This is a genomic window from Trichocoleus sp. DQ-U1 (genome assembly GCF_039961925.1).
GTDB lineage: Bacteria > Cyanobacteriota > Cyanobacteriia > Cyanobacteriales > FACHB-T130 > FACHB-T130.
On sequence record NZ_JAMPKB010000004.1, the window covers coordinates 115343 to 173013 of the forward strand.

General features: G+C 46.5%; 50 protein-coding genes, 1 tRNA gene and 1 pseudogene (2 of these 52 running past the window's edge). 17 read left to right on the forward strand and 35 right to left on the reverse strand.

All coding sequences use genetic code 11. From position 1 onward, the window contains the following. From NDI34_RS02995 to NDI34_RS03025, 7 genes are all read right to left on the reverse strand, one after another. On the reverse strand, positions 1-271 hold the 5' portion of the coding sequence (locus NDI34_RS02995; RefSeq protein WP_348231803.1) for an AAA family ATPase. Its footprint begins 245 nt before the window's first position; the window shows 271 of its 516 coding nt (coding positions 1-271); the start codon lies at positions 269-271; its stop codon lies off the left edge, out of view. 144 nt (positions 272-415) lie between these two features. After that, entirely contained in the window at positions 416-1705 is a 1290-nt protein-coding gene (locus tag NDI34_RS03000) for a glucose-1-phosphate adenylyltransferase (RefSeq protein WP_190410725.1), read from the reverse strand. Between the two features lie 206 nt (positions 1706-1911). Beyond that, entirely contained in the window at positions 1912-4080 is a 2169-nt protein-coding gene (gene ppk1, locus NDI34_RS03005; RefSeq protein WP_190432756.1) for a polyphosphate kinase 1, read from the reverse strand. A 350-nt stretch (positions 4081-4430) separates the two neighbouring features. Continuing rightward, positions 4431-4640 carry a hypothetical protein gene (locus NDI34_RS03010; protein WP_190432754.1) on the reverse strand — a complete coding sequence of 70 codons (210 nt, stop codon included), beginning with the start codon at positions 4638-4640 and terminating at the stop codon, positions 4431-4433. 135 nt (positions 4641-4775) lie between these two features. Then, positions 4776-5381, reverse strand: coding sequence for a superoxide dismutase (locus tag NDI34_RS03015; protein ID WP_190432752.1), 606 nt, complete (start codon positions 5379-5381; stop codon positions 4776-4778). A gap of 227 nt (positions 5382-5608) precedes the next feature. Beyond that, positions 5609-6106 carry a TIGR00725 family protein gene (locus NDI34_RS03020; RefSeq protein WP_348231804.1) on the reverse strand — a complete coding sequence of 166 codons (498 nt, stop codon included), beginning with the start codon at positions 6104-6106 and terminating at the stop codon, positions 5609-5611. 164 nt (positions 6107-6270) lie between these two features. Beyond that, entirely contained in the window at positions 6271-7155 is an 885-nt protein-coding gene (locus tag NDI34_RS03025; RefSeq protein ID WP_348231805.1) for a 4-hydroxybenzoate solanesyltransferase, read from the reverse strand. 109 nt (positions 7156-7264) lie between these two features. On the opposite strand from NDI34_RS03025, the gene NDI34_RS03030 reads away from it, so the two are divergent. Beyond that, entirely contained in the window at positions 7265-8926 is a 1662-nt protein-coding gene (locus NDI34_RS03030) for a Ppx/GppA phosphatase family protein (RefSeq protein WP_348231806.1), read from the forward strand. A gap of 287 nt (positions 8927-9213) precedes the next feature. On the opposite strand, the gene dnaK is transcribed toward NDI34_RS03030, so the two are convergent. Further along, positions 9214-11145, reverse strand: a complete 1932-nt coding sequence (gene dnaK, locus NDI34_RS03035) for a molecular chaperone DnaK (RefSeq protein WP_348231808.1) — start codon at positions 11143-11145, stop codon at positions 9214-9216. A gap of 706 nt (positions 11146-11851) precedes the next feature. Here dnaK and NDI34_RS03040 point away from each other — a divergent pair. Together NDI34_RS03040 and NDI34_RS03045 are read left to right on the forward strand one after the other, a co-directional pair. Continuing rightward, on the forward strand, positions 11852-12751 hold the full coding sequence (locus tag NDI34_RS03040) for a hypothetical protein (protein WP_348231809.1): 900 nt from the start codon (positions 11852-11854) through the stop codon (positions 12749-12751). A 197-nt stretch (positions 12752-12948) separates the two neighbouring features. Next, positions 12949-14871 (forward strand): hypothetical protein, encoded by a 1923-nt coding sequence (locus NDI34_RS03045; RefSeq protein WP_348231810.1) that lies wholly within the window; start codon positions 12949-12951, stop codon positions 14869-14871. Between the two features lie 85 nt (positions 14872-14956). Here the strand turns inward: NDI34_RS03045 and NDI34_RS03050 are convergent, their stop codons facing one another. Together NDI34_RS03050 and NDI34_RS03055 are read right to left on the reverse strand one after the other, a co-directional pair. Then, on the reverse strand, positions 14957-16147 hold the full coding sequence (locus NDI34_RS03050) for a Shedu anti-phage system protein SduA domain-containing protein (RefSeq protein WP_348231811.1): 1191 nt from the start codon (positions 16145-16147) through the stop codon (positions 14957-14959). 81 nt (positions 16148-16228) lie between these two features. Next, a complete protein-coding gene (locus NDI34_RS03055) occupies positions 16229-16792 on the reverse strand; it encodes a Uma2 family endonuclease (RefSeq protein ID WP_348231812.1) in 564 nt (187 codons plus the stop codon). A 261-nt stretch (positions 16793-17053) separates the two neighbouring features. Here NDI34_RS03055 and glgA point away from each other — a divergent pair, with 261 nt between their 5' ends. Continuing rightward, positions 17054-18526: a glycogen synthase GlgA gene (gene glgA / locus NDI34_RS03060; protein WP_348231813.1), complete on the forward strand. Its 1473-nt coding sequence runs from the start codon at positions 17054-17056 to the stop codon at positions 18524-18526. Positions 18527-18726: 200 nt separating this feature from the next. Here glgA and NDI34_RS03065 read toward each other — a convergent pair whose 3' ends face one another. Beyond that, positions 18727-19020 carry a hypothetical protein gene (locus NDI34_RS03065; RefSeq protein ID WP_190410742.1) on the reverse strand — a complete coding sequence of 98 codons (294 nt, stop codon included), beginning with the start codon at positions 19018-19020 and terminating at the stop codon, positions 18727-18729. A gap of 292 nt (positions 19021-19312) precedes the next feature. Between NDI34_RS03065 and NDI34_RS03070 the strand changes: the two genes are divergently transcribed. The 4 genes from NDI34_RS03070 to plsY all read left to right on the forward strand — a co-directional run bounded on the left by NDI34_RS03070 (position 19313) and on the right by plsY (position 22722). Beyond that, positions 19313-20110, forward strand: a complete 798-nt coding sequence (locus NDI34_RS03070; RefSeq protein WP_190410743.1) for an MlaE family lipid ABC transporter permease subunit — start codon at positions 19313-19315, stop codon at positions 20108-20110. Positions 20111-20247: 137 nt separating this feature from the next. After that, positions 20248-20646, forward strand: a complete 399-nt coding sequence (locus NDI34_RS03075; protein WP_348231814.1) for a DUF3119 family protein — start codon at positions 20248-20250, stop codon at positions 20644-20646. Between the two features lie 66 nt (positions 20647-20712). Continuing rightward, the gene (locus NDI34_RS03080; RefSeq protein WP_348231815.1) at positions 20713-22011 is read left to right on the forward strand and encodes a DUF3086 domain-containing protein; all 1299 of its coding nucleotides are present in this window, start codon (positions 20713-20715) and stop codon (positions 22009-22011) included. Between the two features lie 36 nt (positions 22012-22047). Then, a complete protein-coding gene (plsY, locus tag NDI34_RS03085) occupies positions 22048-22722 on the forward strand; it encodes a glycerol-3-phosphate 1-O-acyltransferase PlsY (protein ID WP_190432736.1) in 675 nt (224 codons plus the stop codon). A gap of 70 nt (positions 22723-22792) precedes the next feature. Here plsY and NDI34_RS03090 read toward each other — a convergent pair whose 3' ends face one another. From NDI34_RS03090 to der, 9 genes are all read right to left on the reverse strand, one after another. Then, complete coding sequence (locus NDI34_RS03090) at positions 22793-24319, reverse strand: VanZ family protein (RefSeq protein ID WP_348231816.1); 1527 nt, start codon at positions 24317-24319, stop codon at positions 22793-22795. Positions 24320-24379: 60 nt separating this feature from the next. Then, positions 24380-25192, reverse strand: coding sequence for a pyrroline-5-carboxylate reductase (gene proC, locus NDI34_RS03095; protein WP_190410748.1), 813 nt, complete (start codon positions 25190-25192; stop codon positions 24380-24382). A 109-nt stretch (positions 25193-25301) separates the two neighbouring features. Then, complete coding sequence (locus NDI34_RS03100) at positions 25302-25892, reverse strand: cell division protein SepF (protein WP_190410749.1); 591 nt, start codon at positions 25890-25892, stop codon at positions 25302-25304. 197 nt (positions 25893-26089) lie between these two features. Then, the gene (locus tag NDI34_RS03105; RefSeq protein ID WP_190525208.1) at positions 26090-26761 is read right to left on the reverse strand and encodes a YggS family pyridoxal phosphate-dependent enzyme; all 672 of its coding nucleotides are present in this window, start codon (positions 26759-26761) and stop codon (positions 26090-26092) included. An 85-nt stretch (positions 26762-26846) separates the two neighbouring features. Next, the gene (gene pipX / locus NDI34_RS03110; protein WP_348231817.1) at positions 26847-27116 is read right to left on the reverse strand and encodes a transcriptional coactivator PipX; all 270 of its coding nucleotides are present in this window, start codon (positions 27114-27116) and stop codon (positions 26847-26849) included. Positions 27117-27306: 190 nt separating this feature from the next. Beyond that, positions 27307-27699: a holo-ACP synthase gene (gene acpS, locus NDI34_RS03115; RefSeq protein ID WP_190428586.1), complete on the reverse strand. Its 393-nt coding sequence runs from the start codon at positions 27697-27699 to the stop codon at positions 27307-27309. Between the two features lie 87 nt (positions 27700-27786). Beyond that, positions 27787-29211 carry an anthranilate synthase component I gene (locus NDI34_RS03120; protein ID WP_348231818.1) on the reverse strand — a complete coding sequence of 475 codons (1425 nt, stop codon included), beginning with the start codon at positions 29209-29211 and terminating at the stop codon, positions 27787-27789. A 15-nt stretch (positions 29212-29226) separates the two neighbouring features. After that, positions 29227-30186, reverse strand: a complete 960-nt coding sequence (locus NDI34_RS03125; RefSeq protein ID WP_190986517.1) for a CbiQ family ECF transporter T component — start codon at positions 30184-30186, stop codon at positions 29227-29229. 71 nt (positions 30187-30257) lie between these two features. Next, positions 30258-31622, reverse strand: coding sequence for a ribosome biogenesis GTPase Der (gene der / locus NDI34_RS03130; RefSeq protein ID WP_190525200.1), 1365 nt, complete (start codon positions 31620-31622; stop codon positions 30258-30260). A 93-nt stretch (positions 31623-31715) separates the two neighbouring features. On the opposite strand from der, the gene NDI34_RS03135 reads away from it, so the two are divergent. After that, positions 31716-32762 carry a WD40 repeat domain-containing protein gene (locus NDI34_RS03135; RefSeq protein ID WP_348231819.1) on the forward strand — a complete coding sequence of 349 codons (1047 nt, stop codon included), beginning with the start codon at positions 31716-31718 and terminating at the stop codon, positions 32760-32762. A 203-nt stretch (positions 32763-32965) separates the two neighbouring features. Continuing rightward, complete coding sequence (locus NDI34_RS03140; RefSeq protein ID WP_190535549.1) at positions 32966-33673, forward strand: TrkA family potassium uptake protein; 708 nt, start codon at positions 32966-32968, stop codon at positions 33671-33673. Here the strand turns inward: NDI34_RS03140 and NDI34_RS03145 are convergent. Beyond that, positions 33639-35228 carry a Na+/H+ antiporter gene (locus NDI34_RS03145; RefSeq protein WP_347276051.1) on the reverse strand — a complete coding sequence of 530 codons (1590 nt, stop codon included), beginning with the start codon at positions 35226-35228 and terminating at the stop codon, positions 33639-33641. The genes NDI34_RS03140 and NDI34_RS03145 overlap by 35 nt on opposite strands. 271 nt (positions 35229-35499) lie before the next feature. Here NDI34_RS03145 and NDI34_RS03150 point away from each other — a divergent pair, with 271 nt between their 5' ends. Then, a complete protein-coding gene (locus tag NDI34_RS03150; RefSeq protein WP_348231820.1) occupies positions 35500-36375 on the forward strand; it encodes an NAD(P)-dependent oxidoreductase in 876 nt (291 codons plus the stop codon). A 139-nt stretch (positions 36376-36514) separates the two neighbouring features. On the opposite strand, the gene NDI34_RS03155 is transcribed toward NDI34_RS03150, so the two are convergent. Then, the gene (locus tag NDI34_RS03155; protein ID WP_348231821.1) at positions 36515-37027 is read right to left on the reverse strand and encodes a DUF1648 domain-containing protein; all 513 of its coding nucleotides are present in this window, start codon (positions 37025-37027) and stop codon (positions 36515-36517) included. Positions 37028-37197: 170 nt separating this feature from the next. On the opposite strand from NDI34_RS03155, the gene NDI34_RS03160 reads away from it, so the two are divergent. Beyond that, entirely contained in the window at positions 37198-37602 is a 405-nt protein-coding gene (locus NDI34_RS03160) for a hypothetical protein (protein WP_348231822.1), read from the forward strand. Positions 37603-37677: 75 nt separating this feature from the next. Further along, complete coding sequence (locus tag NDI34_RS03165; RefSeq protein WP_348231823.1) at positions 37678-40026, forward strand: tetratricopeptide repeat protein; 2349 nt, start codon at positions 37678-37680, stop codon at positions 40024-40026. 79 nt (positions 40027-40105) lie between these two features. On the opposite strand, the gene gcvP is transcribed toward NDI34_RS03165, so the two are convergent. Continuing rightward, positions 40106-43054 (reverse strand): aminomethyl-transferring glycine dehydrogenase, encoded by a 2949-nt coding sequence (gene gcvP / locus NDI34_RS03170; RefSeq protein WP_348231824.1) that lies wholly within the window; start codon positions 43052-43054, stop codon positions 40106-40108. Between the two features lie 446 nt (positions 43055-43500). Continuing rightward, the gene (gcvH, locus tag NDI34_RS03175) at positions 43501-43890 is read right to left on the reverse strand and encodes a glycine cleavage system protein GcvH (RefSeq protein ID WP_190432723.1); all 390 of its coding nucleotides are present in this window, start codon (positions 43888-43890) and stop codon (positions 43501-43503) included. A gap of 84 nt (positions 43891-43974) precedes the next feature. On the opposite strand from gcvH, the gene NDI34_RS03180 reads away from it, so the two are divergent. Beyond that, positions 43975-44817, forward strand: a complete 843-nt coding sequence (locus NDI34_RS03180; protein ID WP_348231825.1) for an alpha/beta hydrolase — start codon at positions 43975-43977, stop codon at positions 44815-44817. Positions 44818-44887: 70 nt separating this feature from the next. Here the strand turns inward: NDI34_RS03180 and NDI34_RS03185 are convergent, their stop codons facing one another. The 10 genes and pseudogenes from NDI34_RS03185 to hisF form a co-directional block, all read right to left on the reverse strand. Next, positions 44888-45925, reverse strand: coding sequence for a M28 family peptidase (locus NDI34_RS03185; RefSeq protein WP_348231826.1), 1038 nt, complete (start codon positions 45923-45925; stop codon positions 44888-44890). Between the two features lie 4 nt (positions 45926-45929). Beyond that, positions 45930-47081 (reverse strand): glycine cleavage system aminomethyltransferase GcvT, encoded by a 1152-nt coding sequence (gene gcvT / locus NDI34_RS03190; protein ID WP_348231827.1) that lies wholly within the window; start codon positions 47079-47081, stop codon positions 45930-45932. 36 nt (positions 47082-47117) lie between these two features. Next, the gene (locus tag NDI34_RS03195) at positions 47118-47471 is read right to left on the reverse strand and encodes a hypothetical protein (RefSeq protein WP_348231829.1); all 354 of its coding nucleotides are present in this window, start codon (positions 47469-47471) and stop codon (positions 47118-47120) included. Between the two features lie 87 nt (positions 47472-47558). Further along, entirely contained in the window at positions 47559-48680 is a 1122-nt protein-coding gene (locus tag NDI34_RS03200; protein ID WP_348231830.1) for a hypothetical protein, read from the reverse strand. Next, the gene (locus NDI34_RS03205) at positions 48665-50620 is read right to left on the reverse strand and encodes a hypothetical protein (protein WP_348231831.1); all 1956 of its coding nucleotides are present in this window, start codon (positions 50618-50620) and stop codon (positions 48665-48667) included. The genes NDI34_RS03200 and NDI34_RS03205 overlap by 16 nt, the downstream gene beginning before the upstream one ends. Positions 50621-50701: 81 nt before the next feature. Beyond that, positions 50702-51082, reverse strand: a complete 381-nt coding sequence (gene dndE / locus NDI34_RS03210; RefSeq protein WP_348231832.1) for a DNA sulfur modification protein DndE — start codon at positions 51080-51082, stop codon at positions 50702-50704. Positions 51083-51087: 5 nt separating this feature from the next. After that, positions 51088-51732 (reverse strand): annotated as a pseudogene (dndD, locus tag NDI34_RS03215) (DNA sulfur modification protein DndD); the annotation flags it as partial. 97 nt (positions 51733-51829) lie between these two features. After that, positions 51830-51902 (reverse strand) — tRNA-Ala (locus NDI34_RS03220). A gap of 67 nt (positions 51903-51969) precedes the next feature. Continuing rightward, the gene (locus tag NDI34_RS03225) at positions 51970-52182 is read right to left on the reverse strand and encodes a hypothetical protein (protein ID WP_190410773.1); all 213 of its coding nucleotides are present in this window, start codon (positions 52180-52182) and stop codon (positions 51970-51972) included. A gap of 102 nt (positions 52183-52284) precedes the next feature. Continuing rightward, positions 52285-53055 (reverse strand): imidazole glycerol phosphate synthase subunit HisF, encoded by a 771-nt coding sequence (hisF, locus tag NDI34_RS03230; RefSeq protein ID WP_190432715.1) that lies wholly within the window; start codon positions 53053-53055, stop codon positions 52285-52287. Between the two features lie 103 nt (positions 53056-53158). Between hisF and ruvB the strand changes: the two genes are divergently transcribed. Beyond that, the gene (gene ruvB, locus NDI34_RS03235) at positions 53159-54262 is read left to right on the forward strand and encodes a Holliday junction branch migration DNA helicase RuvB (RefSeq protein WP_190410775.1); all 1104 of its coding nucleotides are present in this window, start codon (positions 53159-53161) and stop codon (positions 54260-54262) included. Positions 54263-54377: 115 nt separating this feature from the next. Beyond that, entirely contained in the window at positions 54378-55199 is an 822-nt protein-coding gene (locus tag NDI34_RS03240; protein WP_348231838.1) for a tetratricopeptide repeat protein, read from the forward strand. Positions 55200-55559: 360 nt separating this feature from the next. Here the strand turns inward: NDI34_RS03240 and cax are convergent, their stop codons facing one another. Next, on the reverse strand, positions 55560-56681 hold the full coding sequence (gene cax, locus NDI34_RS03245) for a calcium/proton exchanger (RefSeq protein ID WP_190410779.1): 1122 nt from the start codon (positions 56679-56681) through the stop codon (positions 55560-55562). A 492-nt stretch (positions 56682-57173) separates the two neighbouring features. On the opposite strand from cax, the gene NDI34_RS03250 reads away from it, so the two are divergent. After that, positions 57174-57671 carry the 5' end (the start) of a DUF3536 domain-containing protein gene (locus NDI34_RS03250; protein ID WP_348231834.1) on the forward strand. 2148 nt of this gene lie beyond the right edge of the window, so 498 of the gene's 2646 nt are visible here — the first part of the coding sequence; it begins with the start codon at positions 57174-57176; the stop codon falls past the right edge of the window.

The following is a 57671-nucleotide window of genomic DNA, read 5'->3' on the forward strand; positions in this document are numbered from 1 at the left end:
AAGTAGCGATCGCTTCCCGACGATGTTTACGAGCCGCATTCGTCGCGTCGAAAATCGCTTGTCTTTTCTCCTCAACTGCTTGGCTTAATTGGCGCTGTACTTCGCTCCACACTAACAGCCACGACCCTTGAATCGCTTCATCCCCAAACAGTTGTTCCCGGATCGCGTCTGTGGCAATCAGCCGATGCTGAGGGCATTCTGCTACGAGCTTTTGTGCCAGAGAAGATTTGCCGCTACCGGGCAACCCAATTAGGAGAATTAATCGAGTCATGTTTCGGTGTTGGGAGTAAGTAATCAGAGTTTTGAGTTTTGAGTTAAAGAGAGTTCTTTAATTCAAAACCCAAATTCAAACGCGAGAATCGCGTCTCTACTTCAACTTTTTCCCAATTAGCAACTCCCCGGACTAATTTCCATCCTAAATGACGGTTCCATCCGGAATCACGGCATTTTTCAGTACCACAACAATCCCGCTACGGATGTAGAAACCTTCGCTTTCGCGGTTGGCTTCTTCCACCCTGTCTTTGTTGATAATTTGCACATTGCAACCAATGTGGGCGTTTTTGTCAATGATAGCGCGGCGAATCCGGGTGTCCGAACCAATTCCCAAGGGAACTTTACCGTCTTCACAGTGAGCTTGTCGTTCGGCGAAGGGTTGGTATAAGTCGGCACCCATGACGAGGGAGTCTTCAATTAAGGAACCCGATTCAATGCGCGATCGCACTCCCAAAACTGAATGCTCAATCCGGCATTCTTTCAGGATGCAGCCTTCCCCAATTATCGACTCGGTGATTTGGCAATCTAACAGCTTACTGGGCGGTAAGTAACGAGCGCGAGTGTAAATCGGAGCATCCTCATCGTAGAAACTAAAAGGCGGCTGCGGTTGTCTGGTGAGAGCCAAGTTCGCCTCGTAGAACGACTCCATCGTTCCAATATCTTCCCAGTAGTCATTAAATAAATAAGCTTGAACGTTATAATCCTGCGCCGAAGCGGGGATAATCTCCTTACCAAAATCGGTTCGCTCTTGGTTAGTTTGCAGCAGATGCATCAGCACGTCTTTTTTGAAGACATAAATCCCCATTGAGGCGATGTAGGGATTTTTCTTCGCTTGTTCCGCACTCAATCCCAGCGTTGTCGTATCGACCTGCATCTCCTTGAGAGCATCGCCTTTAGGCTTTTCGCTGAAATCTATCACCCGTCCGGTATCATCGATTTTCATTAAGCCGAAATCGGACGCCCGTCGCTCATCCATTGGCACAACGGAGAGGGTGATATCGGCATTAGTGTCGCGGTGGCGTTGCACGAACTGGCGATAGTCCATGCGGTAGAGATGATCTCCTGACAAAATCAGGTACTCATCAACATCCCACTCATCCAACAGCCAGAGATACTGACGGACAGCATCGGCAGTGCCTTGGAACCAGTTGGGGTTTTCTGGCGTTTGCTGGGCGGCTAGCACCTCCACAAACCCTTCTGTGAACCCTGCGAAACTGTAGGCGCGGGCAATATGGCGGTTGAGTGAAGCTGAGTTGAATTGGGTCAGGACGTAGATTTTGTAAATTTCTGAGTTAATGCAATTACTGACGGGAATATCGATCAGGCGATACTTTCCTGCCAGAGGCACGGCTGGCTTCGCTCGCAACTTGGTCAGCGGGTAAAGGCGGGTGCCAGCGCCACCTCCGAGAATAATGCTTAGAACTTTTTTCACTTCAAACCTCTCGATTGCCAGTCAACTCCCAAAACCAGTGTCGGACGGTCTGGAGCAGTTGGCAAGGGGGGGAGGGGGAATCGATGTTAGGGGTTATGGATAATTCGGAAAAAGTTTCAAGGAATCAGTGTTGAGTTTTGAATTAAAGCACTCTTTTTTATTCAAAACTCAAAATTCAAAACTCAACACGCTCATTTCCCACCGCCCTATTGCAGTGCCATTTCCATCAAAATTTTCTGGGCACTTTGTTCTCTTTCCTTGTCACCGGGGTGGCGTTGGATGTAACGACCATCTGGTTGTAAATCCCAAGCGTGACGGTTATCGGCGAGCATAATTCCTAAGATTTCTTGTAAATCTTTAGAAATTTCGGGATCTTCTATTGGCGCGATCGCTTCTACTCGTCGATCCAAGTTGCGGCGCATCCAATCAGCACTGCCGATATAAACTTCCTCACTGCCAGCATTTTGAAAGTAAAAAATCCGCGAGTGTTCTAGATAACGCCCGACAACACTAATCGTCCGGATATTTTCACTGACTCCTTCCACACCGGGTCGCAGACAGCAAATTCCGCGGATAATCAAATCGATTTTTACCCCAGCGATGCTAGCTTCGTAAAGCGAGGCAATGAGTTGGGGATCTGTCAGTGAATTCATCTTGGCGACAATTCGACCGCTTTTGCCATGATGGCAATGTTCTATCTCGCGGCGGATCAAACTCAAAAAGCGATCGCGGCAGTTCACCGGCGACACCAACAACTTGCGGTAAGACCGTTGCCGCGAGTAACCCGTCAAGTAATTAAACAAATCCGTCAAATCCGCCCCCAAGTCTTCACGGCAGCTTAATAGCCCCACATCTGTATAAATCCGAGCGGTTTTGGGATTATAGTTCCCCGTGCCGATGTGGACATACCGGCGAATTTGGTTTTCTTCTCGGCGTACCACCAAAACCACTTTGGTATGCGTCTTTAAACCCACCAACCCATAGACCACATGAACGCCCGCTTGTTCTAACTTGCGTGCCCAGTTAATATTGTTCTCTTCATCAAAACGGGCTTTTAGTTCCACCAGAACCGCTACTTGCTTGCCATGCTCAGCCGCTGTAATCAGGGCATTGAGAATCGGCGAGTCCCCGGATGTTCGGTAGAGAGTCATTTTAATCGCCAGCACATTTGGATCGATTGCCGCTTGGGTAATGAAGCGCTGTACCGTTCCTCCAAAAGATTGATAAGGATGGTGAACCATCAAATCTGCGGTGCGAATGACCGAGAAAATATCTTCTCCCTCATCCAGATCTCCTTCACTGAGCCGCCGCAGGCGTGGGGGTATCCCTGGCGTCCACACAGGGTCTTTCAGTTCCGGGAGTGGCAATTGCATGAAGTACATCAAGTCTGCCAGCCCCAATAGCCCGTCCACCTCGTAAACATCCCGCTCCAAAAGCCCCAGTTCCCGCATCAGCATCCCTTTCATGGATTCGGGCATTGAAGCTTGAATTTCCATCCGTACCGCCGAACCACCCACCCGACGTTTCCGCAGTTCTTGCTCAATCGCTAGCATCAGATCGTCGGCTTCATCTTCTTCCACCTCCAAATCTGCATTACGAGTGATTCGGAAGGGGTGATATTCCTGGATATTCATCCCCGGAAACAGTGACTCTAGATTATGAGCAATTACCTGTTCTAGGGGCACACCCATCCAAATCAGGCGTTCATTCCGGAATCGTTCCTCTTCGAGTCCAGACGACCGACTTCCCAGCCCGGACTCCAACCGTAAGGGCAAAAATCGAGGTAAAACTTTTGGGACTTTCACTCTAGCAAACAGTTCTTCCCCCGTGTCTGGGTCTTTCACCACCACAGCCAGATTCAGACTGAGGTTAGACATATAGGGAAAAGGATGGCTGGGATCGACGGCTAAGGGGGTCAGAACTGGGAAAATTTGCTCTTCAAAATAGTTTTGCAGGTAAGCCCGCTGTTCCTGGTTCAGATCCACGTAGTCTAGAAGATGAATGCCTTGCGCGGTCATCAAGGGTCGCAATGCTTTCTCAAAGTGTTGATGCTGTTGTGCTACCAGAGGTCGCGCTGCCAAGCTAATCTCTTCTAGCTGGTCGCTTGGCGTCCGACCATCGGGCGTCAGCTGGCTCACTTTTGCTTCCACCTGTTGCTTAAGAGCAGCAACGCGCACCATGAAGTATTCGTCGAAGTTGGCACTAAAAATCCCCATGAATTTCAGGCGTTCTAGCAGCGGCGTCCGAGGATCGATCGCTTCATGCAAAACTCGATTGTTAAACTCCAACCAGCTGAGTTCGCGGTTGAAATAGTACTGCGGATGGTTTAGGTCAATATTATGGTGTGTTGCTGCGGTCTTTTTCGCTTTTGACATAATTCTAATGGCAGTCAGGCTGGCAGGTATTCATTGTTACTTGCAACACCAACCAGTGAATTCCATCTGAATTGATCGCAGATTCGCGCTGATTGTTTTAGCACTCATTTTTAAAATGCGCTTATCTTAATTCTGGCTGTGTTATTAATTCATCGTATCCTGACTTAGATGACCCAAAACCTATCTACAGAAAGGCGTTAAATATCATGACCTCATGCAAAAGCGATAGGTTTATGCTCTCAAGGCAGGCTCCGGGCGAGCGATCGCTACTCCCTCCTTTAACTGGATACTTCACCCGCACGCCTTGCCAAGCCTCTGCCCAGCTGACGATAGCGATTCGATGAGTTTTATTAACCAAATACCTCATCTTCCCTTCCCCGCCACCACTCACCCAGATTCATCAAGTCCTGATGAATATCTGCTAATTCTTGAACATATTCCTCTGGAGAGATAGTCGGGCGGCGTTCTTGGAGTTTTTTTAGCCGCAATTGCACTAATAGCCAAGGCTTGGAAATGCTATCTGTGGCTTCAATGTATTGGGCTAGTTCTTTGCTATCCATGATTTATGTGGTGGGAATTTATCTTCTTTAAAGATACAGGCAGCCGAAGTTTACAGATAATAAAAAAACAGCCACTACTAACGTGGCTGTTTTCCAGATGATTAAATTTGACGTAGCTGAAACATCAGCCGTTATTTAAGCAGATGCCGTTAAATTCTGGGCAACAAAGTCCCAGTTGATCAAGTGGTCAACAAAGTTCTGCATGAAGTTGGGGCGGCTATTCTGGTAATCCAGATAGTAGGCATGTTCCCAAACATCCATTGTTAGCAAGGGAGTTTGTCCGTAGGCAATCGGGTTTTCTGCGTTCGGAGACTTGGTTACTTTTAGGGTATCGCCATCCTTGATTAGCCAAGCCCAACCACTACCGAATTGAGTGCCTCCGGCATTTTTGAACTCTTCTTTGAATTTGTCAAGGCTACCGAAGCTGGCGTTAATTTTTTCCGCTAGTTCGCCACTCGGATTGCCGCCTCCATTTGGCTTGATGCCATTCCAATAGAAGGTATGATTCCATACCTGAGCAGCGTTGTTGAATACAGCAGCTTTATCTGAGGCTTTGTAGGTTGCCTTGATGATTTCTTCAAGCGACTTGTCGGCTAGTTCTGTGTCCTTAACTAGATTGTTGAGAGTGTTCACGTAAGCAGCGTGATGCTTGCCGTAATGGAACTCAAGTGTCCGCGCCGACATACCTGACGACTCTAAAGCGTCTTGATCGTAAGGTAAAGGGGGTAATTCAAATGCCATTGTGTTCAATCCTCTGCTAACTGCTTTCTAGCTTAAAACTAAGGGAGAAGTTTTTTCTTCTTAAGGATCTAAGTCTCGTCCGATCGAGGTTGCGATCGCTAGCGATATAAAACTTAACCACTGGATTGTACCTTAAAAGTCGAGAGACAGCCAAAATCAACGCTATGTGCCAATTTAGGCAGGACTCCCCACTAATTTCTCCCTGTTGCATCTACCCAAAGGGATAATTAATGGCGATCGGTCAAAACTCCTCTAACCATTTCGATTGCCGCTGCTGGAGTATTGGCAATCAAAATAGAGTCTTCAGACAAGCTTTGGAAAAAAGCTTTACTTTCTGGATGATTCGTTAATAAAATCACTTTTTTATGGTTCTTCAAAGCTAAGGCAATTTCCGAAGCGGTTCCTGCACCCATGCCGCAGGCAATCACAACATCAGAAGAAAGGACATTAATATTATTTCTCGCATTTCCCATATCGGTAACAATTGCAATATCTACGGCATCAGAAACCGCGCTGGTATCGTTAGTGGGAAGAACGCCAATTGTTAAACCATTAGCAAATTTTGCTCCTTTACTCGCCGCATCCATCACACCAGCATTTCTGCCGCCAGTCAGCAAAACCCATCCCTCTTGGGCAATTAGTTGACCGAGTTCATAAGCGTTTTCTAAGTCGGTTTCTGTGGCGTTGGCTCCTGGTCCCATGACGCCAATGATGGTTTTTTTCATGGCAAGCTGACCTTACTCCTAAGCGTTGAAATTTTTAACGCCGAGGTAAGCAGAGTTTTACGCAAAGGTACGCAAATTAATAGAAGTGCAATAAATTAGCATTTTCCTCAGCGTATCTTTGCGATCGCCTTTGCGTTCTTTATCTTCAAAAAACTTACTCAAACCTACAGAGAACCAGCAATCATTCCAGCCAGTAAAACAAAACCAATCCAAACATTTTGGCGAAAAGTTTCACCATATACTGGCGTCGGGATATCTTTTTGGCTAAGTCGATAATATTGCCAAATCCAGGCTAAGGTTGCAAAACTCAAAGCAAGCCAAAAGCTAAGCTTTAGATCCATTACAATTCCCAGCCATTCAAGTAAAATTACCGTGCCAGTAAAGAAGACACCAACAGCTTCAGCAGCATAATTGCCAAAAAACAAAGCACTGGAATTAATGCCAATTCGCCGATCATCTTCCCGATCTGACATGGCATAAACGGTGTCAAATCCAAGTGTCCAGAGTACCGTCGCGCCCCATAAAATCCAGGTGGGTTCATCTAGCTTGGCAGTTACAGCAGTCCAGCTAATCAGCACGCCAAAACCCCAAGCAATCGACAGCACTAGCTGAGGCACTGGAAACACACGCTTGGCGGTGGGATAGAAAATAATTACGGGAACTGCCGCCACGCACAACCAGAAAGTAAGGGAATTAAGGTAGAGTGCGAGAACCCCAGCGCAACTCATCGCTACCAAGGCAACGACGATGCCAGTTTTGACCGACAAAGCGCGAGAGGCGAGGGGACGCGATCGCGTTCTTTCTACTTGCGGATCGATATCCCGATCCCACAAATCATTGACAACACACCCGGCAGCACTGGTCGCTAAAGTACCCAGTACAATCACGCCTACCAGCGGCAACGGTGGCTTTCCTGCTGCTGCCAGAAAGACCGCCCATAGTGCCGGAATCATCAATATCAGGCGTCCTGCTGGCTTATCCCATCTCAAAAGCCGGACGACTGTAAGCCAGGTGGGTTCTGTTTCTTTATGTTCTTGCTGGGTCAGCATGGTCTAGAAAAATGAGTATACAGAAATATCATTAATCACATCTTTATCCCCTATAGAATATCCTTATTCATCAAATCTCGGCTGGTTCTGCAACCCTGGATACATCGAAATGGTCAATTTAGTTGCCAACGCTAAAGATAATTCTGCGGGTGTTTCAACTCCTAGCGTGGATCGAGATCGGATTCTCGCTGCGATTGACTTAGGGACCAATTCCCTGCACATGGTAGTCGTGCAAATTCAACCCAAGCTGCCTGCTTTTTCGATTATTGCCAGAGAAAAAGACACGGTGAGACTGGGCGATCGCGATAAAAAGACGGGCAATCTGACACCAGCGGCAATGGAACGAGCGATCGCAGCCTTGCGCCGTTTCCAGGGAATTGCCAAAAGTCTCAACGCCGAACAAATAATCGCCGTAGCAACCAGTGCGGTAAGAGAAGCCCCCAACGGGCGAGACTTTTTAAAACAAGTAGAATCAGACTTGGGCTTATCTGTCAACCTGATTTCCGGTCAAGAAGAAGCCCGGAGAATTTACTTAGGCGTGCTGTCGGGAATGGAATTAAATAACCATCCCCACATCATTATTGACATTGGCGGCGGTTCGACCGAGTTAATTTTAGGGGATAGTCACGAACCGCGATCGCTCAGCAGCACTAAAGTCGGTGCCGTCCGACTAACCGCAGAATTGATTACCACAGATCCCATCAGCAATGGCGAATTTCAGTCCCTACAAGCTTATGTGCGCGGACAGCTAGAACGAGCCGTTGATGAATTGCGGGCAGTTCTCCAACCAGGGGAACAGCCGCGTTTAGTGGGAACGTCCGGGACGATTGAGACGCTGGTGACGATACACGCGCGAGAAAAACTAGGTACTAACCCCTTTTCGCTAAATGGCTACCAGCTGAGTCTCAATGACTTGAGAGACTTAGTGAATCGCTTGCGAAGGCTCAATTACTTAGAACGAGCCGCCATACCAGGAATGTCAGAGCGGCGGTCAGAAATTATTGTTGCCGGGGCGGTTATTTTACAAGAAGCGATGACGCTGCTAGGCGCTGAATTGCTAACGGTCTGCGAACGGAGTCTCCGGGAAGGAGTGATCGTCGATTGGATGCTCGCTCACGGCTTAATCGAAGACAAGCTGCGCTACCAAAGTTCTGTACGCGAGCGTAATGTAATCAAAACCGCCCGCAAATACGGTGTCAACCTGGAATACTCTCAGCGAGTTGCAGAATTCGCCCTTAGCTTATTTGACCAAACCCAAGGCATCCTCCACCATTGGGGTTCAGAAGAACGGGAACTACTGTGGGCAGCCGCAATTTTACACAATTGCGGACACCATATCAGTCATTCTTCCCACCACAAACACTCTTTTTACTTAATTCGCAATGGTGAACTTTTAGGCTATACGGAAGCCGAAATTGATGTAATTGCGAATTTAGCCCGCTATCACCGCAAGAGTGCGCCGAGGAAAAAGCACGAGAACTATCAAAATCTGCCGACTAAACAGCACCGACAGATCGTTGCTCAGTTGAGTGCCTTGCTCAGATTAGCAGTTGCTCTTGACCGGAGACAAATTGGTGCAATTCGGCAAGTGCAGTGCGAATACAACGCAGAAACGAAAGAACTTCAGCTTCACCTAAAGCCAACTCAGCTCGATGATGATTGTGCCTTAGAAATCTGGAGTTTAGATTATAAAAAAGACGTTTTTGAGGCAGAGTACGGCATTAAACTACTGCCAGTTTTGAATGCTATTGCTGTTCCAATTAGCCAATAGCTCAATAAAGAGCTTTTCGAGCAATCGTCAAAAATCAAAAGTCTGCGTCTCAAATAACACGGAATCTTCAAGCTTTGAAACGATCTGGCAAATAAAATCCCGGCTCTAAAATTTCCAGTTACTCAGCTAAGGGAGGAAAGAGAATACTAGTTCATATAGCTACAACAAAGCCGTTTACTGCCGCCATTGAGCCGGGGTTGAGGAATCTGATGTGTAACGTCACAAAAAGAAAGCGATATTAAGATGCGATCGCTCTGAGGAAGGGTAAAATATCTACCCTTCGCAGCTCAAATCACTTCATAGAATTCATCGTCAATAGTCGCGATCGCGCTTGGCGAGGTAGCATTGCCTACCTGCATCATGAGTTGTTGCAATTCATTACCAAGCAACTTGATCTCACCATGATTCCCTTGAGCGATCGCTTTCTCCAAATTCTTTAACAGTCCTTCGATTTGCCTTTTCTGGGCGGCAAGCACTTGCTCTACCAGGTTATTCGTCAAATTAAAAAGAACCCGATAAGCATCATTCATCTTTCTAGAATCTTCAGTTATAAAATCTGCGTCAACGTTAGATGTAAGTTTCAAAGAGTAACTTTTAAGTTTTTGTCCTTCATTTTTACGAGCTTCTATCAAGTTCGCCATGTCAATCTTTTGGCGAAGTATGCGATCGGCTTCGGCATTGCGTTCTGCATCTCTCACCATACTCTCCACTTCAGGTGCAGGGATAGTGGCAGTGCCGATAATGCTAATTGATTTCTCTTGCCCCGTGCTTATTTCTTTGGCATAAACATTCAGAATACCATTAGCATCAAGGTCAAAAGTTACTTGAATTTCTGTTCTCTCCAAAGAAAGCCCATCTAATCGAAGAATCCCCAAACTCTGGTTGTCTTTAGCGAATTCTCGTTCACCCCTTAAAATATTTATTTCTACACTAGTTTGCCCATAAGTTGCAGTATAAAACTTTTGAGATTTGATGACAGGAATATTACTATGACGGGAGAGAATTTTTGTCATAGTACCCTCTATAGTTTCGATTCCCAAAGATAAAAGAGTGACATCCCTCATGCAATAAATAGAATTGTCTCTTCTGGCTACTTTCCCCTGAATAGCAGCCCCAATTGCTACAGCCTCGTCCGGGTTAATGCTTTTCAAGGGTTCTTGATTCGTCACCTCCTGCACTAAGTCTTGGACAGCCGGAATGCAGCTAGAACCACCAACCAGGACAACAACATTAATATCACTAAGGCTTAGTTTCGCCTGTTTAATTACTTGTTCGATGTTAAGGCGACAGCGAGCTAAAAGCTCAGAACACATTTCTTCAAATTCAGCTCTAGTAAGGGTAGCGTTGAGATGTTTTGGCCCATCTGGGGTGGCTGTAATAAAGGGTAGGTCAACTTCTGTTTGCGTAAGGAGGGAAAGCTCTATTTTTGCTTTTTCGGCTGCTTCTGTAAGCCGTTGGGAAGCCTGTATATTTTGGCGTAAGTCGAGACCTTCTTGACTTTGAAATTGGTTGGTCAGCCAATCGATAATTTTTTGGTCGAAGTTGTCACCACCAAGATCGGGGTCGCTACTGCTAGCCAAAACTTCAAATACACCATCACCTACTTCCAGAATGCTAATATCTAACGTGCTACCGCCTAAGTCAAAGACGAGGATAGTTTCGTTATTTTTCTTATCTAGTTCGTAGGCAAGGCAAGCAGCAGTCGGTTCGTTGATGACGCGGAGGATTTCTAAATTCTCTAATCTGCCAGCCTCTTTGGTGGCTTGACGTTGAAAATCGTTGAAGTAGGCAGGAACAGTAATAACCGCTTGAGTTACTTCTTCCCCCAAATATTTGCTGGCATCATCGACAAGTTTACGCAGAATTTGGGCAGAAACTTCTTCAGGGGTAAATTCTTTGCCTATACGATGACAGTTGATTTTAATGCCGCCATTGCTATCGGGTAGAACTTGATAAGAAACTTTATCTGCTGCGTCGATAACTTCATCGTATTTGCGTCCAATGAAGCGTTTAACAGCGTAAAAGCTGTTTTCTAGCTGCATCAGTGCGTTACGTTTGGCAATCCCACCAACCAATTTGTCCCCGTTCTTAGTGTAAGCTACAACACAAGGAGTGAGGCGGAATCCTTCAGCGTTGGTGATGACGATGGGTTGCTTACCATCCATCACTGCAATACAAGAATTTGTCGCACCTAAACTAATTCCAGCTACCTTTCCCATGATGCTCAATGTCTAAAGGTGGCTTGAGCTTAACAGCGGTTTAAAAAATAGTAGGTTCGGTTATACCTCCAAGGCGAGTTCTCATTTCCGTACCTTAGAGGGAATTCTTTTTTATTAGTTTCGCTCTAAAGTAGAATTTAGCATTCTCATCAGTCTGCTAACTTTTACCCAAGAAGTATGCAATCGAAACTCCGCCTCGCAATTCCAGTCGAAATAAAAATATTTGGCAGCTATCTTAACATTAAAGCTTAGTTTAGTTAACTTATTTTGCTCAAGGTTCCTCTATCAAGGCGATCGCCTCCACTGCTTCTGGGCTAATTTTGCTGAAAGCGATCGCTAAAATGTTGAGCCACTAGCGATCGCGCTGTTCCTTAGGGTAGAAGTTGGAATCAGCCGTAAAAGTTATCTTTATAGATAAGTACCATACAGGAAGCTCTTATCAGAAATTCTGCCGGCTAAAAAATAGCAGTATCCCTTACCGAGTTTTTATAGATAAAGTATCAAGGTAGGCAGAAAGTTTTAAATTAACTTTGTCACCATTTAAATAAATTTAACAAATGACCTTTTCAATAAAATACGGCTCGGCTTCCTAGACCTAAAAAAAACATAAAAATCAATTTGTAAAACTAGCTTCAGTATTCATATAAAATTTTAGTAAAATAACCGATTGTTCAATATTTTAGCAACGCTGAAGTCTTAATTTGCGATGAAAACACTATATACACTTTTTACCAAAGAACGGAGCGAAGTTCAGACAGAGATTGATAAGGCAAGTAGCCCGGAGCAGGTCGTTAAGCTGGTTCAAAAGCGACTCGATAATATTCAGAGCAGTTATGTTGGCGAGTTAAGCGTCGCTCAGGTACGTCTGGCTTCTTTATTCCTGGACACTTTGCGGCAGTCCTTGGGGACTCTCACCGCTGCCAATGAGGCGATTTCGGAGCCAGAGCCTCAGCAGAGTGCTAACCCAGCCAGAAAGGTTTCTCCCAAAACCATAATCCTGAAAGTGCTACAGGGACTCATCTGCATAGGCATTTTAGATTCTCTATTCTCCTTGGCTTCAGATGCACCAGGAGCTTGGATGGATATCTTGCTGGTGTCTCTGCTGGTTGGACTAGAAGTGGTGTTCCAAATCGATAAACGCGATCGCGCCAATCGTGCAGTTTCTCTTCAACCTGTAGAAGCGCCCCAGCCGATCGTTCGCGTTGATAGCCAAGTCTTTCTGGACAACCTGACCGATGCGCTAAACACCATTGATTTGGCAGTCGCCCGGACTCAGGAAGTAAAAAAACCGCTGGATGCTAGTGGAATAGAAGAGCTACCAGAACTGTTGAATCTGCTTCAGAGACTTATGGGTGCGTCAATTCTGGAGAAACCCCAGATGTCGCTTCAACTCACCAAATTGCTGCCACAGATTTTAATGGAACAGGGAATTCGGGTTCAGATTTACCAAGGGGACGATACGCATCGCGAGTATTTTGATTTCGAGCCAAGTATCGATCCTGCCGCGAAAGAGTCTGTAACGATAACTCCCGCTTTGTTTAAAGGCGATCGCTTGCTCCGACGCGGTCGAGTGATTGAGCCAGCCTACTCCGAGGCTAGAGAGTAAGATATCTTGTCATCGTGGCTGTTTGTAGTCGCCAAGTCTTCATTTAGACAGTATTTCCCTTGTTGCGTAGTCCCCTTTCCATAGGGGTTTGGGGGGAGCAAAAATTTCAGCGAACAATGGAAGCTCCCTCTAGCCCTCTTAAAAATAGGGTAATTATTCGGAAATTTGTACCTGGTTGATTAGCGGAAAGTATAAAAATGGAAGTTTTAGAAACTATCGGATTCGATCTGGGGCACGGTGAAACCGCTGTCGCTCAGGCGAGAGTGGAGAGCATCGAGCCGCCAGGGATGCTTGAAGTTAATAATAAAAAAGTTCAAATCACAGCACTAGCTTGGCATCCCGATATCGGTTATCTAATTGGAGAACAAGCATTAATCCAAGCTGGCGTTACTCAGCTCAAAATCGCTTTCAAACAAAAACCAAATACCGACCCGACTTATCGGGAAACAATTAGCAAGTTTCTAGAAACTTACTATCGTCTTTTGAAAGAAAGCAAACAGATCGAAGGTGGAGAAACCAGCCAATTTTACGTCGGATGCCCTTCAGGATGGTCTGTTGACGAACGAGAAGAATACCAAAAGTTACTGAAGGAATCTGGTATTCCTTTAGTGAGTGTTGTCCCAGAATCGCGGGCGGCTTTCATGCAAGCCAAGGAAGCCGGGAAACTTTCTTATGACAAACTTAAATCGTCGGTGCTAATCGTTGATATTGGCTCTTCGACTACAGATTTTACCCTGGTTAAGAGTTTGCACGAAATCCCGATAGATTTCGGCAGTAATGCACTGGGAGCTTCTTTAATCGATAAAGCGATTTTTGCCCAGACTCTCGCTAACCACGAGGAAAAAGCGTTGCTTGAACGAGTATTTGAGGCATATCCTCATCACCAAGCGCGTTGCGAACTTGCTTGTCGCAAAGCTAAGGAAGATTACTTTTCTAACGAACAGGTGTACAGCAATCCACAATCCTTTGCACGCGGCTTTGAGTCGATCAACGAACAGATTTACTTTGTGCCTCAAGTTAATAAAGCGATTATGGATGAAATCTTGAACCAACCTTTGCCAGAATTAGGCGGCAAGAGTTGGCTTCATTCCTTCCGGGAAGCAGTGAACGAGGCGAAAGAAAGGCTGGATAAACAAGGCTTTGTACCGCAACTTTTGCTGATGACTGGGGGTGCATCTCGGATGAAATTTACCCGCCAGATTTGCGAGGAAATCTTCCCGGAACCAGATACTCAAGTTCGCCCCGATCCAGAACCCGAACGCTGCATTGCCTTGGGATTAGCACGGGTAGGAAGATGGGATCTGCGTGCTGCTGCCTTTAAAGAAGAGGTCAATAAACTATTTGATTCAAAGAAGTTAAGAGACCTAGTCAAAAAACATATTCCAGATTTAATCGAATTGCTGGCTAAGCCACTATCAGAGGGGCTGATTGAAAGCACAATTCAACCAAGTTTGAAAAACTGGCAAAACAACAAAATACGCACTTTGGCTGATTTGGAAGAGTCTATGAAAAAGCAGGCGGAGCAGTGGATTGAAAGTCCTGGCGCTCGGCAAATCGTCAATACTCAATGCGCCACTTGGTTTAACACCAAGATCCAACCTGAATTAGCTGAAGAAACCGACCCGATTTGCCAAAAGTTTCAGATACCCAGAAGTAGCTTGAGGTTTGAGGAAAGTATCGACCCTGATGTCGTTAGTCCTGACCTATCGATTGGCGACACTATTCTTGCCGAAACGGTAGCATTTATCGTCAATGTGGTGATTGGTGGAGGGACTGTTGGTAGCATCATCGCTCTAATTTTAACTGGACATTTGACCTGGCCCATCGTGCTAATCTATGGTGCCTCAGTTCTTGCCGCAGGAGTGGAGATCACCCGCAGTAAAACCCAAGAAGCAATTAAGACAAAGGTAGATGTTCCGAGTTGGACTCGTTCTCTTCTTTTGAGCGATAGCAAGATCGACTCTACCTGCGAGCAAATGAAACCTGAGTTAGAGAAGGTTTTTAGACAACAACTAACAGAGAATCAGGGAGCTTTTGACGAACTGATTGGGAAAGTTGGGCAAGAATTGAAAAAAGCTCTAAATACTAAGGCGGAAGAGGCAGTAATTCTCATTCAGTAGGGATGCGATCGCTCTCTCCTCGCTGTTTATGGCTGATTGGGTGAGTGCGATCGCGCTTAATGTACCTTTTGGGTAAAAAAGAGGGTTAGTCACCATATACCTTAATGAGATTTTCTCCTCTCCGAAGTAGATCGTGGTAAGTCATAACTTCAATTCCGTGTAATGAGTGATTTAGCCTTCTAAAAGCCTCCTTCTCCTTGTCACCCCAATTATCAGATTTGCCTATCAGAATAAATGCGCGTGGTTTTATTGTGCTTAACTCAAGTGATAGTTCTTGTTTAAACTTTTTAGCAATTTCGAGTTGATGTAATTCTATTTCGTGCAGATAGTTCACAACCTGCCCAATAGCCTCATTCGCTTCTCCAGACCATCTAAATGCTCCTGAATGTGAGTTATCTTCTTTGATAACTTCATGTGATGGCTTTTTTATCTCCAGAATGTCAATAAATCCATCAGGCGTTGGGAATAAATAGTCAAGAATACTTCTAAAACCAACTCGTGGATGTGCGATAGGAGTTCCATATTGGATACCAAATAGCCAATTATTTTTGTAAATCCATTCTTGCCAAGAGTCTGGGCTTTTAGTTTCTGGGTAGTCGGCTTTTAACCTTTCTCTGAATTCTTCAAGTTTCTGCCGATAAGTCTGGAGCTTTGTCTTTTCAAGCAAGGCATTTAACTGCTCTACTTGTTCTTGTAGGTTTTCAGTTTTAGATTCTAAAGCCTTGATCAATTCCTTTCTTTGTTTATCTTCTAAAGCAAATAGATTGTGAGTGTCTGTAAGTGGTTTAACATAGCCATCACTACCCTCCTTAATTATCCTTTGATACTCTTCAAATTCAGCTCTATATCGCTGATAAACTTTTTCTCTGAGAATGTCCAATAACTGCCAAGACCCATCCCCGTCTTGGAAGAAAACTTTGTCGTACACCGTGCCACCGTGAGAAAAACGATGTGGCTCAAGTAGTTGTGAAATTTCCTGATAAGCATTGTTTAGGCTTTGTAGTTGCTCCTGGGGTAGGACAGGAGTGCTACATTTACATGGTTTTAATTTTCTAATAATATTTCCTACCTGTGAAATACTAAATTCAATCTTCAAAGGTTCATCGAGATGAATTGGAACATATTTTCCCTTTTTTAGAGGCTGGACTTCGCGAGCGGAGACAAGAAACCGCTCTACTTCTTTATCTATATTTCCTGAATTTCCTGATGGATCGACAAGCACCATCAGTTTAGTTTTTTCCGGCAAAAAATCAGCAATTTGACTAAAGACTGACACAGTTTACTTCTCCAATGCTGATGTGTAGGGAGCGATCGCCCAACTCAAATAGACTAAGCCGCGATCGCTAATTAATTTAAGTTACTCCAACAGCCAACCAAACAACTCTCCCACTGTAAGCTGTAGCTCATTCGCAAAAGATGGCACGGGAAGTTGCTGTTCTGGTTCATCAAATACTTCTAAAAGTTGAGTTGGAAGATAAATAAACACTGTTTGCTCTTTTGGATCGATCAACCAACCCATTTGAGTTGCATATTTTAGACAATGCAGAATATTCTTTGTAACTTTCGTTTGGCTTTGGTCGGGCGATAAGATTTCAATTACCCAATCAGGAGCCGATTGGAAAACATTAGCGACTTCGCCATTCTCATCGCGGGGAATTCTATCCCAGGTAAATACTGAGATATCAGGGACAATTGAACGTCCGCCAAAAGTACATCGTAGTTCTGAAAAAGCTCTTGCAATACGCTGAGGCTTAACAACTGTGTTGATAACCGCGGGTAGTTCTGTCTGAATTATGCTGTGTTTCCCCTGCGGCATTGGCTTTAGAATAATTTGTCCATTAATGTATTCACTGGCGGGTTTAGTTTCTGGCAGCTTCAGAAACTCTTCCAAAGTTAAGGGTTTAGATGGTGTCCGTACCATTTGCGATCGCCTCCAAAAGAACTCGGACGAGCTTTGTCTATTCTACGGGTCGCATCCAGTGAAGGAAGCCGGAATCAAACAACGATGTCCGGCTAGTAACGAAAGGCGCGAAAAGCCATTAAGAACGGATATGCTACGCGATCGCTTATCTTCCCATAACTGTTTTATTGTTTATACCGAATGGCGGGGTCGCTATTGCTGAGGTGTATATATACTTTTGTGAAATTAAGAAAATAGATTTCTATCTCAGGAGGAGTAAGGATGTACATCGTACAAATTGCCTCTGAATGCGCTCCGGTCATCAAAGCTGGTGGTTTGGGAGATGTCGTTTACGGGCTGAGTCGGGAGTTAGAAAATCAGGGAAATTGCGTCGAGCTGATTTTGCCTAAGTACGATTGCATGCGGTACGACCACATCTGGGGACTTCACGATGCTTACCGCGATTTGTGGGTACCCTGGTATGGCGGTAAAGTCCACTGTTCTGTTTATTGCGGCTGGGTACACGGGCGGCTGTGTTTCTTTATCGAACCCCACTCTGAAGATAATTTCTTCAATCGAGGCTGTTATTACGGGTGTAACGACGACAATATGCGGTTTGCGTTCTTCAGCAAAGCCGCTTTAGAATTTCTCCTCCAAAGCAACAAGCGACCCGATATCATTCATTGCCATGACTGGCAGACCGGCTTAATTCCAGTCATGCTCTTCGAGAATTACAAGTATGAGATGGGTCTTCAACGGGTTTGCTACACCATTCACAATTTCAAACATCAAGGGATGGGCGGTAAAGAGACCCTGTGGGCAACCGGGCTGAATAACGAATCTTACTACTTCACTTACGATCGCCTCCAAGACAACTTCAACCCTTTTGCCTTGAACTTTATGAAAGGGGGGATTGTTTACGCCAACGCCGTGACGACAGTTTCGCCTCACCATGCTTGGGAAGCGCGTTGCACGGAGATTGGATCTGGTTTAGGTCATACCTTACATCTGCACCAGGATAAATTCACTGGCGTACTCAACGGCATCGATCCTGATTTTTGGAATCCCGAAAGCGATCGCTATATACCCGCTCATTACAGCAAAGAGAATCTAGAAGGGAAAGCCGAGACTAAAAAAGCCCTCCGGGAGAGACTTTTGCTCCGCGACGTTGATAAACCTATCGTTGCCTACATCGGTCGTTTAGACGCTCAAAAAGGCGTCCATCTTGTCCATCATGCGATCTACTACGCACTCAATAATGGGGCGCAATTTGTGTTGTTGGGTTCGGCAACGGAACCGGGAATCAATACCCATTTCCAGCACGAAAAAGCCTTTTTGAATGAGAATCCTGACGTTCATCTAGAACTTGGCTTTAATGAAGAGTTATCCCACCTGATCTATGCCGGGGCGGATATGATTATCGTCCCTAGCAACTACGAACCCTGCGGACTGACTCAGATGATTGGCTTAAAGTACGGCACGGTGCCAGTCGTGCGGGCAGTTGGTGGACTGGTGAATACTGTGTTTGACCGAGACTACGACCAAACAAAGTCCCCGGAAAAACGGAATGGTTTTGTGTTCGAGCACAGTGATGAGCCTGCGTTTGAATCAGCAATGGAGCGTGCTTTTAAGCTGTGGTACAACCATCCCGAAGAGTTTCGTCAGCTTGCGCTCCAGGGTATGGAGTATGACTACTCGTGGAAAGATCCAGGGGCGGAATATTTGAAGATTTACGACCAGATCCGACACAAATGAAGCGAAATTGCGATCGGTGGAATCTGTAAAGTAAGTCTTTTGTGGTTGTGCCTCGCTTTTGGGGGCACAATTACCTAACTTGGGTAGAGACTTTGGGTAGAGACGGCATTTTCTAACAAATTCTGTCAGAACTGCGATCGCGCAACAGAACGCTTGTTGATGGTTGGGGATTTGGCAACGACGAAAGCGATCGCGAAAGATTAATTTCCACGTAAATTTTGGTAACGATAAAAGGCGTAGGTGTCAAACATGGCTCCAGCAACACTACAGGTAAAACCGATTACCAGGAGACCTTCAATGGAACATCCGCTGCCGAAGACGGTAAGAAACTCTAAAATTACCGCTCTGCCGCACTGACTCACTGCTTCAAGGAGGGGAATGTAACCTAGTATGGACAGACTTGCCAACACACTAGCGAACAGCAGAATCGGGGCGGTGAAGCTAAGAAAACTCGTCAAGAGTAGGGAACGGAAATAGTTAGGCAAAATGTTCATGAAACTGTAAGTGCGAATGAACTGCCGAGCGGAGAACCGGGAACGAGACTTTCAACTTCTATATACGATAGAAGCGATCGCTGTCACTATCCCGATCTGTCAGAAATCTTAAATAAACCTTAAAAATCTTGTTTAAAGTCCGTAAATATATCTCAGGAATCTCCCAGCGATTCCCCAGCCCCGCGCCCAGAGTGCTGAGCCAGAGCCGTGCGAACAGTACAAAAGAGATTCTTGTAGGTCGTCGCCACTCATCAGCTATGCTTTACAAAGTCGTTGAGTCAGCAGGACATCCTTGAGCGAGACTCCTTCCAGTTCCAGCTTAGAGTTATGGGGTCAGCGGTTGCTGGCGGCGATTTTGCTGGGTGGGCAGGTGGTCGTTCACCTTCTGACAAAAAAAATCCATCGGCGCAACACCCTCGACCAAATGGCGATGGTTGGCCCAGAATCGCTCTTAATTGCGTTGGTAACAGCCGGTTTTGTCGGCATGGTATTCACCATTCAGGTGGCGCGAGAATTTGTCAACTTGGGTGCGGGCAGTGCTGTGGGCGGAGTGTTAGCGCTTTCCTTATGCCGGGAACTTGGCCCCGTCCTGACTGCCGTGATTTTGGCAGGACGAGTCGGTTCGGCGTTTGCCGCTGAAATTGGCACGATGCGCGTCACCGAGCAAATAGACGCCCTCTATATGCTGAAAACCGACCCGATTGATTACCTAGTGATTCCCCGCGCGATCGCCTGCTGCTTAATGCTGCCAGTTTTAACCATTTTGTCTATCCTCACTGGCATGGCAGGGGGATTGCTCATTGCCAGAAATCTCTACGGAATTGCCCCAAATGTATTTTTAGAGTCTGCCCGAAATTTCCTGCAAGTCTGGGATTTGTGTAGTGCCTTAATTAAGGCATTTTTCTTTGGGGCGCTGATTGCCGTAATTGGTTGCAGTTGGGGCTTAACAACCACTGGGGGCGCAAAAGGTGTTGGACAATCGACCACCACAGCAGTCGTTACAGCTTTGCTAGCTATCTTTATTTCTAACTTTTTCTTATCGTGGTTGATGTTTCAGGGAACGGGTAGTGCCGTACTCAAAGGGGTCTGAGGCGGAAAACCTTTAAAATAAATAAAGTTGCAATCCTGAGATTGAATCTCGAATCGGGATTTGAACTGCCGCCCCACTTCAGCTTGAACGCTAAGAAAGTGGGTAGGTCTAGTACGATAGTTTACAATATTGGGTTTATGCCTGTGACTACTACTACATCTTCTTTACCTTCACAAACTGTTGAACTGGCACCCAGCTACGCAATTCCTTTGGTGTTAGTGGCGGCTTCGATTGGGCTGTTATTCGTTCAACCTTGGGTGAGTTTAGCGATCGCTATATTTGGGTTGTTCCTGCTGTTTCAGGCGGCAACGATTCGCCTGCAATTCACCGAAACAGCATTAGATGTTTATCGCTCCCAAACCTTAATTCGGCGTTTTCCTTACCAGGAATGGCAAAATTGGCAGATATTCTGGACTCCAGTGCCGATTCTGTTTTACTTCAAAGAAGTTAAAAGCATTCACTTTTTGCCGGTTCTCTTCGATCCCAAAATGCTAAAAACTTGCTTGGAACAACGCTGTCCAAAAGCAAGTGCGTAGGGATACACAGATGCGCGTCCTTACAGATGAGTAGTTAATTGTTAGTTGTTAAGTGTTAATTGTTAGATGAATTCAGACGAACCTCAAACCCAAGAACAAGAACAAGAGCAAGAACAAAAGCAACAGCCAGTTGTTGAAGCATCGGACAATTTAGAAGCGCCAGAAGAGGAAACTGTAACTGCCGATCCAGCCTCAGACAATCTTATAGCATTACAAATTGCCGCTGTTGTGGAGGCATTTGATGATTCAGAAGCGGAAATTGCCGCCGTTGTTGAGGAATCAGATAATTCTGAGGAGCCTGAGGAGCCAGATATAACTGTAGTCGCCGTTGTTGAGGAATCAGATAATGCTGAGGAGCCAAATATAACAGTAGCGATGCAAAATTCCGTCTCTATTTTAGAGCAACGGGTGGCTGATTTACAACAGCAGGAAGAGGCATTAATTCAGGAAATTGCCGCCCTGCAAGCTTCTCATAATAAAGTTCTGCAAGACCAGATGGCTCAAACCCAAGCGGCGTTAAACCGTCTGGTGCAGGAGTCTTTGAACGATCTGGAACAACGCAGACAAACACTACAAATTTCCGTTGAACAACTGGAACGACGACGGGAACGCATCCGAGAGGAAATGCGAAGAACCTTTGCTGGCACCTCCCAAGAATTAGCCATTCGGGTGCAAGGCTTTAAAGATTATCTGGTCGGTAGCTTACAAGATTTGGTAGTAGCGGCAGAAGAATTGCAACTCCAGAAGGAACCAGAACCCCCCAAGGTAGTTCCAGTCGTGGAAGAGTCGAAGGCTGCATCGCCTGTAAACCCCAAATTTACAGAACAGAGCTTTCAATCAACTGCAAAACAAATTCGCAGTATTTTAGACCAGTACCGGACGCGACCTGACTATTATGGCCCGCCCTGGCAATTGCGTCGTACCTTTGAGCCGGTTCATGCGGAGCGAGTTGCGAACTGGTTTTTCACGCAAGGAGGAAGAGGCGCTTTGCGGACAATGGGCAGTCGCCTGCAAAATATCCTGATTGCTTCTTCCGTCATCTCGGTATTAAGCACGCTGTATGGCGATCGCGTTCGCGCCCTGATCCTTGCCAACTCCCCAGAACGATTGGGAGAATGGCGACGGGGTTTGCAAGACTGTCTGGGCATTTCCCGCTCTGATTTTGGTCCAGAGCAGGGAATCGTTTTGTTTGAATCCCCAGAAGCGGTTGTGCAAAAGGCAGAGCGTCTGGTTAAGGAACGGCAGATGCCGCTGATTATCATTGATGAGACAGAAGATCAGATTAATCTGTCGCTGCTGCAATTTCCTCTGTGGTTAGCTTTTGCACCCGATCCTCAGCAGATGTCCGCTGATATGAGATATTAGCGACAGACGAATTGAGCTACAAGCAAGAGGCGTTAGATGGGTCTACAGCTGGCTTTAAGTGGGGCATTGTTAATCGCAGCCTATCTCTTAGGCTCGATTCCTACGGGTTATTTGGCAGGACGCTGGCTCAAAGGGATTGATATTCGAGAGCAGGGATCTGGTTCTACGGGTGCCACCAATGTTCTCAGAAACCTGGGAAAAGGGCCAGCCATCGCGGTGTTACTGATCGATCTATTTAAAGGAGTCGGCGCGATCGCTTTGGTTTACGCCTTCTATGCCTTCGCGCCAACTTTTGCGCCAACGTCTGTCCTGCCTGTCACCTGGGAATCTTGGTTAGTCGCTGGCACCGGATTCGCTGCCAGCATCGGTCATAGTAAATCTGTCTGGCTGAACTTCACGGGCGGGAAATCAGTTGCCACGAGCCTGGGCGTTTTATTTGCCATGTCCTTACCTGTGGCGTTGGGAACAGCAGCGGTGTTTGGCACAGTTATTGCCTTTTCCCGAATTGTTTCCCTCGGTTCCATTGCGGGTGCGATCGCGGTTTCGGTTTGGATGTTAATTTTCAAGCAGCCGTTACCTTATCTAATCTTTGCGATCGCTGGCGGTATCTACGTCATCTGGCGACACCGCAGCAACATTGAGCGTTTACTTGCCGGTACCGAACCCCAAATCGGTCAAAAATTATCAACAGAACTCGAACAAAGTTCCTAACTTATTTCCTAACTTATAGAGATGCGTAGGCGTTGTGATACTAAACGTCATTTCGCATCTTTACTCGTTTTTATGCTGTTATCTCCCTGCGTAACCAAGAGTTAGCCCACCTTTTCACTATCAGCATGGTGCTAACAGCTAGTGCCATGCTAAATAGTAGATTATCTAGCCTAATTTCTCTCTGGGTTCCAATCGCTAATATGGCTTCTAATATTAAAGATGGGAATAAAATTCCTCCAAAAAGCAATACGGCATAAAAAATAAGTTTTCCTCTGGCTCTTACACTAATGAGTGCTAGAAAGAAGCCAATAGGGATAAAAATCAATCCATAATAGAAAATCTTGTAGATTTCTAGATTAATACTATTAGCATCAAAAGGTAATAGCTGAAAAATCATCACCTCTGGAATCAGTTTCAGCGAGTAAGGTTGTTTCAATCCATCTATATAAATTTTAAGAATTGACCCTTCATAGGTAAGAAGTATCTGATGATTTTTGGTGTCACCAAAAACATTTGGAACAGCTAGTTGATAGTTTGTTGCATTTTTTCCGGTAACTGGAGTTCGCACTCGAAACACCAAATCCGCTCCCTTTTGCCCAAGGGTAAAATTGCGGCTTTCATCATCTGCTGAAAGGGAAATAATTCGAGCAGGGCCAGCCTGCATTGTGTCAGCAGTAGCAACAACAGCACCTATTGTAAATTGAGAAGTTGCGGCAATCTTTTGTGTCATCAAGGCTACAGAGCTTTTTGTCTCTAGCCAATGATTGGAATCGAGAGAAGCACCCCTTTGATCCTGAGTAGTTGGGAAATTGCCTCGCCAAGATAAATCTGGAAGGTGCCCAGTTAAATCGGGGTAACTACCTGTACCTGTCAATTGATATACAGCTACTAGGTCTTTTTTGACGACAGAAAATGGGATTTCCGAGGAAAAGGCGGATTCTGCTTCTTGATCTGAAACTGCTTTATTCGCGACGTATAGCTCTGAAATATATCCTTTCCAAGGTCTATTTCCGGTTGGCTCGTTGCCAAGACTCAGCGGGAAAGTGTGATTCCAATTACTGAGACTTCCAGAATTTTGCCAAACGAGCGTCGTTATAAAAATCAATATAATATATCCAATAAAAGCAGCCGTTAACTTTTTGATTGAAAGAAAACTCTTACTACTTCTAACAAGATTTAAAGCTGCTCCTAAGATTTTATCTCCCCCTAAACGAAAGCTTAAAAACCCAATAAAAGCACCTAAAATACTGGCACCAATATCGACAAAAGAGGAACTTCGAGAAGGAATAAATAGCTGTAAAATCTCAATCGTAAAACTTAAACAAAAAGAAGTTAATAAGATGAAACCAACTGTCTTGATACCTGGGAATCTTTTTCGCTGCATCAAGCAGGAAAAGACGAAACCAAAGGGGGAAAATAATAAAACGTTAGTGATTAAGTCGTAAAAATTTCTTAACTTAAAAAATTCTGAAGTGAGAAAGCGATAATTTATTTTACTAGCATTCTCTTTAAAGGCAAAATCGTAAGGAAAAAGTGTAACGACCAGTATCAGCAAAAGGCTAAAAATAAAGACTTTATTTGCCCATTTTTGCCGCATAAAGGATTTTTAACAAATCATTTTACTTTTGGTAGCCGGAAAAGAGTATTCAGCGATGCATTAACGACCAAGCTCCTGAGAGCGCCGAGAAGCCGCCACCACTGCCTCAATCAAAGCCGAGCGGAAACCAGCCCTTTCTAACTGGGCAATCCCAGCAATAGTTGTACCTCCAGGGCTAGTCACGCGGTCTTTTAGTTGAGCGGGATGCATTCCCGATTCGTGCAACAGCTGGGCAGTCCCCAAGACGGTTTGCAGGGCTAACGAAGACGCGATCGCTCTTGGCAATCCAGCCGCTACCCCACCATCTGCGAGTGCTTCCACCATCAGCGCCACATAAGCGGGACCCGAACCCGAAAGCCCTGTCACCGCATCCATTAAAGATTCTGGCACTTCAACGACCTCTCCCACCGCCTGGAAGATCGCCTTTGCCTGTTCTAAGTGGCGTTCGGTGGCGTGCTGACCCAGCGCGATCGCACTCATTCCTGCCCCTACCGTCGCCGGAGTATTCGGCATCGCCCGAATTGCTGGAGCCTGGGGAAAAGCTGCTTCCAGTTGACTCAAAGAAACACCCGCCATCATCGAAATCACCACTGGCGGCGACGCTTGGGCAGAAATTTCTTTCTCCAAGTCTGCCGCCACTGCTGCAAACACTTGAGGTTTAATCGCCAGTAACAGCACATCCTTTGCCGCCGCCACCGCCCGATTCTCTGCCGTCACCTGGATGCCGTACTGCTGCGCCAAAAAGTCTCGCCGCTCTCTTTGCGGCTCACTCACCAAGACTTCTTCTGTGGCATAAACCTGTTTTTGCATCAGGCGGGATAATAGAGCTTCTCCCATTACCCCGCCACCAATCATGCCGAATTTAGTAGCCAACCTCGTCCCCCAATCCCTATCAGCATGAAAAGTCCGTTGTCGGCGGTCAGTTGTTTTTAGCCGTTACGACTGACCATTGACCGCTAACAAGCGTCTCGACTCAGAAATTTTACTGCGCCATCCGGGTCGGTTCGTTTGACCAAGCTGGGGAGGGGGCAGAGGGACGGGGAATCCGGACTTGTGGTTGAGGCACTTCGTGAACCACGCCAGTCTGGGTACTGACTTGAACACAACTCGGTGTAAACAGAAAGATACTTTCGCCGATCCGCTCTTGGTGCCCATCGATCGCATAAGTGCCACCAGCCACAAAGTCTACAGCTCGTTGCGCCTGATCTGGGTCCATAATCGTCAGGTTTAACACGACTGACTTCCGCTCGCGCAAAGCTTGAATCGCCTGGGGCATTTCTTCAAAAGAACGTGGCTCCATCACGATTACTTCCGAAATTCCATTCACCGAACCGGGCATCCCAATTACATTATTCATTGTTGTCCCCATTTCTATTTCTCTTGCAACAGGTGTGTTTGTCCGCGCCCGACGGCTCTGGCGACGTTCTTCTTCTGCTGTCGTCGGTTGAGGATGCTGTTCTTGATAGAGATTTTGGTACTCTTCTCCCTCGGCTTCTTCGTACTCGTCATACTCGTATTGAGCTGGCTCATTGAGACCCACGAAATCTCGTAGCTTAGAAAAAATATTATTCACAGTTCACGCTCCATCACGATTTAAGGTTAGACTTTGGGGCTGGGATCGCAGGGCACCCTTGAGGCAGCAGTCCTAGTTTAAGGAAACGACAATAACAATCATATAGTCGTGCTGGCAATATAATATCCGATGCCTCTTCATTACCCCACTCATCTGTTCGGAATAGATGTTGACATTTGTAAGCGGAGTAAGGCTTTTCAGGATGCCCGTTCTCCAAAAAGAATTCGCCCCAAACGTATCATTGTTGCCCCAGATTGCACAGCTAACGGGTAATCACCTGACATTCCCATTGATAGCTGCTGCATTTGAATATTTGACCAGTTTTGCTGTCTGATTTCATCGGCTAGTTTGCGGGTTCTATCGAAAACTGACAGGATTTCAGAAGCCTTGAGATCGAAAGGCGGGATTGTCATCAAACCTTGAATTTGCAGATTGTAGCACTCATTCAGGGCTGGTAAATCGGCAAGCAGTTGAGGAACTGTCCACCCATACTTGTTGGGATCTGGCAGTAGTTTCACTTGCAGGCAGATGAAGGGCGATCGCGACAGCTCAAGTGCCAGTTCGTTTAATCGTTGGGCTAATTTTAAACTATCTATCGAGTGAATCCACTGAAATTGTTCTAGGGCTTTTCGAGCTTTATTACTTTGAAGGTGTCCAATCAGGTGCCAGGTGATGTCTGGTAAATCTTGCAGTTGCGCTTGTTTAAGTTCAGCTTCAGAGATGCGACTTTCGCCGAAATCCCTTACTCCCGCTGCATAAGCTTCGCGCATGGCTTCAGGGGAAACCTGTTTCGTAACGGCGATGAGGCGGACAGATTCCGGTAGTTGCTGGCGAATTTCAGAAAGGCGTTGGGCGATCGCTCCAGTCATTTGACTTCACTTGAAAATAAACAGGGAAGCAAAAATTAAAAATGCTTGCATTAAAAAGGATTTTTTAATTTTTAATCGCTTGCCCCTATTGAAATGTTCGCTTATGAATAGCCTGAAGTTGGGTGTACTCCTCCATTTGACCGTTGCGACGGAGCATCCGCAAACGGTTTTCCAGCATGAGGCGACCATCGCTGCGGGTAATCGGTTCAAACGTGATGCCGGTAGGACTGGTATTCACCAAAAAGAAGAGACGCTGGGCATAAAGGGTCGTAAATAGTTCCTGGCTGTCCTCAAGCAGACACACTCTGTAAAGTAAGCCAAATGTAGGGTGATTTAAATAGGTTTCGCTGCTCATTAACATCCACGCGAAGAATGCCCATCCCTAAGGGAGAGATTGGGAAAAGTCGAAGAGTTTAAGCGGCAGTGCGACTCGCGCCAGCCGCTCTCTGTTGAAACCCAAGATGTTTCACTCTAGTTCAAACTATGCAGATGATAGCTTGTATTCGGGCACCTCAGAGAGAATGTTTGGGAATTGGCGACACTTTTCAGGGTGAGCAAACGAGGATGGCGGTGGCTACCGAATAATCGCCATCATGGCTGATGCTTAGCTGCCACTGACAATCTTCCCACCCTGCTGTCTGGGCGGCGGCTGAATGGTGAAGAAATACTTGCGGTGCACCCGTGGGTAAACGTCGAATCTCAATATCGGTGTAGCTGACTCCCCGCCATCCAGTTCCCAGTGCTTTAGCAACGGCTTCTTTTGCCGCCCAGCGCCCTGCTAGCTGGTTGATAGAGAGGCGACTGCTATCGCTCTGAGTGTAGCCGCAATCTTGTTGTTCATCAAAAGTATAGACGCGCTGCAAGAAGCGATCGCCAAAGCGTTCAACAGCGGCTTTAATTCGAGGCATATAAACAATATCTGTTCCCAGCCGAATCATTCTGTTGCTAGTTGCTAATAGAAGAGTGGCTCTTCAAAACCCTGTCTGGTAGCCATTCGCCAATGGTATTTGACTGATGACCCAGAACTAATCACTAATAACATTAAAACTTCCCAGGGCTGCTAGCAGAGCTTGAGCTTTGTGTAGAGACTCATGCCATTCTCGCTCTGGATCGCTATCGGCAACGATTCCCGCCCCGACTTGCCCGTAAACCATCGCTGCATCGGCACGCTTGGGATAGAGGAGAGTACGGATCAAGATATTTAAATCTAGGTGCCCGCGCCAATCGAGAAAGCCACAGGAACCGTAGAACAAATTGCGACGCACGGGTTCGAGTTCTTCAATAATTTCCATACAGCGGACTTTCGGACACCCAGTGATAGTACCGCCAGGGAAGAAGGCGCGAATCAGGTCAACAGCGTCGTAGTTTGGGCGAATTTTACCGATAACGTTGCTTACGAGGTGCATGACATGGCTGTAGCGCTCAATTGTGAAAAGTTCGTTGACTTCTACAGAACCCCACTCGCACACACGCCCCAAGTCGTTTCGCTCTAAATCCACCAGCATAATGTGTTCGGCTCTTTCTTTGGCATTGGCAATCAAGTCTTGCGCCAAATGCTCGTCGAGGGCGGGTGTAGTGCCGCGCGATCGCGTTCCCGCAATCGGTCGCGTTTGCGCTTGTCGATCTTGCATCTGAACCAACCGTTCTGGAGAACAGCTGATGAGTGCCCCCCACGGGGTCTGCCAATAGCTAGCAAAGGGAGAAGGATTGATTTGGTGTAACGCTTGATAAATTGCCCAAGGACTGGCAGTTACGCGGCTTTCAAAGCGTAGGGAAAGATTTGCCTGAAAGATATCTCCGGCTCGGATATACTTTTTCGCTTGCCGCACCGCATCTTCGTAATCAGTTTGGGGTGTCCAAAAATGGAAATGGGGGGATTTTGGATTTTGGATGGAAGATGCTGGCTCCTCTGCTATCCCGCACTGCGTTCGGCTTTCCAGCAGCCTTTGCAGCGAATCGAGTTCGTCTTCATCGCTAGCGGCTAGCCATAGGATTTGTTCCCAATGGTCGAGGACAGCAAAGGATGCTGGTTCATACCAATAAGCAACCGGGAATGGTAAGGGGTCAGAATTTAAATTGGGTAGCTGCTCGATCTCCCAAGCGAGGTCATAACCCAGCCATCCCAGCCAACCACCAGTGAAAGGCAGGTCTGACGGGCTTAGGGACTCATCCCTGAAGGCAGAACGTTGCCGCAAGCGGCGTAGGAAAGGGAGGATCTCGCCAACGGGTGGAGTCCACACTGCTTGCACGCCATCGATAAAGCGCGGCGCACCGGCACAAATCGAATATCTGGCGATCGCGTTCTTGGCTTCAGGTGAGTGTTGAAGGAGCGGATTATAGGGACTTTCGAGTAGGGTAGCAATTTTACCAGCGTCCAGAAACAGGGCGGCGAATACTTCTGAGCCAGTTCGATGTTGTAGAGGAAGCGATCGCCAAAACCAAGGTTTCATATGAATTTTTAATTCTTAACTCTCCCATCCCCACATCAGCCGTGCCCCCCAAAGTACGACCAAACTCACCAGTCCCGCCCAGTCGCTCTTTTTGAGACGCAACTGGTGCCATTGGACGCGATGGCTATTGGGGCTGGTAAAGCCGCGAACCTTCATGGCGCTAGCAATTTGCTCGGCTCGTAAGAGGAGATTTTCAAGCAACCGTTCGGCAACCATCAACCAAAGTTGCAGACTTTTGCGGATACCCAGTTTTTTCCAGTTAATTGCCCGTGTCCGCACGGAACGAACTAAATTCTGCACTTCTTCTAAAACCAGGGGAATAAAGCGCAGCGATAAAGTTAAGGTTAGAGCAACTTCTGTCACGGGAAATTTGAATGCTCGCAGCGGTCGCATCAAACTCTCGATCCCCGCAGTAATTTCCTCTGGAGCTGTGGTTAGCAAAAACAGGTTGGTGCTGTAAATTAAGGTAAATAGTAAGGTACTCACGTTAATCGCTAGCGCCAAGGACTTGCGAGTAATTTTGACTGGCCCTTGGTGGAACAGCACGTAACGGTAGTTTGAAGGGTTTTGAGAGGAGACTGGTTTTGTCGCCTCTGGTTTTTGAGTTGCAGCGGATTTGACAACTCCTGGTTTGGGAGTAGCAGTCTGAATAAAAGATATTTCATCGGCTGGGAGGCGTCGCTGAGAGTCCGCTCCTAGCCCATCGGGAGCAATCATGCTCAGGATGAACACAAAAAAGCACAGCATCAACAGCCAACCCATTTGTTGCTTCCATACGCGCAATGGAATCGCCGCCGTCACAGTAATGGCAACGAGCAGCACCGCTAAGGCAATGCGCCAGATGGGATTTGCCAAGACTGGAGCGATGAGAAAGCTCATCAACCAAGCTATTTTCACCCTGGGGTCGAGGTGATGCAGCCAAGTGATTGGTTGTTCGAGGTACAGCCCCAGCGGCAGCGATCGCAGTAAATCCATAGAAAATTAAAAATTAAACATTAAAAATTAAAAATGCAAAAATGTATTTTACATTTTTAATTTTTAATTGATTAAACACGAGTGGCTCGGTTACTACGACTACCCGCTTCCATCTCGCGGACTTTTTTCCCTCTCCAGAATAAGCGCACTGGGGTTCCAGTAAAACCCAACTGTTTTCGGAATTGACCTTCGATGTAGCGGCGATAGTTGTCATTGAAGCGTTTGGGATCGTTGACAAATAGCGCGATCGCTGGAGGTTGGCTGCTCACTTGGGTGCCGTAATAAATCTTGCCCTGACGCCCTTGGCGGGTCGTGGGCGGGGAAACCCAAGAAATCGCTTCTTGTAGCACTTCATTAATTACAGCAGTCGTGACGCGGCGTTTGTGTTGTTCGGCTGCTGTATTCACTAAATCTAGAATTTTTTCCACCCGCTGACCTGTTTGAGCGCTGACAAAAATTGTTTCTGCCCAATCGATAAAGTTCAACCGTCCTTTAAAGTTGCGTTCAAACTCGTAGATGGTGTAGGAATCCTTTTCAACAGCATCCCACTTATTGATGACGATGACACAAGCGCGACCTTCTTCATCAATCCGCCCAGCCAGTTTTTGGTCTTGTTCGGTGATGCCATCCACCGCGTCAATGACTAATAAAACTACGTCGGCGCGACGAATTGCTTTAAACGCACGATTAATCCCAAAAAATTCCGGGCCGTATTCAACGTTTTTCTTTTTGCGAATCCCGGCGGTATCGATCAATCGGTAGGTTTTACCGTTGCGTTCTACTACCATATCGATGGCATCGCGGGTCGTGCCAGAGATGGGGCTAACGATAGAACGATTTTCGCCGACAAAAGCGTTCAGCAAGCTAGATTTCCCGACATTGGGACGTCCGACAATGGCGACTTTAATTTCTTCAGTTTCTGGGATTTCTCCTGCTGGCACGATATAGGTAATCAGGGCATCGAGTAATTCGCCGGTGCCACTCCCATGAATGCCAGAGACGGGGAAGGGTTCGCCCAATCCCAGTTCCCAAAACTCCATTGCTTGGGTGAGACCTTGTTCGGAGGATTCGCATTTATTCACCGCTAGCAGGACGGGCACGGGTTGTTGACGCAACCAGTCGGCGATCGTTTCATCCGCTGCTGTTAACCCACTCTGACCATCAACGACAAAGATTGCGGCACTCGCTTCTGAGAGTGCCAACATTGCCTGTTCCCGAATTAGGGGTAAAAACTCGGTGTCATCATTAAACACCAAGCCGCCGGTATCGACGATGACAAACTCCCGGTCTTCCCAGAAGGCGGAACGATAGGTGCGATCGCGCGTGACTCCAGGTTCATCATGCACAATGGCGTCTTGTACACCTGCCAATCGATTGACAAGAGTAGATTTGCCCACATTCGGGCGACCGATAATAGCGACAACAGGCAGGGACATAACCAGATATGCTCATCCGAGTGGATGATGACAGCTCCAAATTTATATTGTATCCATCCTGGATAGACGTGATGTTTTCTGCGGTGACTATCCATGACACATCAGCCAACGTTCGGAAAAGTTTTCGTAGCGATCGCTTTGGGTGCAGTGACGACTTTGACTGGGTGCAGTTCGCTCGAATCCTCTGCCAACCCTGTAAAAGAGGAGGATTTAACCTTAGCCTTTACATCAACTACGGCATCCCAGCCAGCCCAGCCACTCAACACGCTTACAGGGCATTCTAAGTATGTGCAGGCGATCGCCATCAGTACCGATGGGCAGATTCTTGCCAGTGGCGGTGAAGATGGCACTATCAAGTTGTGGAATTTACCCAAAGGTATCCGCATCCGTACCCTAGCAGGACATATCAAACCCATTCATGCCGTTGCCATTAGTCCGGATAAAAAACTTGTCGCCAGTGGCAGTTATGACGGCACCATCAAGATATGGCAACTCAGTAACGGGGCACTCATTCACACCCTTAACGGGGATTCCACCTCAGTTTTATCCATTGCCATCAGTCCCAATGGAAAAACTTTAGCCAGCAGTGGTTTAGACAAGACGATCAAGCTTTGGCAGCTGAGCAACGGGGAACTCATCCGCACCCTGACGGGGAATTTAGATGCGGTGAATTGCGTTACCTTTAGCCCAGATGGGGGCACATTAGCCAGTGGTAGTGCCGATCGCTCGATCAACTTATGGAATCCGCGCACGGGCATCCGCATTCGCACCCTAGAAGGGCATTCTGACTGGGTGAATTCCGTCGCCTTCAGTCCCGATGGAAAACTCCTGGCGAGTGGCAGTAATGACGGCACCATCAAGCTGTGGAATCCTCGCAACGGGGAAGCGATCGCTACTTTGAAGGGAAATGCCACGTTAATTAATTCTGTTGCTTTCAGCTCCAAGGGACAGACAATCGCCAGCGGCAGTTTGGACAATACGATCAAATTGTGGAATCCTCGCACTGGCGAACTCAAAAGCACTCTGGCAGGAGATGACAGTAAAGTAAATTCTTTCGCTTTCAGTCCCGATGGGCAAACTTTAGCGACTGGCAGCCATGATGGCAGCATTAAGATTTGGCAGGTGCCTGCTCAAGAGTGAATAGGAAAGTTTTTCTGATTAACAATTTTCAAGTGGATATGATGCCAGCTTTTCAACTTTCCTCTGCCATTGTCCGTCGCGGTGCAAATTTAAAAACGCGATCGCCCTGAGTAACAATTGGGATAATTTACTCCTTTCGCCACCCAGCAACTACACTGTAGATTTTGAGGGTCAGACGTAAATCCCTGCAACAGAGGTTAGCCATGTACGTATTGATTGGTGGAGCAGGACTGGTCGGGCTGGACTTAGCCCAACAATTAGTAGAATTAGGACACACGGTTGCCATCATCGATACCGATCCCACCGCCTGCCGGTATGCTCGCGAACAAGTCGGAGCGATGGCTTTTGAAGGCAGTGCCGTCAGTACGCAAGTGCTAATGGAAGCAGGAATTCGCAAAGCGGATGCGCTTGTTGCCGCCCTCCGCAATGATGCTTTAAATCTAGCAATGGTGACACTTGCCAAGCACTATGGCGTCTCCCATATCGTGACTCGGATGCGCCAAAGTGATTTTGCCGAACCTTATCGGATTGCCGGAGCGCATCATGTCATCAGTACGGTTGACCTAGCCGTGACCACGATGGTGAATGCGATCGAATATCCCCAAGTAGAATCAATGATGCACTTTGAGCAGGGTCAGGTAGAAGTCTTCAAACTCAAAGTGCCACCAGAGTCTGACATTGCGGGTCGTACCGTGGCACAAGTCGCTCAAGATTCTCGGTTTCCCAGCGGTTCTTTAATTATTGGCTATCAATCCCATCCCCAAACCGATCTCGTCATTCCGAATGGAAAGACAGTGCTAGAGGCGGGAGCAACTGTGCTAGTCGTCACGAAATCGGAAAAGTTACATCAAGTGATTGATTTCTTAGGTTTGTGTTCTAGTCATCTTCCAAACTTAGAAGTTGCTCGTTAATGGTTTTGATACGTTCTTGCACCACTTCTTCTGAGAGAATCCGCCTGCGGAGGGCGTCATTGAGTACCTGCTTTTCTGCCAATAGTAATTGCCGACGAATCGTGTCTAATTTTAGGCGATCGCTACTTTCATCAGCAGAGTCTTCGGGACGCTGATTATATATCTCCCGCAACGTTCTTTCAGAAGCTGCTACCCGCACCTGATAAGCTGCTCGCATCTCTTCGTAGATTGATTTTGGTAAAACTCCCGATTTCAGGAGACTCTCTAATTCATCCTGCGCTGCTTTGGCAGTCATCAATTGAGCTTGCAATTCTTCGATCTGCTGCCGTGATTTTGAATGCTGATCGAGCTTTAACCGTCGTACAAACCCCGGTAAACTTACTCCCTGTCCTACTAACGACAGCAGCACAATCCCTAAGACAATCACAACCAGCTTATCTCGTCCTGGCAAATTAGCCGGTAAGCTTAAAGCTAAGGCAGTCGAAAGCGAGCCTTTAATATTGCCCAAAAAGAGAACGTGCCGCCATTTCACCGGAATGGGTTTGTCAAAAAAACGCACTAAGTCCAAGAGTGGATAAACGGTGAGTGCCCTCCCGACTTGGTAGGCAATCAGTGCGAGAAGAACGGCTGGTAGCGTCTGCCAAAGGGTGATGAGATTAATCTCTAAGCCGATGAGTAAGAAAATAAAGGTATTGACGCCAAACCCGGCGAATTCCCAGAAACTGAACAAGGTTACTTGAGTGGAAGCAGAGGTACTGCGAGAAACCCCCAAGTTACCCACAATCAGTCCTGCCACCACAACGGCAACTACGCCGGATACGTGGAAAAATTCGCCCAGTTGAAAGGCTCCCAGCGCTACCGCAACCGTGAGTAGAATCACGCTGAGGGGATCGTCTGCTTGGCTAAATAAACCAATACTGAGATAGCCCAAGGCTAAGCCAACTAAGATTCCGCCGACAATCACGAACAAAAATGCTTGTACGACATCAAGGGGCGTTAATGACCCAGTTGAATTTGCAGTCAAGATCAGGCTAAATAAAACCAGCGCCACATCATCGTTGACTAAGCTTTCACCTTCTACGAGCGTGACCAGTCGGTGGGGAACAGACACTTCCTTGAAAACCGCAATCACTAAGGCGGTATCTGTAATTGACAAAATGACCCCAACTAGCAAGGCGGGAACCCAATCTAAGCCCAGTTCTAGTTTCAGCAAGACTGAGGTGATAGCAGCGCAGAGGGGAAAGCCCACTCCTGCTAATAAGGCAATGGGTTTAAACGTGCTGCGTAGACGACTGACGTCGGTATTAATTGCCGATTCAAACAGTAGAATCGGCAAAAAAAGATTAAAAATCAGGGAGGAATCCAGACGGATGCGACCTGGCAAAAGCTCTGTAATCGCCAACCCTGCCAATACTAACCCTGTAATGTAGGGAATCCGAAATCGTCGAGATAGTAAGGCAACCCCCGTGGCAACCAACAACAAGACGATCAGAAAAATTACTAATTCAGCAACATTTCCCTGATTCTCGCTGCCTGTGACCGTCGGGACTGCCATGAGCGATCGCTCGCTTAGCCACTGCATAGCGCGTACTCACAAGTGATGAACGATACACCAAGGGTCAGGTTCTACAAAACTGCCCTTAGTATCTTAAAGGATGAGCTACGATGCTTTTGTTCTGAGTTAGCAGCCATCACCTTTAAGGGTGCGGCTTTCGTGGGCTTTGGCTGCGGTTGACGCTTCCAATTTTTGCCTGAGCGATCGCAGGCTTGGTTGGTTTAGCCCTTGGCTGAAGCTTGTGGGCTTATATGACAGGTTTGGGAATCCAATGAAAAAACTTTTAGTTACAGGTGCCAGTGGTTTTTTAGGATGGCATCTTTGCCAACTAGCACAACCAGAATGGGAGGTTTATGGAACTTATTTTTCCCATTTCCTAGAGATTCCTGGCGTAAATTTGCTGAAAGTTGAGTTAAAGGATTATCAGGAACTCAAGCATCTGTTCCAAGAAATTCAGCCAGATGGAGTGATTCATACCGCCGCGCGATCGCAACCTAATTTTTGCCAACAATATCCTGATGAATCCTACCCAATTAATGTCACCGCATCTGGTAATATTGCCGGACTTTGTGCGGATGCTTCGATTCCTTGCGTTTTCACTTCAACTGACTTAGTTTTCGATGACTTAAACCCTCCCTATCGGGAAACCGATCCCGTGTCTCCTGTCAATGTTTATGGGGAACAAAAAGTGATGGCGGAGCAAGGGATGTTAGAACGTTATCCGATGACTGCTGTTTGCCGAATGCCTTTAATGTTTGGGATGGCAACGCCTACCGCCACAAGTTTTATGCAGCCATTTATCCAAATGCTGAGAGAGGGGAAAGAATTAAGTTTATTTATCGATGAATTCCGAACACCAGTCAGCGGAACAACGGCAGCAAAAGGGCTTTTATTGGCATTGGAAAAAGTAAATGGACGCCTTCATTTGGGTGGGAAAGAGCGGATATCGCGTTATGAGTTTGGACGCTTATTAGTGGAAGTTTTGCAACTCCCTGAAGGGGGGCTTAAATCTTGCCGACAAGAAGATGTAAAAATGGCTGCGCCAAGACCAACAGATGTTTCTTTAGATAGTTCAAAGGCTTTTGAATTAGGATACTCGCCTTTATCTGTACGGGAAGAGTTAGCGGCATTGCGGGAGAAGGTTTGAGATTAATTGTTTATAACAGTTGTCATTTGGAACCTCACCCCCAGCCCCTCTTTGCAGGCGGAGAGGGGTGCCGGAGGCAGAGAGGGATAAGTTCAAGGGGGTTCATGCAATGTAAATACTGAGTATTAAAAAATATTCACTAACGAGCTTTATATGCTTGCCAAAAATACAGCCCATTTGTGACCAAAAACAGTGGCATTACTACCGAAAAAAAATCTACGCTCAATTCAGCAGAATGTCCCAAACTTACCTGGATAATCTGCCATTCTATAAATGCAAGTATCCACATAACTTCTGCCTTATTCCAGTCTAATAAATTAACGGCTAGCTGATATTGTTTAGCGACATTTTGCTCTGTAATTCCCCAAATATAATTAAAAGTATGGGGAAACTGACGCAGCACTGTAAACGCTACATAAACTAAAACAGATAAGCTGGGGAAAAGCCAGATTAATTGTTTGCTACCCGTAGCATTTGGTTTGCCTCCCATCTTAAAATGAATGGGAATACTGTTGGGTAGATTTGGCCAAGATTGTAGGGTAATTACAATGATGCAGAAAAGCCCTGCAACTGCGGCTATTTCTAACATCAAACTAATAGGCGATCGCGCTATTGTCAAAATCGGTCGTTGATTTGATGGATTCCTCGTCATAGGGTGAATTGCTAGGCGATAACCGGATATACTTAACACACAGTTTATCTCTAAAGTCAATAGTCAATCGTCATAATTAGAGAAAAGTTAGTAAAGTAATCAATCTTAATATTGGCGGATAGAAGGTTGATGGGCTACAACAAATGGAAAGCATAGCCAACCTGTGACAGATGATATTTGAATTTACAGCAGCAAAGATTGCAGAAATTGCCTTTGGCGGAATAATAGAAGGTGGCGCTGGTAAGTTGACGGAAATCGCCATTGAAAAGGCAAATCTGCTACGCCAGAAGATTTGGGCTAAATTACAGGGCAATGCAGACGCAGAAAGAGCCATTCAAGCCGTTGAGCAAGGTTCGGAGTCAGAATTAGCACAGGTTACTGAATATTTGCAGGCTTGCATGGATCAAGAGCCAGCATTTGCCGAAGAGATTCGGATGATCGCTAAAGAAATTCAAATCAGCAACACTCAGGACAATAGCAGGACTCAGATTAACCGGGATAATGCCAAGGGCTATCAAGTAGAAACAGTTAATTCTGAAAGCGTGCAGTTTGGTGACACCATCAACAACCACTGACTGCTGGTAGACAATCAAGGAACTAACCCTCAACCAGTTCAAAACTCAGCTAACGTCGATGAAAGACGCCCTCACTTGAAGCGTTGGCAAGGGCGCACGCAGGAAAGGCAGAAAATCGGGGAATGGATGGCGGATGGAAATATCCTGCTGATTGGCATTACGGGTTTGGGTGGCCTTGGTAAATCTACCCTAGCAGCCAAAATCTATGATGACTATAGCACTGAGTTTGATAAAAAATTCTGGGCAGATGTTAGTCGCCGCGTGACTTTTACCGAGTTGGCGCGACGAATTTTGCTGCGGTTGGGACTTTCCCCGCCAACGGTAAAGGCAATTCCAGAATTGTCGCTGGTGGATGGGTTGGTGAACCATCTGCGGGAGGGGCGGTATTTACTTGTCATTGACAACCTGGAAAGTCTGCTGCAACAGGATGGGCAATGGTTGGATGCTATTTACCAGCAGTTTTTTCACGGTTGGCTGGGATGTGGCGGTAAGAGTGTGATTCTGGTAACGACGCGGGAACGCCCGGATTTGTCAGAGATTAACTTGAAATGGCTTCCTTTACCGGGATTGTCACCAGCAGAGGGGGCTAATTTGTTGACGACTTTAGGAATTCTGGGGACTGAAGCAGAATTGCTAGAGTTTGCGAAAAAGGCAGAGGGGCATCCCCTGCTGCTGACGTTGGTTGCAGGTTTTTTGAAGGCAGAGGAGGAATCAGATCCGCAGATTAGCTACTTACAGAGGTATAGTTTGGCTGACGTGGCCCAGCTAGTGACTGACGAGAAGTTGAAAGGGTTGCACCGGGGCAAAATCGATATTTGGATGCGCCTGGTGTTAGATGCCAGCTTTAACCGCCTTAGTGACAAGTTGCAAAGACTGCTACTAAATTTGAGTGTCTATCGGATTCCTTTCAATGCGGCGATGGCAGATGTCCAGTTACCAGGGGAAGAGGTATCGGAACGGGATTTAAGGCAGTTGGCTAGGCGTTCTCTGTTACAGGAGGAAAGGGACAACAACGGAGGGCGATGGTTTCAGTTTCATCCGTTCATTTTGGCGTATGTCAAGCAAAAGGCGGGCGATCTGACCGAGGCGCACCAAAAGGCAATTGCATACTACAAAGAAAATGCCAAATCAGAACCTTGGCAGACAATAAGTGATATAGCAGAATACTTAGAAGTTTTCTATCACTGTTATCAGATGGGAGAGTATGACGACGCCTTCAAAACTATTTGCCTGTATGAAGATTTTCTAGCTTTACGAGGTTATAACACTGTCCGAGTTGAACTGTACAGGCAGTTAGTTGAAGCATGGCAGCAAAATAACTCCGAGAGTTGGCAATTCGCAGCTTCTCTAAATAGCTTGGGCAATGCTTACAATTCTTTGGGACAATACCAACCAGCAATTGATTACCTTCAGCAGTCTTTGGCAATATCACGAGAGATTAGCCATCCCAATGGGGAAGCTGCTTCTCTCGGCAATTTGGGCAATGCTTACAATTCTCTGGGACAATACCAACCAGCAATTGATTATCTTCAGCAGTCCCTGGCAATAACACGGGAGATTGGTGATCTCGATGGGGAAGCTGCTTCTCTTGGTAATTTGGGCAATGCTTACAATTCTCTGGGGCAATACCAACCAGCAATTGATTACCTTCAGCAGTCCCTAGCAATATTTCGAGAGATTGGCGATCGCAATGGGGAAGCGATTTCTCTCATAGGTTTGGGCAATGCTTGCTATTCTCTGGGACGAAAGCCAATAGCAATTGAATACTATCAGCAGTCCCTGGCAATACTCCGGGAGATTGGCGCTCGCAATGGGGAAGCGACTTCTCTCAATAATTTGGGTAATGCTTACTATTCTCTGGGACAAAACCCAGTAGCAATTGAATACTATCAGCAGTCCTTAGCAGTATTTCGGGAGATAGGCGAGCGCAATGGGGAAGCGACTTCTCTAACTAGCTTGGGCGCTGCTTACAATTCTCTGGGACAAAACCCAGTAGCAATTGAATACTATCAGCAGTCTCTGGCAATACTCCGGGAAATTGGCGCTCGCAATAGGGAAGCTAATACCTGGTTTAATTTAGGAAAAGTTTTAGCAGAACAGAATCTTAAGTGGGACGCTATTCAAGCTTATAAAAATGCCCGTTTCTTATATCATGAAATGGAACTCAGTGCAGAAGTTAAAAATTGTGATATTGCTATTCAAAACATAGGAAAGGTGATTGCAACCACACAAATTAGAGCGCCAGAAATTGATGCTAAACGCAAACCAATTCCCATAGTTCCAGAAGTTACTAGGAAACGGAGGGTGAGAAAGCGAAATAAATCTATATTTAGACAGAATTGGATAGAAGCAATAGTTGGCTTGGTGCGGCGCTGGGTAAAATGGCTGTGGCAAGTAGTATGTCAGAATCAGCGACGTAGGTGAGAGATTTCTTTACGGTTAAAAAAAGATGCGATCGCACACACCAATCAATAAGTGCGATCGCCCTTTGTTTCAAACAATACTAGCTTTGTGAATAAGCTTCCATCGGGAGACAAGCGCAAACAAAATTGCGATCGCCAAAAGCATTATCAATGCGTCCGACAGTAGGCCAGAACTTGTGTTCTCTCGTCCACGGCGCAGGATAAGCAGCTTGTTCGCGGGAATAGGGATGATTCCACTCGGAAGTCATTAAAGCTTCTGCGGTGTGGGGGGCATTCTTCAAGACATTATCTTGAGCGTCCATCTTACCCGATTCAATTTCGGCAATTTCTTGACGAATTGAGATCATGGCATCGCAGAAACGATCCAGTTCTTCCTTTGATTCGCTTTCTGTGGGTTCTACCATCACCGTACCCGCTACAGGCCAAGAAACGGTAGGGGCGTGGAAACCATAGTCCATTAAGCGCTTGGCGATGTCATCCACTTCGATACCCGCAGATTTTTTAAGCGATCGCAAATCTAAAATACACTCGTGCGCCACCAAACCATTCTGCCCTTTGTACAAAACGGGATAGAAAGGTTCTAAGCGACGGGCGATGTAGTTGGCATTGAGGATCGCTACTTTTGTCGCTTCTGTTAAGCCTGCCGACCCCATCATGGCGATGTACATCCAAGAAATGGGGAGGATGCTGGCGCTACCCCAAGGTGCCGCTGCAACGGCACCAATGCCTTGTTCGCCGCCAGTAGGGACAACCGAGTGCCCCGGTAAAAATGGCACGAGATGCGGCATTACCCCAATTGGCCCCATTCCTGGCCCACCGCCGCCGTGGGGGATACAGAAGGTTTTGTGCAAGTTTAAGTGACAAACATCTGCCCCGAAGTCTCCCGGACGGCACAAGCCCACTTGGGCGTTCATATTCGCCCCGTCCATGTAAACTTGTCCGCCATTAGCGTGGACAATATTGCAGATTTCTTTAATCGGTTCCTCAAAGACGCCGTGAGTGGAGGGATATGTCACCATCAAAGCGGCGAGTTCATTGCGATGCTTCTCGGCTTTGGCTTTGAGATCGTCTACATCAATATTGCCTCGATCGTCGCAAGCGATCGCGACTACTTTCATCCCACACATGACCGCACTGGCAGGATTTGTACCGTGGGCAGATTGGGGAATCAGACAGACATTCCGATGTTCTTCCCCGCGACTTTCGTGATACTGACGAATCACTAACAGTCCCGCATATTCGCCTTGAGATCCGGCATTGGGTTGCAGAGAAATGCCCGCAAAGCCGGTGATTTCAGCTAACCACGCCTCAAGCTGCTGGAACAGAATTTGATAACCCCGCGTTTGCGAAGGGGGGGCAAAAGGATGAATTTTGCCAAATTCCGCCCACGACACCGGGATCATTTCCGCCGTCGCATTCAGCTTCATCGTGCATGAACCCAAGGGAATCATGGAAGTTGTCAGCGACAAGTCTTTCGCCTCTAGACGGTGCAAGTAGCGCAACAACTCGGTTTCTGAGTGATAGCGGTTAAAGACGGGATGAGTTAAATAGCTGCTTTTACGGGCAAAAGGTTCCCCTTGTATGGACGGGGTTACGCCTTTCCCCAAATCTTCCACCGTAAAGGGCAACTCATGTGTCCCAGCGAAAATTTCAAATAGGTCTTGCAAGTCCTGTACGGTTGTGGTTTCGTCCAAGCTGATTCCGACCGCATTTGCATCCAGAATCCGCAAGTTAATCTGACGAGCTTGGGCATCTGCAAGAATGTCTTCGAGAGTGCGATCGCCCAACTCTACCCGCAACGTATCAAAAAATTGCTCTGCACCGATGCCGTACCCCAGCCGCTTCAATCCTGACGCCAGAATCCCCGTCAGTTTATGGATATTCTGGGCAATTTTTTTCAGTCCAGCTGACCCGTGGTAAACGGCATACATACTCGCCATTACTGCCAGGAGAACTTGAGCGGTACAAATATTACTGGTCGCTTTATCGCGGCGGATATGCTGTTCGCGGGTTTGCAAAGCTAAACGCAGTGCTGGCTTGCCGTTGGCATCCTTGGAGACTCCAACAATTCGCCCCGGCACCTGGCGCTTATACTCTTCCTTGGTGGCAAAGTAGGCTGCATGAGGTCCCCCATATCCGAGGGGAATTCCAAACCGCTGAGTGCTTCCTACCGCAATATCTGCACCAAATTCTCCCGGTGGTGTCAGCAGCGTTAGGCTCAAGGGATCTGCTGCCACGGTGACTAAAGCACCCACTCCATGAGCTTTTTCTACAAAACCCCGATAATCGTAAATCGTGCCATCTGTGGCGGGATATTGCAGGATCGCCCCAAAGATTGCTTGCTCAAAATCAAAGCTCTGATGAGCGCCGACAATAACCTTAATGCCCAGCGGTCTCGCCCGTGTTTGCAATACTTCAATCGTTTGGGGATGGCAGGCGCTGGAGACAAAAAAGGCGTTTGCCTTGGTTTTACAGAGGCTATAACTCATCGTCATCGCTTCTGCGGCTGCGGTTGCTTCATCGAGCAAGGAAGCATTGGCAATTTCCAGACCTGTCAAGTCAATAATCATTGTCTGGAAATTCAGCAGTGCCTCTAGTCGCCCTTGGGCAATTTCTGGCTGATAGGGGGTGTAGGCGGTGTACCAGCCAGGGTTTTCTAAAATATTCCGTTGAATGACTGGCGGGGTAATGCAGTCGGAATAACCCATGCCAATCAAGGAGCGAAATACCTGATTTTTGGAAGCGATCGCTTTCAATCGACTCAGCGCTGCGTACTCACTCTGGGCTGCGGGAAGCTGGAGCGAATCTGTTTTCGCAGTTGCCCCATTGGGAGAACGCGATCGCCGGATTGCCTGCGGAATCGTTTGGTCGATTAGGGCATCTAGGGTCGATATCCCCAATACCTCAAGCATTTGCTGGACTTCATCCGGGCTAGGGCCGATATGCCTCTGTACAAAAGAAATCGGCTCTCCCATTTCTTCTAGCAGATGCTGACGGCTAGACTCGGTATGAGGGATAGAAATTACCACAGGTTGCTCTCCAGACGCGACTATTTCATATTTTGCAATAATTTTTCGGGGTCAGGCGCTGTAAAAACACCGATTTGCCGCGTCTCGAAGTTACCGCAATTATTAGATTTTAGATTTTGGAAGGAATTATTTATCGGACTAACGCACAGATCCCCCTTGCATCCCCCTTTAAAAGGCTACGGTGTACAGACATCTTTGGTTAAGTGGCAAAACGTTGATCGATCCCCCTAAATCCCCCTTAAAAAGGGGGACTTTGATTGAATTCTCCCCCCTTTTCAAGGGGGGTAGGGGGGATCAAAACGTTGTGGGACAACATTAGAAGACTTGTGTGTACGCAGTAGCCTTTTTAAAAGAGGTTGGGGGGATCTAGATTTCAAGCTTTCAGTGCGTAAGTCCTAACCAAGATACTCTCTCAGAAAGGCAAATCCCCATCCAAAATCTAAAATCTACTCTCCTTCCACCTGCGAACGATACTCATCCGCCGATAAAGCCTCATCCAGCTCATCCGGGTCGTTAATCCGAACTTTTAAAAACCATCCTTCGCCGTAGGGATCTTCCGATACGTGTTCCGGAGCTTCCAAGATGGCAGTATTGCGTTCTATAACTGTCCCGCTGACCGGGGCATACATATCTTCAACCGCTTTCACCGATTCAATTGTCCCAAAACTCTCTCCCTTTGAGAGGGCGTCTCCGACTTCTGGCAAATCCAGAAATACAATATCGCCCAGCTGATCGATTGCAAAGGCGCTGATGCCAATTGTGGCAATTTCACCCTCCAGTCGCACATACTCGTGAGAATCCAGATATTTTAGGTCTTCAGGATATTCCAGAGCCATTGCACTTCCTTCCTCAAATACGCGCTCAAATAGCTTTAACCAGCCATTAAGTTTACAGCTTCAAACCGTAATATCAGAAACATTATGGATAAGAAAAAGCTTAAACGCCTGCTTTTCGGTGAATTTTCTCTTAAAAGACTTATGCGCTCTGCCATTTTCATCTACGCTTTTCTTTGCTTCTACGCCTATTTCTTTTCCGATAGGATGATTTTTGTACCCCAGCCGTCCAGCTATCGGGACAGTAGCGAGATTCTCAAGCTAACCACGGCGGATGGCGTGCAAATCTCGGCAGCTTATCTGCCTAATCCCAATGCCACTTACACAATTTTATATAGTCACGGTAACGCCGAAGACTTATTTGATGTGCTATCGGTGCGTCAAGGTTTGCGGGACATGGGCTTTGCGGTCTTCGCCTACGATTATCGCGGCTACGGAACCAGTCAGGGAACGCCTACCGAGCGCAATTCTTATCGGGATATCGACGCTGCTTATACTTATCTGACTCAGCAGCTGGGTGTGCCACCGAATCGAATTATTGCCTATGGGCGTTCGGTGGGAAGTGGGCCAGCTGTGGATTTGGCTTCTCGTCAACCGCTTGCGGGTTTAATTGTGGAAAGTGCGTTTATTACGGCGTTTCGAGTGCTGACGCGCATCCCGATTGTGCCCTTTGATAGGTTCCGCAATCTCGACAAGATTAAAAAGGTGCGTTGCCCAGTCTTAGTCATGCACGGGAGGCGGGATGAAGTGATTCCCTTTTGGCACGGGGAGCAACTTTTTGCGGCTGCTAACGAACCGAAGCGCTTTTTGTGGGTGGATGAAGCCGGTCACAATGACTTTAGCTGGGTTGCGGCACAGCAGTCTGAGAAAGCTGTGCGGGAGTTTGCCCAGTTGGTGGAGCAGTTTCAGCGCAATCTGCCCAGAGGCTGAAGCTTTGGGCTAGGTAAACTTGCAGCAGGCTTGACGGAAGGAGCGGTTGAAGCCGTGCAGATAACCTTGATTACTGACTCCCCGCCAAGTCGGCAACAACGCCCTCTAATCCAGCCACCACACGCGCCAAGCGGTCGTAATCAATTTTATCGGGGGTATCTTGTGAAGTGTGATAGTGGGGGTAACGGGAGGGTGCAGTGTCTGTAACGATGATGCCGGGATAACCTTGCTGCCAGAAAGACCATTGATCCGACCAGCCGACGCCGGGAATACTTTCTGGGAGGGCGGCACCTTCGGAGGGGAACTTCGCGTGACGACGGAAAGATGCGATCGCTTTCCTCACCAAATCAGCGGAGGTTGGGTTGCTCACAAAGGCAATAAAGTTACCCTGTGAGGGATAAAACAGGCTTAAGGGAAATGGGTATTTCTGGGTTCCTGGCTTGTCGGAGTAGTAGCCGATTGTTTCCAAACTGAGCATGGCAACAATATTTTCACCGGCGTTGCGGCAACGTTTGGCATAAACGACGCTTCCCATTTCCGGCGTTTGGAAAAATGGCGGTTCCTCATTCACAAACTCAACGAAGCGCAGAGTTCGGGAAGTCTTTTTTCCAGCAAAGGTACGCGCCAACTCTAGGACGGCTGCGGCACCCGTGCCGTTATCATTGGCACCGGGACTTCCAAATACAGAGTCATAGTGACCTCCAATCACCACAATCTCGTCGGCTCGATTTGTCCCGACAATCTCGGCTTCTAGGTTGTAGTAGGTATTCTCAGCAATTTTATATCCTTGCCGTTGAACTTTATAGCCAGCACTCCTCAACGATGCTTCCAAGAAATCAGCCGCCGCCTCCAGATTCTTATAATTTGAGAAGCTGTGTTCTCCCAGTTCACCGGCAATCTTTTCCACATCTTGCCGGAGGGCATCTCGCAGCGTTTCCTCCTGCGGAGTCAGCGGCGGCAATGCAGCTTGGTAACTGACTCCGGGCATCCAAATCGCGGTAAACCACGCCCAAGCGATCGCAATGCCTAGAAGAATGCCAATGATAGCAAGCCTAGTCAATGCCCCCCGATTCACCAACCACCTTCTCCACCCACCTCGGTTCGCCATACATTTACTTGCTGGGGAGACGACTGGGGGAGCGATAAAAAGGTTTTTTAACCACAACGGCTGGATAAGCTTTGCCCCGGATTTCTACCTCCAATTCCTGACCAATCTGAGCCAGATTCGGAGGAACATAGGCGAGGGCGATGGGTTGCCCTACCGTTGGTGCTAGCGTGCCGCTAGTGACGACGCCGATGGCTTCACCTTTGGATAGCACCGGGTAGCCATGACGCGCAATAAAACGCCCCTGCATTTGCAGTCCGACTAAGCGTCGTTCTACGCCATTTGCCTTCTGTTTTTCTAAGACTGGACGTCCGATAAAATCGCCTTTCGTATCCAGATGAACCAGCCAACCCAATCCAGCTTCTAAAGGGGTGGTGCTTTCGTCCATATCTTGCCCGTAGAGGCCCATTGCTGCTTCCAGGCGCAGGGTGTCTCTGGAACCGAGTCCGCAGGGTACGACGCCAGCAGTGAAGAGACTGCGCCACAAGTCTACCCCTACTTCTGGGTCTACCATCACTTCAAATCCATCCTCTCCGGTGTACCCAGTCCGGGCGATGAAAGCTGGCTCATTCAAGACAGTTGCTTCCAAATGTCCAAATGCCTTAATCGGCGTCAGGTCTTCTTTGACAAATTCCTGAAGATATGCCAGCGCTTGTGGTCCCTGAACGGCAATCAAAACTTTTGCCAGGGAGAGATCCTCGAAATCAATTTGAGAAGATTCCAGTTGAGCAAATAGCCATGCTTTATCTCTGGATCGGGTGGCGGCGTTGACAATCATCGCGCCTCGCTGCTCGCCGTCTGCATCTTCACCCTGATAATAGAAGATAATGTCGTCCAAAATGCCGCCGTGAGAATTCAACAGGACGGTGTACTGAGATTCACCAGCTTTCAAGCGGCTCAAATCTGAGGGAACGAGAGGCTGTAAGTACGAAATTAGCTGTTTCCCTTTGAAGGTAAATTTCCCCATGTGGGAGATGTCGAACATTCCCGCTGTGGTGCGGACTGCCAGGTGTTCTTGCCCGATTCCGGTGTATTGTACGGGCATTTCCCAGCCGGAAAAGGCAGTCAATCGGGCTTTTTGTTCTAGGGCAAGTTCATATAGGGGAGTACGGGCAAGGGCAATCGCCGTCTCTGGATGCAATTCTTCTGACTTAGCCACAGATAGTCATTCCGTCGCAGGTGGATATCTTTTATCCTACGGGATGCTTCTTGCTTGAGCAGTATAAAACGGCAGGTAGCGATCGCACTCTTTGATGTAGTGGATGCGATCGCCCTCTTTGGATGTGGTGGATGCGATAGCGAAGCGCTGACTTGTCAGTTCGCACTCTTTGGATATGGTGATGCGATAGCGAAGCGCTGACTTGTGGCGATCGAGGTTTTGAAGGAAGCAAAGCAACCTATGACCGTTGCAGAAATCACGCAAGCCATCCTTGATAGAGGCTTGTATACCTTCAACACCAAAGACAAACGAGGAATGGTACGGCGAGCGATCGAACGACACTGTGAAGGAGTAACAAGGAAAGATTCCATCTCTCCTAAGTATTTTCAAAAGAATTCTGAATCTAAGTTTTTTCTAAAAGATTAGTCTCTCTCGGAGTCAATCTATATTAGATATGTCTATTCAGGATATTACTTCTCAAGTACTTCCAATATAGGAGTCTATTCCTAATTCAACTTCAAAAAATAATTTTGGATGAATCTGCAAGTCGATATTGAATTTTTCTTTATATGAGTAGGCTTTTACATCCGGCTGTAAACCCTTTAAGAAAGTGCAACTAGATGCTAAAAACTGGCTTGTTTCTAGTTGCTTAACTACTCGAAATCCATGAATTTCTCGTAATAAATTTCGGCACTCATTCAAGTCTGTAATAAAGCGTTGTTCAGACGGACTAAATATCCTGGTCGTTCTCCCTACTAAAGCCTTAAAAGTTGATGAGTAACTTATTTTTTCGTACCTATCATCTCTTAACCCTCCTGAAGTCACGATAACTATCCCTTCCCTATATCCTAAGAGAAGTAATATACATTCTACAGAACGATGAATGTAAAGGAGAGAAGCTTGGTAGTTCTCAACCTTAAGCCAGTATTCAGCTAAAGATAGAAAATATCCCGAAGCAGCTTCCAGTTTCTCTAATCCTATCAAAGCTAACCATTGTCCTAACCCCTTAGCTAAACGTTTATTAAGTGCAAGAAGTGGCTGTAGAGACTGAATGCTTTTCAATTGCTCAAGGTCACAATTAGTTTGAAATTTGTTTAAACATTGCTGAATCTTTAAAGGCTGATTCCACCAAGAATAAAAATCTTCTCGCCTTACAAGATCAAAAGGAGATGTTTCCAGGAAAGCTTCTCGGAGAACACTAATATAGTTTATTAATTCGTCCAACAGCCATTCTGTGCGATACATATAGTGGTTCTGAAAATTAATCCTTGAAAAAACTTCTCTAAGACGCTGACATGTATCAATATCTAAGTTGTTAAATCCTTGTAAAAACTCTTTCAGCAAACATATAAGATGACTCGATGATGAGTTACAGCAGCTTGAATCAAGTTCAAATTCTTCTTCTTGCGTTACTGCAAGATACCAAGCAAAAATCTCAGGGTTCTTTTTAACACTAGGCTTAAGCTTGAATGTCGTACAATTCTCAATTGCGTTCTCCTCTAAAAAGAGTTGATAGTACTCATAATTTTCGTGAGTTACCAATGTGTAATCAAAAATACAGCAAGCAGAAGTTTCCCAAAAACCTATTCGTTTTCCCATCTAAGTTCCGTTAGGTCTAGATCTAGTCTATTACCAAGCTTTTCTAAAGCTTCTTTATGTTCTTTCTTAGCTAGTATTGAAATTTCATCGTTGAATTTCTCTTGACTCTCTTGAGCTAATTTCTCAAGTTTATCTTTCAAGCCACGTTGATATGGACGATTAATCCAATCTTTCTTAACCGTCTCAAGTATTCTCGCAAGTAAGCTATCTCTATATTCCTTTAAGGAATTTTTTGAGGAATCGATGATAAGAGTAAATATTTCATCACCCTGATTCTCAAAATTTTTCTTCAGTAAATCATACAGCTTATTTTTGCTATTCATCTGAAGTAGTGATGCTTGTAACAAGTTCTTCCAAGCCTTTCTAGAATTTTGGGTCAAAATAACCCTACTTCCTGAATAGATTAATAGATTAGTATATGGTGAATTTTTTTCAAAAAGCTTGCTCTCTGGTATAAATGCGAATTCATTCAGTGCTTCAATAAGAATTTCTGCCGTTTTGGCAGGAGAAATTGAGAAAGTTTTAGTTAGGTCTGTAGACATCTGTGCCCAGACACCTATTAAAGCTTGTTGAAAGACATTGAGGAAATAAACCTCACTTTCACCCCTTGGAGAAATTAAATTATCAAATTCATTCTCCTCATAGTTCTTTAACGATGCTTGATCCTTATTAGTGCAACGCCTGAATCGAGCAAGTACTTCTTCTCGAAATGCAGCAGCATTGTTTTTTCCTTGTTGAACTTGCTCATCAACTTTTTTCACTGCCTCTAAAAAATTTTCTGTAACTCTTTTGTATGGTTCAGGTTCAGTGAAAAGAATATTTAGAGATGGTGTAATTAGCTCATTGATCTGCTTTTGCAAAATTCGTTCTTGCGATGCATGAAATTCATCTTCAGCAATCGAGATTGCTTCAACTGCATTTTCATCCGTCTGTAATTCTGCTTCAATCTGCTGTAAACCTAACAATTGGTATTGAAAGCCGTTGGCAGCAGAAGAAAATGCATGTGCTCTCAAAGCTTCAGCTAAAATTGAAACAGTAGTAATTGAATACTTTCTTTGAACAGTGTTTGATCGGCTGTCTTTTCTTTCATTCCATTCGAGTTGTTGAAGCTTGGAACAACATGGATCAGGATTCGATCGCTTCCACAAGTTTGCCAAGCTTCTTACAGCCATTGATGCAAGGCTCTTATCTCTAAGCAAATCAATAAAGTGCCCAGATACTTCCTTGGCGGTGGTATTGATAGTTACAAACATCTCTCGAAGGTCTTTCATGATAGATTCATGTGTTCCCTGAGAAACAGAGGCTGCTGGAGTAAATACTATACAAGCAGGTAGTTCTACAGATTCAAGTAACTCTTTGCTCTTGTCAGCAAGACGTCTCAAAGCTTCAAAGCGGTGTTGTCCATCAATTACTACCAAGTCAATTTTCCTGCTGTTATACTTGAAAGTAGCCCAAGCAGGAACATAATTCCAAGCACTACCATCATCGGCAGTAATAAAATGTCCCGTATCAGTATCCGTAGTAGGAAGTTCTACACAAAACTTGTCTCTATCAAATAAGATTTTAATTTCCTCATCAACAATATTTCGTTCAACTAATTCATAAACATCCTTGATTTGGTTATTCTCCAACGAAATTACTGAAACTATAATGGGCGGGAAAAACAGTACTCTCCCAGCGCCTTTCGTTAAATACTCCTTGATAATTTTCTCATCAACTCTTTCATAATCAACGTCCCGTTGCACCATATCTTCAAAGCCAATTTTTGAAAATTCTAGTGCAGAGGATGAGGCAGCAGTAGATAACCTATTAATGTCTTTGATGCTTAAACAACAAAGAAAATAGTTTACTTCATAGCTTTCAGCTGTCTTAAAGCGACCAAAAACTCCATCTATTGAGTCGGTAAAAATCTGTATTTCTTTTTTAGGTGGTTTAGCCATTATCGCGATTGACTCTCAAGCGTTAGTTAGATCCAGCAGTAAGTGTTACGACTATTTTTTTAGTTAGAATAATAGTCAGTGTTACTTGTGGGCATGATTAAGTCTGCTATGGATTTTAAGCCTATGTCTAGCAGATAAATATCCGATACATCTGTGAAGATGTAGTCGAAATTGAACAGCTAAGTTTTCTTGGGATGTGTCTATTTTATCCAAATGACAACGTTGCCTACGAGCAATGACAAGTAAATCAGCTATTTCGCCTCCAAATATCTGCCAAGTCATCTCCACATTGCTATCAGCAGGGATCGCGATAGGCGATGGTGGAGTAGGTTCTGCTAGAGAGCGGCAGAACGCCCATCGACAAAGAATATTCCACTGATCGATCTTGGTAGAACGCTTGAGCTTGATCAGTTGATCCTTTGCAGCTTGAGAAATACGGACTCGTTCGACAGGGAGTTCCATAGGCTTTACCAGAAGGAACCAGGTTTTACTTGGGTTTGATGTTCCGTGCGATCGTACTTAAGCAAGTATTCACGAGCGATCACCCCATTCTCCCGCAACCGCTTCACCTCCGTCTTGCCAATCTCAGTATCAGTCGAGAGGAGCAACGCTTGGTGACTGGCTTGCGGGAAGTAGCGATCGACCAAGTTATTGCGGTGAGAGGAATCAAGCCGACCTAGTGGAGTATCGATCGCCACAGGTAACTGCCGACCAGAGGCACGGGCTAATCCCCACAATAGAGAAATTGCCAATAGTTGCTTCTCACCAGCAGACAGCCGATGTTTGGGGACAGGCTGCCCTTCGTAGTCAAATAGGGAGAGGCTGAAGGTTTCAGTGTCGATTTGGACACGATGGACTAAATTCGATTTGTGCAGTAAGTAGAGGAAGCACTCAGTTACCAAAGTCTCAAGCTGATTGAGTTTACGGAGTTTCAGCTTTTGCTTGAACACTTTGAGGGTGTCTTGAACTTTGGCGATCGCCGCTAGTGTATGCTCGTCATTTTTGCGGTCGATCGCCAGCTTGCCATAATCCATCAATTCTTGCCTGGTGCGAGCAAGCGTTTGTTCTGCTTGGTCAATAAGCCGCTGACTGTGTTCGCGATCCGCTTTGAGGCTCACGACTTCTTATGACTTTACCCATAAGTTTGCCATTCCGGCAAACTTATGGGTAAAGTCACAGGAGAGGTATTGGGGGTGAGGTTTATTCTTATGGAGCTAAGCGGATTCGAACCGCTGACCCCCTCAATGCCATTGAGGTGCTCTACCAACTGAGCTATAACCCCTTACGGTGCTTTATGATTATGCCTTAAAAATTCGCAAGTCGTCAAGTAAAATTTCCGCAACGATAAATTAATAAAACGAACAGGGGTGTTGAGCAAGATGGCTGATATAACCCATGTAGCTGTTCATCAGGAAATATACGACTAGCATGGCGGCGGCTGATAGCGCCACCAGGGTGCCAGCAAGCATTAAGGAGAACTCCTGTTGGTCGAAGGCTTCCTGCATCAGGTGCAGCGACCACGCCACCAGAGCCACATCAAAAATTAAAATACCAACTAACATAATTTACGTTTTGTAACACTTCCTTTATTCTAATATATACAACCGAACAGATTGATGCTACAAAGCCAAAGCCGCTTCTTCCAGAAGGAAGAAGTTTCGCCTTTACAAAAGCCGCACCGGCACCTGATGCTCTGCGAGATAGTTTTTAATTTCTGATACAGTGAGTTCTCCGTAATGCAGGAGAGAAGCCAGCAGTGCCGCTTCCGCTTTCCCTTCCGTTAAGGCGTCATAAATGTGACTCGTGTTACCAGCACCACCGGAGGCAATTACTGGAATTTGTACTTGTTCCGCTATAGTGCGGGTAAGCTCTAAATCATAGCCTGCCTTAGTTCCATCGGCGTCCATACTGGTAACGAGCAGTTCGCCCGCGCCGCGTTGCTCGACTTCTTGCGCCCAATTAATTGCATCGATGCCTGTGTTTTCCCGCCCCCCCCGCACGTAAACATCCCAACCGGGGTTGGTGGGGTCTTGCCGTTTTCGTGCATCAATTGCTACCACAATGCACTGATTGCCGAAGCGATCGCTCGCCCGATCGATCAACTCTGGATCGCGTACCGCCGCCGAGTTAATGCTGACTTTGTCTGCGCCAGCCCTTAACAATTGTTTAATATTTTCTAAGGATTGAATTCCCCCGCCCACCGTAAGGGGTATAAATACCTGCTCAGCGGTGCGATATACCACATCCAGAATGATGCCCCGGTCTTCGTGAGTGGCAGTAATATCCAGAAACACCAACTCATCCGCACCCGCCTGATTATAAGCTTGTGCCAGTTCCACCGGATCGCCAGCATCCTGGAGATTGACAAAGTTAACCCCTTTGACAACTCGCCCTGCTTTCACATCTAAGCAAGGCAGTATTCTTTTTGCAAGCATGACAATCCTCTGGTTCCCCGATGTAATGATAATGAAAGCCTATACACTCTAGACCTTCTGTGTCTTCATGTCTTGGTATTGTTTTTAAAATAAATTTTTAATCATGGCGATAATTTCTTCTAAACAGCAGCCTCAAGAACCCAATGGGAAACCCCAGGAACGCCGAAAGCCAGCGGGACGCCGCAAATCTCAGCCAGAGGAAACGGTTGAAGAGTTATTGCAGCCAACCGTCGCAATGGACGAAACCGAGAAGCAAGAAGAAGGTCTGCGACCCCAGCGACTGGCTGAGTATATTGGGCAAAAAGACCTCAAGGGCGTTCTAGAGATTGCGATTCAAGCGGCAAAAGGCAGAGGCGAGTCGATGGATCACTTGCTGCTGTATGGCCCGCCGGGTTTGGGCAAAACCACGATGTCGCTGATTTTGGCGACGGAGATGGGAACCACTTGTAAAATCACCTCTGCACCCGCGTTGGAGCGTCCCCGCGATATTGTGGGGATACTGATGAGCCTAAAGCCGGGAGATATTATTTTTATTGACGAAATCCACCGCTTGAGTCGGATGACGGAGGAATTGCTTTATCCGGCAATGGAGGACTTTCGGTTAGATATTACGATTGGGAAGGGTCAAAGCGCGAAAACTCGCAGCTTGCCGCTACCGCCCTTTACGTTAGTGGGAGCAACGACGCGGGTAGGTTCGCTGTCGTCACCCTTGCGCGATCGCTTTGGTTTAATTCAACGGTTACGCTTTTATGAGTTGGATGAACTGATTTTGATTGTGCAGCGGACGGCTGAAGTGATCCAAGCCCCGGTTACACCAGATGGTGCTGAAGAAATTGCGCGTCGTTCCCGTGGAACTCCCCGAATTGCCAATCGCCTTTTAAAACGGGTGCGAGATTTTGCTCAGGTAAAAAAAGTTGGGGAAATTACACAACCTATTGCAGTGGAAGCTTTGGAAGTCTTCGGTGTCGATCCAATGGGTTTAGATTGGGCAGATCGGTTAATGCTGACCGTCATGATAGAACAATTTAATGGGGGGCCTGTAGGCTTGGAAGCGATCGCCGCTGCCACAGGGGAAGATGCCCAAACAATTGAAGATGTCTACGAGCCGTATTTATTGCAGATTGGCTATTTGCACCGAACGCCTCGCGGTCGCATTGCCACTCCCGCAGCCCGAAAGCACTTAGGATATGATTCGTCATTATTCTAAGGATAATAAGCTAAAGACAAATGACGAATACAGCAGTAGTAGGATGGGCATTGCCCAGGAATTAGCTTTCTGCTGGGCAGCGCCTATGCTACCAAATTCTAAAAGCCAAGATAATATGATTCGTTGGATTCTGACTTTACTGAGCATTCTGTTTATTACTGTTTCAACTGGGTTCGTAAATGTGCCGCTAGCGATCGCCCAAGAACCACCTTCCACTTACACGGAAACTGAGTTGCAGGAAGGAGACGAACTAGCGGCTAAAGCGTTTACCGCGACAAATGCCGGTGATTTTGTTACGGCTGAAGGGTTATGGACTCAGCTAATTGAGCGATTTCCCACTAATCCGGCTATTTGGAGCAATCGGGGAAATTCCAAGGTAAGCCAGAATAAATTGTCAGATGCGATCGCTGACTTTAATAAATCTATTGAACTCGCCCCGAACGCTACCGATCCTTATCTAAATCGCGGTACTGCATTAGAAGGACAGGGGAAATATTTGGAAGCGATCGCCGATTACAATCGGGTGCTGGAAATCGATCCCAAGGATGCAATGGCTTACAACAACCGGGGGAATGCCAAAGCGGGATTGGGCGAGTGGGAGGACGCGATCGCTGACTACAAAAAAGCCGCCGATCTCGCTCCCAATTTTGCGTTTGCCAGAGCCAATTACGCGATCGCTCTGTATCAAATGGGCGAGCAAAAAGAAGCGATTCGCACTATGAAGAATATTGTTCGCAAATACCCCCAGTTTCCTGATATGCGGGCTGCCCTCACCGCTGCTCTCTGGGAACAGGGAAATCGGGGCGAAGCCGAAAGTAACTGGGTTGCCGTTGTCGGAATCGATCGTCGCTATAAAGACATTAACTGGGTAAAAAATGTCCGCCGTTGGCCTCCAGTCATGGTTGCCGCCTTAGAGAAATTTCTGAGTCTACAATAAAGGCGATTGCAACTACCCCTAAGGTTTGTGCCACAAATATCAGAAAACCGCCTTCTTTAAGAAAGCGGTTTTTTGATTGAGGAATTTTCCGTATAGAGTTTCTGTATAGAGATAGCGATCGCATTTAGTGAGAAAGGGCGATCGCGGTTTTGATTCACTTCTAGGGATGACCTGGAAGCAAATCAAAACTTTTCTACAGTTCCAAGGTAATCTGCTTTGCCACGCTTCCCCCTCACCCTGCCAGGTAAAAAAGAATCACCCATTCAGGTTAGCGATCGCCTTTTTCAACGGTCGATAGACGCCACAGGAGTCATCAAAAAACACAAAAGCTCGAAGAAAGAACTTTTACCTTTTGTGTTTCTACCCGATTCCCCCCATGACTGGGTGGAAGTAAAAAGCCAACGCCAAAATTGCATAAGCAGCCAATAGCAGGGTGCCTTCTAACCAGTTTGACTTGCCATCAGAACTAATCGAATTGGCAATTAATACCGACACCGCCACTGCCACCAATTCAAACGGGTTGAAGTCCAAATCCATCGGTTTGTGCAACGCCCAACCCGTCAGAACGAGAACCGGAGCCACAAATAAGGCAATCTGCAAGCTAGAACCCACCGCCACTGAGATAGAAAGATCCATCTTATTTTTCATCGCTACGGTGACAGCAGTAGCGTGTTCGGCAGCATTGCCAATAATCGGAACCAGGATCACCCCTGTAAACAGCGCCGTCAGACCCAGTTGGGAGGTGGCTTCTTCCAAGGAGGAAACCAATAGTTCCGACTCCGCCGCAACCAGTAGCGTTGCGCCTAATAGCACTCCAATCCATAGGGGCAGGTTAACTTTGTGTTCCGGATCTTCTGGAGCGAGATTTGACTCAGCTAACTCAGTGAGTATCTCCTGTTCTGCCACACCCGCATCGTAGAGATAGCTGTGGGTCTTCATCGAAAATAGCAGCGTCAACCCATAGACTCCGATTAATACTACAGCAACGGCGACCGAAAGTTGCTGGACAATGGCTTCATCAATCCCGGTGGAGGTATAGTCCATCGCGGTTGGTAACAGCATTGCAATCACTGCTAGGTTCATTGCCGAGGCATTTACCCCTGCCACCATTGGCTGAAATTCCTGCTCTTTGAAGCGCAAGCCCCCCAATAGCATGGAAAAGCCCATGACCAGGAGTAAGTTGCTGATAATAGAGCCGGTGATACTCGCTTTGACGACATCCACCAGCCCCGCGTTGAGGGCAACGAGGGAGATAATGAGTTCGGTGGCGTTGCCAAAAGTAGCATTCAGCAGTCCTCCCAAGGAGGGGCCAAGAACAACCGCGATTTCCTCTGTGGCGGTGCCCATCCAAGCGGCAAGGGGAATAATCCCCAGACAAGCGGTGATGAAGACGACTGACGATCCCCATTCCAGAAAGTGGGCCGTAATGGAAATAGGGATAAACAACAAAAGAATGGAAAAAAGCGTGTTTAGAGACAGCATCCAAATTATTCGTATTTAGCTCGTGTCTAGGATAGCCGCTTGTTGAGTGTTCTGGCTTCTTTCAGTCTTTGAGTATGTAACAGAATATTTCTTTAGACGCAGGATTCCTTAAGCAAAGTTAATTTACTATTCATTTGCATGAAGTTAGTGTTCCAAGCATGGCAGCATTACGCTTGAATCATGTAAGTAACAAGTAACTATCCTGGCTTTTCAATTTTGTTCATTGACCGTTACCGGCATGGGGCACAGGCAGTTGCTCATCGGTACGGGCAAAATAATTGGATGTTAAACCGATTGCTTTGACCCCCCCATTTAAGGAGAGAAGGCTTCGCCCCCAAGAGTCTTTGCCATGTTTGGGTGGTGAGTCTTCGCCTTCTCCAGATGGACTGATTTAACTTGCTGTTTCCCTGGCGTTCAAGTAAACGCGGGGATGCTCAGTCTATCTAGATAAGTTATTGACCCTAATTTTTTACTAATTTTGGATGCGATCCTATGACTTCTGCTGCTGAAAGACCAGCTTCACAGTATTCTGCTGAGGGAACAGCAAACACCAGTGTAGCAACCGATCCCCTGCAAACGGCTACCGGCGTTTATGTTACGGTTCACGGTCATTTTTACCAACCGCCCCGCGAAAACCCTTATCTAGATGCGATTGAACGGCAGCCGAGTGCGTCTCCGTTCCATGACTGGAATGAGCGGATTCACCATGAATGCTATCGCCCGAATGCCTTTGCCAGAGTGCTAAATGACCGAGGCGAAGTCGTGGGGATCGTGAATAACTATGAGTATTTCAGCTTTAATATTGGTCCCACATTGATGTCGTGGCTGGAACGCTACGACGTGGAGGTATATCAGCGAATTCTGGAAGCGGATCGCAAAAGTAGCGATCGCCTGAACGGACACGGCAATGCGATCGCGCAAGTTTACAATCACATCATCATGCCGCTTGCCAACGAGCGGGATAAGTACACCCAAATCCGCTGGGGTAAA

Bases quoted from the DNA above. Each gene is read 5' to 3' on its own strand.
- ppk1 (WP_190432756.1), bottom strand. From the start codon at position 4,080: ATGTCAAAAGCGAAAAAGACCGCAGCAACACACCATAATATTGACCTA.
- NDI34_RS03010 (WP_190432754.1), bottom strand. From the start codon at position 4,640: ATGGATAGCAAAGAACTAGCCCAATACATTGAAGCCACAGATAGCATT.
- NDI34_RS03015 (WP_190432752.1), bottom strand. From the start codon at position 5,381: ATGGCATTTGAATTACCCCCTTTACCTTACGATCAAGACGCTTTAGAG.
- NDI34_RS03020 (WP_348231804.1), bottom strand. From the start codon at position 6,106: ATGAAAAAAACCATCATTGGCGTCATGGGACCAGGAGCCAACGCCACA.
- NDI34_RS03025 (WP_348231805.1), bottom strand. From the start codon at position 7,155: ATGCTGACCCAGCAAGAACATAAAGAAACAGAACCCACCTGGCTTACA.
- NDI34_RS03030 (WP_348231806.1), top strand. From the start codon at position 7,265: ATGGTCAATTTAGTTGCCAACGCTAAAGATAATTCTGCGGGTGTTTCA.
- dnaK (WP_348231808.1), bottom strand. From the start codon at position 11,145: ATGGGAAAGGTAGCTGGAATTAGTTTAGGTGCGACAAATTCTTGTATT.
- NDI34_RS03040 (WP_348231809.1), top strand. From the start codon at position 11,852: ATGAAAACACTATATACACTTTTTACCAAAGAACGGAGCGAAGTTCAG.
- NDI34_RS03045 (WP_348231810.1), top strand. From the start codon at position 12,949: ATGGAAGTTTTAGAAACTATCGGATTCGATCTGGGGCACGGTGAAACC.
- NDI34_RS03055 (WP_348231812.1), bottom strand. From the start codon at position 16,792: ATGGTACGGACACCATCTAAACCCTTAACTTTGGAAGAGTTTCTGAAG.
- glgA (WP_348231813.1), top strand. From the start codon at position 17,054: ATGTACATCGTACAAATTGCCTCTGAATGCGCTCCGGTCATCAAAGCT.
- NDI34_RS03065 (WP_190410742.1), bottom strand. From the start codon at position 19,020: ATGAACATTTTGCCTAACTATTTCCGTTCCCTACTCTTGACGAGTTTT.
- NDI34_RS03075 (WP_348231814.1), top strand. From the start codon at position 20,248: ATGCCTGTGACTACTACTACATCTTCTTTACCTTCACAAACTGTTGAA.
- NDI34_RS03080 (WP_348231815.1), top strand. From the start codon at position 20,713: ATGAATTCAGACGAACCTCAAACCCAAGAACAAGAACAAGAGCAAGAA.
- plsY (WP_190432736.1), top strand. From the start codon at position 22,048: ATGGGTCTACAGCTGGCTTTAAGTGGGGCATTGTTAATCGCAGCCTAT.
- NDI34_RS03090 (WP_348231816.1), bottom strand. From the start codon at position 24,319: ATGCGGCAAAAATGGGCAAATAAAGTCTTTATTTTTAGCCTTTTGCTG.
- NDI34_RS03105 (WP_190525208.1), bottom strand. From the start codon at position 26,761: ATGACTGGAGCGATCGCCCAACGCCTTTCTGAAATTCGCCAGCAACTA.
- pipX (WP_348231817.1), bottom strand. From the start codon at position 27,116: ATGAGCAGCGAAACCTATTTAAATCACCCTACATTTGGCTTACTTTAC.
- acpS (WP_190428586.1), bottom strand. From the start codon at position 27,699: ATGATTCGGCTGGGAACAGATATTGTTTATATGCCTCGAATTAAAGCC.
- NDI34_RS03120 (WP_348231818.1), bottom strand. From the start codon at position 29,211: ATGAAACCTTGGTTTTGGCGATCGCTTCCTCTACAACATCGAACTGGC.
- NDI34_RS03125 (WP_190986517.1), bottom strand. From the start codon at position 30,186: ATGGATTTACTGCGATCGCTGCCGCTGGGGCTGTACCTCGAACAACCA.
- der (WP_190525200.1), bottom strand. From the start codon at position 31,622: ATGTCCCTGCCTGTTGTCGCTATTATCGGTCGCCCGAATGTGGGCAAA.
- NDI34_RS03135 (WP_348231819.1), top strand. From the start codon at position 31,716: ATGACACATCAGCCAACGTTCGGAAAAGTTTTCGTAGCGATCGCTTTG.
- NDI34_RS03140 (WP_190535549.1), top strand. From the start codon at position 32,966: ATGTACGTATTGATTGGTGGAGCAGGACTGGTCGGGCTGGACTTAGCC.
- NDI34_RS03145 (WP_347276051.1), bottom strand. From the start codon at position 35,228: ATGGCAGTCCCGACGGTCACAGGCAGCGAGAATCAGGGAAATGTTGCT.
- NDI34_RS03150 (WP_348231820.1), top strand. From the start codon at position 35,500: ATGAAAAAACTTTTAGTTACAGGTGCCAGTGGTTTTTTAGGATGGCAT.
- NDI34_RS03155 (WP_348231821.1), bottom strand. From the start codon at position 37,027: ATGACGAGGAATCCATCAAATCAACGACCGATTTTGACAATAGCGCGA.
- NDI34_RS03160 (WP_348231822.1), top strand. From the start codon at position 37,198: ATGATATTTGAATTTACAGCAGCAAAGATTGCAGAAATTGCCTTTGGC.
- gcvH (WP_190432723.1), bottom strand. From the start codon at position 43,890: ATGGCTCTGGAATATCCTGAAGACCTAAAATATCTGGATTCTCACGAG.
- NDI34_RS03180 (WP_348231825.1), top strand. From the start codon at position 43,975: ATGGATAAGAAAAAGCTTAAACGCCTGCTTTTCGGTGAATTTTCTCTT.
- NDI34_RS03185 (WP_348231826.1), bottom strand. From the start codon at position 45,925: ATGGCGAACCGAGGTGGGTGGAGAAGGTGGTTGGTGAATCGGGGGGCA.
- NDI34_RS03200 (WP_348231830.1), bottom strand. From the start codon at position 48,680: ATGGGAAAACGAATAGGTTTTTGGGAAACTTCTGCTTGCTGTATTTTT.
- NDI34_RS03205 (WP_348231831.1), bottom strand. From the start codon at position 50,620: ATGGCTAAACCACCTAAAAAAGAAATACAGATTTTTACCGACTCAATA.
- dndE (WP_348231832.1), bottom strand. From the start codon at position 51,082: ATGGAACTCCCTGTCGAACGAGTCCGTATTTCTCAAGCTGCAAAGGAT.
- NDI34_RS03225 (WP_190410773.1), bottom strand. From the start codon at position 52,182: ATGTTAGTTGGTATTTTAATTTTTGATGTGGCTCTGGTGGCGTGGTCG.
- hisF (WP_190432715.1), bottom strand. From the start codon at position 53,055: ATGCTTGCAAAAAGAATACTGCCTTGCTTAGATGTGAAAGCAGGGCGA.
- ruvB (WP_190410775.1), top strand. From the start codon at position 53,159: ATGGCGATAATTTCTTCTAAACAGCAGCCTCAAGAACCCAATGGGAAA.
- NDI34_RS03240 (WP_348231838.1), top strand. From the start codon at position 54,378: ATGATTCGTTGGATTCTGACTTTACTGAGCATTCTGTTTATTACTGTT.
- cax (WP_190410779.1), bottom strand. From the start codon at position 56,681: ATGCTGTCTCTAAACACGCTTTTTTCCATTCTTTTGTTGTTTATCCCT.